Genomic DNA, 57,671 nt, shown 5'->3' on the forward strand with positions numbered 1-57,671 from the left:
ACCCCCCCGGGCGGCCCCGCAATTTGGTGTAACTAACTACGCCGGGCGGGGGGGGGGGGGGGGGGCCCCCCCCCCCCCCCCCCCCGCTTCCGTCTGCGGTTTGCTCAGTCCCGGCGGACCGTGATCGTCGTCCACGCGCCGACGTGCACCTGGTCGCCGTCCTGGAGCGGGACGGGGACGTAGGGCTGGATCGGCTCCTCGGAGCCGTTGACCGTCGTGCCGTTGGTGGAGTTCTGGTCGACCACGGCCCAGCTGCCGTCCGGCTGCTGCACCAGCACGGCGTGCTGGTGGGAGACGCCCGGGTCCTCCGGCGGCACCGACAGGTCGATGTCCGGAGACTCGCCCGTGCTGTGCCGACGGCGGCCGATCGTGATCTGCCCGCCGGTGAGCGCGAGCTGCTGCTCCGGGGAGTACGCGGGCAGGTTGAGCCCGGTCGCCTCGGGGCCGCTGCGCTGCATCATCGCCAGGAAGTACTCACGGTCGGGCGCGATGAACGCGGTCCAGTTGTTGGACAGCGGCGGCCGTCCGGGGCCGGGACCGTGCTGCGGACCGGGGCCGTGCTGTCCGGGGCCGGGGCCCTGGGGGCCGCCGTGCTGCGGACCCGGGCCGTGGTGGCCGGGACCGGGGCCGCCGTGCTGGCCGGGCCCCTGCTGCCCCGGGAACGGGGGCTGCGGGCCCGGGCCCGGCGGGGGCGCGGGCTGCGAGGGCGGGGACAGCAGCCAGTCGTCGCCGTCGGTGCGCGGCGGGGCCGGCGGGGGCGCCGTCTGCTGCTGGAAGGCGGGCGGCGCGCCCTGCTGCTGGAACGGCGGCGGCGAGCTCTGCGGGCCGCCCTGCGGACCCTGCTGGTACGGGGGCGGAGGCCCCTGCGGACCGGGACCGTGCTGGCCGGGGCCCTGCGGACCGGGACCGTGCTGGCCGGGGCCCTGCGGACCGGGACCGTGCTGGCCGAACGGCGGCGGGCCGCCCTGCGGGCCCTGGCCGCCGGGGCCGCCCTGGCCGAACGGCGGCTGCCCCTGGCCCTGGTGGCCGGACTGGCCCGGGCCCGTGGAGAGGGGCTCGGCGGACCGGTTCACCTGCGAGGGGCGGGAGCCCTGGTAGTCGAAGGGGTCGCGGGACTGCGGCGGGCCGGGCGGCGGCTGCTGCGCCGGGAAGCCCGGCGGCCGGTTGCCGGCGGGGCCGGGGTCGTTCGGGAGGTCGTGCCGGGGGGCCAGCGGGGTGTAGGACGTCGCCGTGTTCGTGAGGAAGTTCCAGCGGCACTCCTCGCAGAACGGCGCCATCGCCTCGCGCGGCGTGCGGCACTGCGGGCACAGCTCGGCCTGGGCGGTCGCGTCCGGGTCGTGCGGCCGGGGGTATCCGTAACCGTGTGCGGGCGGCGGGGGAGGCGGCGGGGGGACCGCACCCGCAGGCGCGCCCGCCCCGGTCATGCGGTGGCCGCAGACCTCGCACCAGTCCTCGGAACCCGACTGGTGTCCGTTCGGGCAGGTCGGCATGTCGGCGCTTCCCCCTCTCCTTCTCCGGCCCGCAGGCCGTCATGTGGCGTGCTCCGCCGCCCGGCGGACCTGAACCGGCGGGCGGCTGATCGTTGCGGATATGTGGTTATTTCTTGACGCGGACCGTCTTCGTGGAGCGCGTTTCGAGAGTCATCTCGTCCGCTTCCGCGACCTTCGCCTTCAGTCGCACAGTACCCGTCGCCGCATCGACGACGTCTACCACCTTCGAAAGCAGTTTCGCAGTGTCCTCGTTCCCGGACGCCGACGCCAACTGCACCGCTCGGCCCAGTTTGGCCGTGGCCCCGTCGAAGTCTCCCGACTTGCGGGCATCGAGCCCCTGCTGGATGACTTGTGCTAGTTCGGCCTGGCCCGTGTAGTGCGCCACCTGCGGATTGATCGAGGTCGACGCCACCATGTCGTCCGTCCACACCGCCCGTACCAGCCCCTGCGAGAGCGTCTGCGGCGCCCCGCCCGATGGGTCGGGAAGGATCAGCGAGACCCGGGCGGCGAGCATCTCCTGACCGATGCCGGCCTCCGGGACCCGGACGCACACGTGGTAGTCGCGGGACTCGTCGCCCCAGGAACCGGTCGGGTAGTCCCCGGCGCGGGGGCCCGCCTCGGTGCGGCGGCCGGTCAGGTCGGCGACCGTCGGCGCCACCTGCTTCACGAACTGGATCTCCACGCCGACCGGGGTCCAGAGCCGCAGCGCCACGTCCGCGACCTCCTTGCCCATGGCGTTCTCCATCATCCGCGTGAAGTCCGCCGCGAGCCCGGCCGGGTCGGCGACGATGTCGGCGGTGCCGAGGAGCGCCGAGGCGATCCCTGTGACTTCTTTCACCTCCCAGTCGGTGCCGACCCCGCGGGCGTCACAGGTGAACCGGCCCGCGCAGGCGTCGAGCGCCGCGCGCAGGTCCTCGGGCGACTCGTGCTCGTTGCGCCCGTCGGTGAGCAGGATGCCGTGCCGGATGTCCACGTCCGCCGCGCCGAGCAGCCGGTCCGCCAGCCGCAGCCAGGTCCCGATCGCCGTACCGCCGCCCGCGCTCAGCCGGCGCAGGGCCTCCCGGGCCTCGGCCCGGGTCCGCGGGTCGGCGACCGCGAGTCGGCCGTTGCCCGGGTAGACCTCCTTGGCCACGTGCGTCCCGGCGACCACGGCGAACGAGGTGCCGTCGCGCAGGGTGTCCACGGCCGCCGCCGTCGCGTCGCGGGCGTTGCGCATCTTGGTCGGCGGGTAGTCCATCGAACCGGAGCAGTCCACCATGATCACCACGGCGGCCCCGGCGGCCCGCCCCGGCAGCGGTACGCCCCCGGTGGTGCCGCCCCCGGTCGAGGTGACCGTGATGATGCCGTTGACCTCGCGGCCGCCCTCGGGCAGGAACTCGTTCTGGTACACCTCGACGGAGAACTGCGGCACGTTCGACTTGGAGAAGTTGGCCATCTGATCGGCTCCTTGAGGCTCCACGTCTCGATGAAGCCAGAGGTACGGACAAAGGCGTAGAGGGGTGAATCACCCGGTATCAGGCGGAGCCTGCCCCTTGCGGTGACACGGCGAACGGCAGCAGGGCCACTGTTACGTTGTCGTGGCCGCCGCCGTCCAGGGCGTGGCCGACCAGGACCTGGGCGCCGTGCAGCGGGCGGGCGTACGCGTCCTCGGGCACCGCGGCGGCCATCTCGGCGGCGGACTCCGCGTAGTTCCACAGGCCGTCCGTGCAGACCACCACGACGCCCGGCCGGTCCGGCTTGAACGAGGCGGTGTGCGGCTCCAGTTCGTACGCGTCCGCGCCGAGCCAGCCCGTGATGGCGTGGGCGCGCTCGTCCGCGTACGCCTCCGCCTCGTTCATCAGGCCCGTCGCCACCATCTGCGCGGCCCACGAGTCGTCCTCGGTGAGCCGGGCGGGCGCGGTGGAGCGGTCCTCGGGCACCCAGTACACGCGGCTGTCGCCGACCCAGCCGACGACGAGCAGGCCGCTCGCCATGACCGCGCCGACCAGGGTGCACGCCGGGGCGTTCTGGTGGCGGTGCTGCTCGCGCTCCTGACCGGCCTGCTCGGCCAGCCGGTTGACCGACTCCGCGGCCGCCACGATCGCCTCGTGCATCGCCTGCTGCGGGTGCGTGCCGCGCGGCAGCGACGCCAGCAGGGACTCGTTGGCCGCGCTCGCCGCCGCCGCCGACGCCTCGTCGGGCCGGCTGGCCGAGGACACCCCGTCGCAGACGATCGCCACGACGGCCGCCGAGCCGTCCGGCAGGGCCGTCGTGGACACCGCGAACGAGTCCTCGTTGCGATGGTGGCGCAGCCCCCGGTCGCTCACCGCGGCGACCGAGCCGAGCTCCTGCTCCATGTGGTCGCGCTCGCGCGGCTGCGCGTGGCCGCAGTTCTCGCAGTAGCCGTCGCCGTCGACCCGCCCGGCCCGGCAGGCCACGCACACCTTGCCGCCGGCCGCCGGGGCCGGGGCGGGCGCGGGGGCCTGCTGCGGGGGCTCCGGGACCGCCCGGGGATCGGGCGCCCCGCCCGGGGCGGCCAGCTCGAAGTCGCCGGATGCGCCCGGCCCGTCGTAACGGACCCCGGAGACCGGGTCGGCGGCCGTCGCACCCGGGGTGGTGATGGCGACCGTCGGGCGGTCGCGGGGCGGCTCGGGCACGGCCGACAGGTCGTACCCGCAGGCGCCGCAGAACAGGTCGCCCTGCTCCAGCGGCTCCTCGCAGCCGGGGCACCTCGGCAAGGCGGTCTCCTGGTGGTTCTGCGACATGTTCACACCCACGTTCGGGGGCGGAAGCGGTTGGCCCGCTCCACCAGTTCGATCCTCTCGGCCCCGGGCTCCGCGAGCCGGGCGAGCATCCGGTACGCACGCTCCAGACCGAACCGCAGTCCGCGCTCGTCCAGCTCGCTGCCGAGCAGCGTCCCCGGGCCGTGCGGCCCGGCGTGCGCGGCCGGCTGCGGCCCCGAAGGGCTACCGGAGAGTACCCAGTCCAGCGCGGTCCCCAGCACCTCGGTCGAGAGGCGCTCCCGCCGGACCGCGTCGAGCCCCAGCCCCGAGAGGGCCGACACCTGGGCCGAAGCGGCCGTCAGGTCCGCCATCAGCGGCTCCTGCGGGGCCCGTTCACGCAGCCGGGCCCGGACGGCGGCGATCCGGGCCGCCGTGTAGTGGATCGACGCCTCCGGCACCGACTCCAGCGTCCGGACGGCCGCACTCCGGTCACCGGCCGCGATCTGCACCCGGGCCAGACCGAAGGCCGCGCTGACGAAGCTCGGGTCGGTCAGCCACACCAGCCGGTAGTACTCGGCGGCGTTGTCCAGCTGCCCCAGCACCTCCGCGCAGATACCGAGGGCCAGCTTCGGCGCGGGCTCCCCGGGGAACGCGTCGTACACCGCGTCGAACGACAGCGCGGCGTTCTCCTTGTCGCCGGTCACCAGCGAGGTGAGGCCCCGGTACCAGACGACGCGCCAGTCGTCGGCGTGCTGCCCCTCCAGGGCGGCCAGGGTCTGCGCGGCGGCGGCGACCTCGCCCATCTCCAGGTGGGCCCGCAGCTCGCGCAGCCGGGTCTCCAGCGATGCGGCCGGCACCGCCTGCAACGCGGCGATCAGCTCGGCGGGCGCCGACGCCATCACCCCGGCCAGGAAGCCCGCGTTCGGGTCGCTCGCGTCCACCCGGGGCACGGGCAGCGCGAGCGAGGTCCCCCGCACGTCGAGCCCGGCCAGCCGGGGCACCCCGGAGCCCGCCGGCACCGGAGCGGCACCGGGGGAGGGGACCGGGCTGCGCGGCGCGGGGACGCTCGCGGCGGGCGCGTACGGCAGGGGGCCCGGGCCGGTGCCCGCCCCACCCGGCGTACGGACATGGGTGGATGCCGAGGGCACCGGGGCGGCGCCCGTGGGCGAGGCGGGGGGCGGCCCGGCGGGCAGCGCCCCCGGTATCCCGCCGGGCGGGGTGGCGGCGGGCGCCGGGGCGCCCGTGCCGTTCCGGCGGCCGAAGCGGCCCCCGGACGCGGCGGCGGTCCGCGCGCCCAGGTGCGACACCTCGCCCGCCCCGTCCGCGAACAGCTCCGTGTCGGTGACCCGCAACTCCGCGCCGAACAGCGTGGACAGCGCCGGGCGCGGGCGCCCCGACTGGAGCGAGACCACCTCGCGCAGCACGCCCGTCAGCTGCTCGGCCATCTCCGCCGCCGAGGCGAACCTGCGGGCCGGGTCGGGGTCGGTGGCGCGTACCAGGAGCCGGTAGAACGACTCGTAGCTCCGGAACACCTCGATGTTGTCCGGGTCCGGGAGCGAGTCCACGAAGACGTTCGTGTACCCCTGGAAGTCGAAGGTGAGCACCGCGAGCGTGCGGGCCACCGTGTACAGGTCGGAGGCGACCGACGGGCCCAGCTCCGCCACCTCGGGCGCCTGGTAGCCGACGGTGCCGTAGATCGCCGACTCCTCGTCGTCCATCCGGCGGACCGCGCCCATGTCGATCAGCTTCAGCTGGTCCTCGGTCTGGATCGCGTTGTCGACCTTGAAGTCGCAGTACAGCAGGTTGCGGCTGTGCAGATGGCCCAGCGCCTCCAGGGCCTCGATGCCGAACGCGCACGCCTGCTCGACCGGCAGCGGATCGCGCTTCCCGGCCGGTGTGCGGCGCTCGTTGGCGATCTCCTTGAGCGACTTGCCGCCGACGTACTCCATGACGATGTAGCCGTCGAGCGAACCGGTCCGCTGGTCCAGGTGCTCCACGAAGTTGTAGATCCGGACGATGTTGGAGTGCTCGATCTCCGCGAGGAACCGCCGCTCCGAGATCGCCGCCGCCATCGCGTCCTGGTCACCCGTGTCGAGCAGGCCCTTGAGCACCACCCAGCGGTCCGAGACCGCCTTGTCCACCGCGAGGTAGACCCAGCCGAGCCCGCCGTGCGCCAGACAGCCCGCGACCTCGTACTGCCCGTGGACGACGTCCCCCGCCTCCAGCTTCGGCACGAAGGAGTACGGGTGGCCGCACTTGGTGCAGAACCCCTCGGTGCGGCCCGGCCGGTCGCCCCGGGCCCGGCCCACCGGCGCCCCGCAGTCGGAGCGCGAGCAGAACCGCTTGCGCTCGGGCACCTCCGGGTTCTCCATGACGGCCGTACGCGGATCGGGCCGCGGCACGTCCGGCACCTGCACCAGACCCGCGCCCAGCCGGTTGCGGCCCGAGGCGTTGGTCGACTTGGCGGAGGAGCGCACCGACACCGACTGCGCGCCGGTCCGGCCGGACAGCGACAGGGACCGCGAGAGCCGCCCCGACACCGAACGCCGGGAGGTCGACGAACGCGACGAGGAGCGCGAGGACGCCTGTGAACTGCTGCGTGCCGAAGCACTGCTGGAGCCCCGGCCGCCGCCCGCGATCCCGGTGGGCGGCGAGCTCACCATCCCGTTCGGCGACACGACGGGCGCCAGACCGCAGGTGTCGCAGTACAGCTCACCGCCGCCCATGTCCTCGTAACTGCCCTCGCACGCGGGGCGCTGGCACTGCGTACTCATGTCCGTTCCCCCTCTTCGCCCCGCCGCCACGACGGATTGTCACCTCTGCCCAGCAGCTCCAGCGCCGCGTCCTGGTAGCGCTGCACCGCCTGCGCCGCGACCCGCAGATCGCACGGGGCGCTCCACAGCATCCGGCGCGCCGCGTCGTACCGCTCGATCAGGACCGGGTCCTCCGCCAGCCCGTGGCGGGCCACCTTCGCCTTGTACGCGTCGAGCCGGCCGCGCAGCTCCGCCCGGACGGCCAGCGGCGCGGTCACCGCCGTCAGCTGCTCGCGGGCCCGCAGCAACTCCTCCTCGGCCTCCCGCTCCAGGGTCTCCAGGAGCGGCGAGAGGCGGTGCCAGCGGGCATGCCTGCGGTACTCCGAAGCGGCGGCCAGCCGCTCCTGGAGCGCGGTCGGCGGTCCGTTGACCACCGGCACCTCCGACGCGGCGATCTTGGCCAGCACCTCGCCGCGCGCCACCCGGGCCTCGGCCAGCGTGCGGTCGGCCCGGGACAGCACATCGCGCAGGTGCACCAGCCGCTGCTCGGCGTCCTGCCGTACGGCGAGCACCGCCTCGACCTCGCGCCGCACCTCCTCCAGCGCCTGGGCCGCCCGGTCGTAACGCGCCGTGTCGGGGCGGCCGCCGCCGGGCGCCGCGCTCCCGGGCCCCGGCAGCCAGAAGGCCAGCGGGTCCGAGATCACCTGCGCCCGCAGCGTGGCCAGCTCCGCGGTGATCGCCTCCAGCTCGTCGCCCGCCGGGTGCTCGCCGGGCCGGACGCCCACCGAGTGCGCCAGCGAGTGGGTGCGGCGCAGCTCGGCGGCGAGGAGGTCTATACGGGCGGGCATCGCCGACCACACGGTGTCCGAGGCCACCACCATGTCCAGGGCGCTCGCGTACAGGCCGTTCATCCGGGAGACCAGCTCCTCCAGCGTGAACCGCTCGGAGAGGCGGGCCGGGCCGGTGACCGACGGGTCGTGCCCGGCGGCGCCGTGCGCCACGACGACGCCCTCGCCGCGCAGCAGCTCGGTCAGGACCGTCAGGTCCTCCCGGTTGGGGTGGCGGCGCCGGGCCCGCACCTCACGGGCCCGCTCCAGCACCCCCGTATACGCGTCGAAGTAGCTCCACAGCAGCGTGACCGACCGCTCGGTGACGGCCCACCGCTCCTTGGTGACACCGGACAGCTCGGCGCCCTCCAGGAGCCTGCGGCCCGCGTGGTCCTGGAGGGCGAGGAGCGAGGTCTCGATCGCCTCGTGCTCCGCGCCGAGCCGGGACAGCGCACGGTCGGCCTCGTCCCGGTCCATGACCGGACCGGGCGGCCGGGCCGCATAGCCGGGGAAGGGGCCGGCGACGCCCATCGATCACCTCTCCGCTCTCCCCGCCGGGCCTGGGCCCCGCGGGATCAGTGCCGCCGCCCGCAGGGCGGGGCCGTCGCTAGTCCCGGTACTTCGGCTCCGGCGGCCCCTGGACCCCCGGCAGGCCCTCCTGGAGCCAGGACCGGTACGACTTCATCCAGAGGCTGTCCGCGCCACCGGCCCGGTAGTCGACCAGGACCTTGTTGACCCGGGACACCAGGTCGTCCGCGCCCTTCTTCGTGGCGACGCCGTAGTACTCCGTGGTGAACGGGTCGCCCTTCAGCTCGACCGCCGGGTCCTGAGCGGCCTGGCCCGCTGCCAGCGCGTTGTCCGTGACGACGGCGTCGACCTCGCCCAGCTGGAGCCGTACCAGGCAGTCCAGCTGGTTGGGGACGGTCAGCCGGTCCTCGTCGGCCGGGGTGCCGTCGTGCTCGTCCTTGAAGACCGAGCCGAACGACTCCTTCTCCAGCGCCTCGTACGCCGTGGAGCCCTCGGCGGTGCAGATGCGCTTGCCGCGCAGCGTGGAGTTGAAACCGGTGATCGAGTGGTCCTCCTTCGCGGCCAGGACCTGCTGGCCGGCCTGGAAGTACGCCGTGGAGAACGAGACCTGCTTCAGCCGGGCGCAGTTGATCGTCATCGTCCGCACGACCACGTCGACCTTGTCGTTCTCCAGCGCGGCGATGCGCTGGTTGGTCGGGATCGCCCGGAAGATCACCTTGTCGCCGTCGCCGAGGATGTCCTTCGCGAGGGCCCGGACCAGGTCGATGTCGAAGCCTTCGAGATTCCCGGTCGCCGGATTGCGGAAGCCCCACTGGAAGCTGTTCTGGTCGACGCCCGCGATGAGCTTGCCGCGCTCCTTGATCTTGCGGACCGCGTCCCCGTCCGCCTCGCCTGGCCGCAGGCTCGCCTCCGGGTCCGTGCAGCCGTCGGCCTTCGCCTGGAGGGCGTGCGCCGCGCCCGGCCCCGTCACCTGGGGGCCGAAGACGTCGTCGCCCGCGTGGGAGAGGGGCAGCAGGGTCAGCGACGCGGTCAGCGCGCAGGCGGCGGCCATCGCCGTCACCCCGCCCCACCCGCGCAGCCGGCGCAGTGCCCCACGGCCCGCATTCGGGTCCTTCGCTGTCATCGCTCCCCCTGTCACCGGAACTCCGAGAGCCTGCGGTTGACCCCGACGATCGCCGCGACCGCGCCCAGCACGGCCAGGATCGCCGCGCCGACCGGCAGGCCCCCCAGGGCGCCGCGGCCGTCCCGCGCGGCCCGGGTGAAGTCGTCCTGCTCGTGCGCCAGGGCGTCGCGCAGCGCGTCGTCCACCTTCTTGAAGGACTCGCCCGTGGAGTTCTCCTGGCCGATGATCTGCTCCAGGGCCGATTCGTAATCCCCGGCGTCGTCGGTCTTGCGGGCCGTACGGTGGCGGCCCTGCCACTCCTCGACCGCCGCGGCCGCCGCGGCGACCGGCTTGCCGCCCTCGCCGTCCCCGGTCTCGTCGGCCAGCTTCGCCGCCGCGGCCAGCTCCCCGCCGAGCGCCTTCATGCCCGCCGTGTAGTCGGTCTCGTACTTGTCGTTCTTGCCGTCCGCGGTGAGCACCGCGCCCCGGGCGACCACCGTCAGGTTCTCGTCGGCGCGCGCCTTCAGCGAGTCGATGCGGGCCCGGTTGAGCACGTCCATGGGCCGCTGCCCGTGCGAATCGGCTTCGGCCAGGCCGGACCTGGCCACCGTGTGCCCGACCGCGAGCCACAGCAGCAGCACCGTCGTCGCGGCCGTCGCGGCCAGCAGTCCGTGGTTGAACACCCGATTCGTCCGGCGGTAGTTGCGGCGCTGCGCCCAGGCCAGCACGGCCAGCGCGACGATGCCGGCGACGAGCGAGAAGAGCGGCCAACTCCGGGCGGAACTCTGGTCGTCGCCGAGCCGGCCGGTCTCCGCCGCGTACAGTCGCTCGGCGGCCGGCAGCAACTCGCCGGACATCGTCTGGTTCGCGTACCGCAGATAGGCGCCGCCCAGCGGGAGGCCCTGGCGGTTGTTGGCGCGGGCGCGCTCGATCAGACCCGTGTAGCGGGGGAGCCCCTCGTTGAGCGTGGTGATCTCGCGGCCGGACGCGGTGGCCGCGTCCGTGTTCGCCGCGGCCTTCACCAGGAGCCGGGACGCCTCCTCGATGTCCTTCACATACTGGTCGTGCACCGCGCGCGGCTCCTGCGGCCCGGCCAGGAAGCCGCTCGCCGCCGCCGCGTCCGCGTCCGCGAGCGAGCGGTAGATGCCCGCCGCGTCCGCGCTCAGCGGCTGGCTGCGCTCCACCACGTCGTCGGCGGAGGCGGCCCGGTCGTTGATCTCGAAGGCCGTCACCGCCCCGAACGCGAGGACCAGGAGCGCCAGGACGGCCCCGATGATGCGCAGCCGGCCCGGTTCGGTGGTCGCGGCGGCACGCAGCCGTCCCACGACGACGGCCAGGGTGCTCGGCTGCGGCGGCACGGGCGCGGGCGCCGGCGCGGGCGCGGCCTCCGGCGCGGGCTGCTGCCCCAGCGCGCGTTGCTGCGCCTCACGCGCACTCGGCGGGTGTGTCACTCGACCTCCCCCTCGGTCACTGACGGCGGCCCGCCCCCGGCCGTTCGGGGGACTGGTGCCCGGCCAGAAGTATGGCCTCAGGTACCGGCACCCACATCCAGAACGCCTGGATCGGGCACCGGACCACGCAGCGGCCGGCCACGACCGGCCGCGGTCAACCGCATTCGATCAAGACCGGCGCCGTTGATCAAGGCGAACGGCACGATCCCCCTCCGGACCGTCCTCCCCATCAACAACACGACTGGGACGCCCGATCGGTTCCCTCAACCCCGAAAGGCGCCCCGCAACCCGCAGGCTACGGGACGCCCCTGACGGGCCGGCGGTCAGGCGTACTGCGCCCGCAGCCTCGCGTGCACCTCGGGCGCCGCGCCCGTGTGGTCCAGGCCCAGGAGCCCCGCGCCGAGGACCGGCGACTCCCGCACCACGCGCACCACGGCCTTCGGGGCCCGCGCCGCGAGGAGTTCGCGGATGCGGTCGTCCAACTGCGGATGGCACGCGGCCAGCACGCTGCCGCCGAGCAGCACCGGCGCCTCCTCGTCCAGCAGCCCGAGGCGGTTCAGCGCGACCGAGGCCAGCGCCACGACCTCCTCGGCCAGCCGGTCCACCAGGGCCCGCGCCACCGGATCGCCGGCGGCTCCCGTCGCGAAGAGCACCGGGGCCAGCTCGTGGCGGCGCTCCGGCGCGATGCGGCCCAGGTGCAGCGCCTCGATCAGCGCGTACATCGAGTCGAGCCCGAAGTGCGCGGGGAGCGTCCGGGCCAGCTCGGTCGGCTCGCCCCGGCCGTCCTCGGCGCGCGCGGCGAACCACAGCGCCTCCTCGGACAGGCCCGAACCGCCGCCCCAGTCACCGGAGATCCGCCCGATCGCCGGGAAGCGCGCGGTGCGCCCGTCCGGGACCATGCCGACGCAGTTGATGCCCGCGCCGCACACCACGGCCACGCCGCGCGGTTCGTCGACCCCGGCCCGCAGGATCGCGAAGGTGTCGTTGCGCACCTCGACGGTCCGGCCCCAGCCGCGCGCGGCCAGCGCCGCCGTCAGCTGCTCCTCCTCGACCGGCAGGTCCGCGTTGGCCAGGCAGGCGGAGACATGGGCGACCTGCCCGGCGTCCGCCCCGGCCTCGGTGAACGCCCGCTCCACCGCCGCGCCGAGCACGTCGACGGCCGTCTCCACACCGGCCAGGGGCGGCTGGAACCCGCCGCCCCTGGCCGTGGACAGCACCGTGCCGTCCGCACCGATGAGGGCCACATCGGTCTTGCTGTTCCCCGCGTCGATCGCGAGGACGGAACCGTTCACGCCCACGCGAGGTGCTCCCGGTTGTGCGCGATCAGCTTGTCGGTCAGCGCCTCGGCGTACGCGAACTGGCCGATCAGGGGGTGCGCGAGCAGCGCCTTGAACACCCGGTCCCGGCCGCCGTGCAGCGCGGCCTCCAGGGCCAGGTCCTCGTAAGCCGTGACGTTGGCGATGAGCCCCGCGTACAGCGGGTCCAGGGCGGGCACGGCGAGCGGGGTCGCGCCCGAGCCGTCGACCTTCGCCTGGACCTCGATGACCGCGTCGTCCGGGAGGAAGGGCAGGGTGCCGTTGTTGTACGTGTTGACCACCTGGTGCGCCGAGCCGCCGCCGCCCAGGAGGGCCGCCGCCAGGTCCACGGCCGCCTCCGAATAGAAGGCGCCGCCGCGCTTGGCGAGCAGCGCGGGCTTCTCGTCCAGCGCCGGGTCGCCGTACATCGCCAGGAGCTCCTTCTCCATGGCGGCGACCTCGGCGGCCCGGGAGGGCTTGGTGCCGAGCTCGCGGACGACCTCGTCGTGCGCGTAGAAGTACCGCAGGTAGTACGAGGGGACGACGCCGAGCCGGTCCACGATCGCGCGCGGCATGTGCAGGTCGTCCGCGATGGCGTCGCCGTGCTCGGCGATCAGGCGCGGCAGCACGTTCTCGCCCTGGGGGCCGCCGAGGCGCACCCCCAGCTCCCAGGTGAGGTGGTTCAGCCCGACGTGGTCGAGGTGCACCTCGCCGGGGGCCACGTCGAGCAGCCGGGCGAACTTGCGCTGGAAGCCGATGGCCACGTTGCACAGGCCGACGGCCTTGTGCCCGGCCTGGAGCAGGGCGCGGGTGACGATGCCGACCGGGTTGGTGAAGTCGATGATCCAGGCGTCCGGGTTGGTGCGCCGGACGCGTTCGGCGATGTCCAGGACGACCGGAACGGTGCGCAGGGCCTTGGCGAGGCCGCCGGCCCCGGTGGTCTCCTGGCCGATGCAGCCGCACTCCAGGGGCCAGGTCTCGTCCTGGTTGCGGGCGGCCTGGCCGCCGACGCGCAGCTGGAGCAGGACGGCGTCCGCTCCGGCGACGCCCGCGTCGACGTCCGATGTGGTGACGATGCGGCCCGGGTGGCCCTGCTTGGCGAAGATCCGCCGGGCGAGGCCGCCCACGAGGTCGAGCCGGTCGGCGGCCGGGTCGACGAGGACCAGCTCCTCGACCGGCAGCGTGTCACGCAGCCGGGCGAATCCGTCGATCAGTTCGGGGGTGTAGGTGGACCCGCCACCCACTACAGCGAGCTTCATGGTTCAGCCCTTTACTCCGGTCAGTGTGACGCCCTCGACAAAAGCCTTCTGTGCGAAGAAGAAGACGACGATCACGGGGGCCATGACCAGAACGGTCGCGGCCATGGTCAGGTTCCAGTCGGTGTGGTGCGCGCCCTTGAAGGACTCAAGGCCGTAACTCAGCGTCCAGGCCCCCGGGTTCTCGGAGGCGTAGATCTGCGGGCCGAAGTAGTCGTTCCAGGCGTAGAAGAACTGGAAGAGGGCGACGGCGGCGATCCCCGGCTTGGCCATCGGCACCACCACGCGCAGCAGGGCGCGCAGTTCGCCGCAGCCGTCGACCTTCGCCGCGTCGAGGTACTCGTCGGGGATGGTCAGCAGGAACTGCCGCAGCAGGAAGATGGAGAACGCGTCGCCGAAGGCCATCGGGATGATCAGCGGCCACAGCGTGCCGGACAGGTCCAGCTGCTTGGCCCAGAACAGGTACATCGGGATGACCACGACCTGCGGCGGCAGCATCATCATCGAGATGACGAGCATCAGCGACAGATGCCGGCCCCGGAAGCGGAACTTGGCGAGCGCGTACGCCACGGGCAGCGAGGACACCACCGTGAGGACGGTGCCCAGACCCGCGTACAGCAGGGTGTTCCGCCACCAGGTCAGGAAGCCCGGGGTGTCGAACACCCGTTTGTAGTTGGCCCACTCGAAGGGGTGCGGCCAAAGGTCCCGGGTGAGGGCCTGCTGGTCGCTCATCAGCGAGGTGAGCACGAGGAAGACGAACGGCAGGACGAAGAAGAGGGCCGCCGCCACGCCGAGCGCGTGCACGGCGATCCAGTTCAGCAGCGCCTTGCGGCGCGCGACGCGCTGCGCGGGGGAGACGGGGTCACCCACCGGTCCGGCGGTCTTCGGGAGGTCGAGAACCTGCGCCATGTCACTCACCTGCCTGGATCAGTCCGCTGCGGCGCCGCATCAGCAGTGCGGTGAACGCCATGGCGAGGACGAAGAGTACGAGCGCGACCACACAGGCGGAGCCGTAGTCGAAGCGCTGGAAACCGAGGTTGTAGACCAGCTGCGGAAGCGTCAGTGTCGACTTGTCGGGATAGCCGGGTTCGAACTGCTGGCCCGAGCCGCCCATGACCCCGGACGCGACCTTCCCGGCCACCAGCGGCTGGGTGTAGTACTGCATCGTCTGGATGATGCCGGTGACCACGGCGAACATGATGATCGGCGAGATGTTCGGCAGCGTGACATACCGGAACCGGTGGTACGCGGTGGCTCCGTCCAGCTCCGCCGCCTCGTACTGCTCCTTCGGTACGTCGAGCAGCGCGGCCATGAAGATCACCATCAGGTCGCCCACCCCCCACACCGCGAGCGCGGTCAGCGCCGGCTTGGACCAGGTGGCGTCGGTGAACCAGCCGGGCGTGCCCATCCCCAGGTCGCCGAGGATCGAGTTGACCGGCCCGGTCCCGGGGTTGAGCAGGAAGACGAAGCCCAGCGTGGCCGCGACCGGCGGAGCGAGATAGGGCAGGTAGAACAGCGTCCGGAAGACACCGGTCCCCGTCTTGATCTTGGTGATCAGCAGCCCGACACCGAGTCCGAAGACCACCCGGCAGGTCACCATCACGATGACCAGCCACAGGGTGTTGCGCAGCGCCGGCCAGAACATCGGGTAGTCGTTGAAGACGTACGACCAGTTCTTGAAGCCGCTGAACTCGGGGGCGGCGAAGCCGTCGTAACTGGTGAAGGAGAAGTAGACCGTGGAGATCAGCGGGTAGGCGAAGAAGACGCAGAACCCGATCAGCCAGGGCGACATGAAGGCCGCCGTCCGAAGCGCCGACCTGCGGCGCTTCGAGCGGAGTGTGTACGTGCTCATCGCGTCGGTCCTACTTCGCCTGGGCGATCGCCGCGTCGATTTCCTTCGCGGTCTTCTCCAGACCCGCCTTGATGTCCGTCTGCTTGCCCTTCTCGACATCGAAGCCGAGGTTCTGCAGGGACGTCAGGTACGCGCCGCCGTTCACCGAGGGCGGGGTGGTGGTCGACTTCGGGTTGGCCGCGATGTCCAGGAAGACCTTGAAGCGCGGGTCGTACTTCAGCTTCGGCGACTTCAGCGCGGCCAGCGTGGAGGGCACGTTGTGGATGGCGTTGGCGAAGTTCACCACCGCGTCGGTGTCGGTCGTCATGAACTTGACCAGCTCCCACGCCGCGTTCTGCTTGCTGGACGTGGCGGCGATGCCCGCGATGGTGCCGGTCAGATAGCCCTTGCCGTACGTGTCGGCCTCGTCGTCCGCGACGGGCATCGGGGCCACCCCGATCTCGAAGCCGGGCTTGGTGTCCTCGGCCATGCCGAGCCGCCACTCGCCGTCCAGCTGCATCGCCACCTGGCCGGTGTGGAACGGGTGCTTGGCGCCCCACTCGTCACCGAAGCCGGTACGGAACTTCTCCAGCTTCGCGTAGCCGCCGAGCGAGTCGACCAGCTTCTTCTGGTTCGCGAGCAGCGCGGCGAACGCCGGGTCCTTCGCGATGTTCGACTTGCCGTCCGCGTCGAAGTAGGTGGGGTTCCAGGCGCCGAGGTAGTGCTCGGTGGTCGACTCGTAGCCGTGGTAGTTCGGCATGAAGCCCAGCTGCTCGTACGAGTCGCCCTTGGTCTTCGTCAGCTTCTTGGCGTCGGCCGCGAACTCGGACCAGGTCTTCGGCGGGTTCGCGATCCCGGCCTTCTTGAAGGCGTCCTTGTTGTAGTAGAGCCCGTACGCGTCACCCAGCAGCGGGACCGTGCAGCGCACCCCGTCGTACTGGGTGTACTCGTTCATCGCCTTCGGGAAGGTCGCCTCGGGGTCGATGCCGTCCTTCTTCAGGAACGGGTTGAGGTCCACGAACGCCTTCGAGGAGCAGAACTTGCCCACGTTGTTCGTGGTGAACGACGAGACGACGTCCGGCGCCTTGGACCCGCCGGCGCGCAGCGCCTGGTTGATCTTGTCGTCGGTCATGTTGCCGACGACCTTCACATGGATGTTGGGGTGGGCCTTCTCGAAGGCGGCGATCGTGGCCTCGATGCCCTTCACCTCGCCCGGCGCGCTCCAGCCGTGCCAGAAGGTGATGGTCGTCTCCTTGGAGGCGTCATCGTCGGCCCCGGAGCCGCTCTGCCCGGTACAGGCGGAGGCGAACAGGGCTATCGCGGCGGTCGCGGCGAGTGCGGCGGCCGGCTTCCGGCGGTTTCCGGACATGGTGAGGTCTCCCGGTGAAGCGGTGGGCTGGGACGGGGCGGGTACGGGAAAGGGGTGGCGTGAGAGGTCAGCGCGAGGTGTCGAACACTTCGTCGCGGGTGGTGGCGAGCGCGCTCTCCAGCGCCCCGCGCAGAACGGGCCGGTGGGTGACGTCCCCGGCGAGCAGCCGGGGCCTGGACGCGGCGAGCTCGGCCAGCTCGGCCGCGACCCGGGCGCGCAGCGGCTCCCCGCCGCGCGAGAACAGCTCGCCGGAGAGCACGACGATCTCGGGGTCGAGGACGGCGACCAGCGAGGCGAGGCCGGTCGCGAGGCCGGTGGCGAACCGGTCGAGCAGCGCGGCGTACGGCCCCGCCTCACCCCGCTCCTCCGCCTCGGCGGCCCGGCCCACCAGCTCGGCGGCGATCTCGTGGTGGGTGCCGGAGCCCGGCGCGTCCTCGATGCCCAGCTCCCGGGCCACCCGTGCGAGCACCTGGGCGCCCGCCAGCTCCTGGAAGCCGCCCGCGTTGGCCTTGGTGACCTGGCGGACCAGCGGCGCCCCCGGCACCGGCAGGAAGCCGACCTCGCCGGCGCCCCCGGTGAAGCCCCGGTGCAGCCGGCCGTTGATGACGAGTGCGGCGCCCAGGCCCTCCTCGTTCCACAGGAGCACGAAGTCGTCGTGGCCCCGGGCCGCACCGCTGCGCTGCTCGGCCACCGCGACGAGGTTGACGTCGTTCTCGTACTCGACGGGCATCGGCAGCACCGCCGCCAGCTCGTCGAGCAGCGTGGTGGAGTGCCAGCCCGGCAGGTGCGAGGCGTACCGCAGCCGGCCCGTGTTCGGGTCGAAGGCGCCCGGCGTGCCGATGACCACCCGGTGCACATCGGCCCGGGTCAGCCCGGCGGCCGCGACCGCGCCGTCCAGCGCCTCGGTCACCTCGCGCACCACGCTGTGGGCGCGCCGCCCGGGGGTCCGCAGCTCGAACTCGCCGACCGTCGCGCCGGTGACATCGGCGACGGCGGCGACGATCCGGTGGGCGTTCACATCGAGCCCGGCGACATGGGCGGCGGCGGCGTTGACCGCGTACAGCTGGGCGTTGGGGCCGGGGCGCCCGGCGGCGGTCCCGGTGGCGACGACGAGCCCGGCGGCTTCGAGGCGGGCCAGCAGCTGGGAGGCGGTGGGCTTGGAGAGCCCGGTGAGCTTCCCGATCCGGGTCCGCGACAGGGGGCCGTGCTCCAGGAGCAGATCGAGGGCGGCGCGGTCGTTCATGGCGCGCAGAACGCTGGGTGTGCCCGGCGTGTTTCCGGCCATGAGCGTGGCACCTGCCCTCTGTTAGGAAAGTTTCCTGTTCGGTGAGAGGAAGGTAGGGCCGGGGCCACCGGGGCGTCAATGACCTGACCCCCGGTGGCAACCAAAGCGTTACCGGGCCGGGCGGGCTACTTCGTGGTGCTCGGCGGGATCGGGGTCGTGGCGAGCGACTGCGGGGAGGTCGCCGAGGCGTACGCGGACGGGGCGGCCATCCCGGCCGTGGGGTCGGCGCCGTCGGGGGCCTCCTCCGGGGCGCCGGTCACCATGCTGATGCCGGCCGCGTCCAGCGCCACCTTGATGCGCCAGCGCAGCTCCCGCTCCACGCCGACCGCCTGGCCCGGCATGGTCTTCGCGCTCACCCGGACCGTCATCGAGTCCAGCAGCACCGTGTCCAGGCCCAGGATCTCCACCGGGCCCCACAGGCGCTCGTTCCAGGGGTCCTCCTTGGCCATCTCCTGGGCCGCCTCGGTGATCACCGCGCGGATCTTCTCCAGGTCCTCCGTCGGGCGGACCTGGACGTCGACGCCGGCCGTGGACCAGCCCTGGCTGAGGTTGCCGATCCGCTTGACCTCACCGTTGCGGACGTACCAGATCGCGCCGTTCTCGCCGCGCAGCTTGGTGACGCGCAGGCCCACCTCGATGACCTCGCCGGAGGCGACGCCCGCGTCGATCTGGTCGCCCACCCCGTACTGGTCCTCCAGGATCATGAAGACCCCGGACAGGAAGTCGGTGACCAGGTTGCGGGCGCCGAAGCCGAGTGCGACCCCGGCGACCCCGGCGGAGGCCAGGAGCGGGGCCAGGTTGATCTGGAACGCGCCCAGGATCATCAGCGCCGCGGTGCCCAGGATCAGGAACGAGGCCACCGAACGGAGCACCGAGCCGATCGCCTCCGACCGCTGGCGGCGGCGCTCCGCGTTGACCAGGAGGCCGCCGAGCGCGGTGCCCTCCACCGCCTGCGCGCTGCGGTTCATCCGTTCTATGAGCTTGGTCAGGGCGCGGCGGACGGCGATGCGCAGAACGACCGCGATCGCCGCGATCAGGACGATCCGCAGCCCGGTGTTCAGCCAGGTGGACCAGTTCTCCTCGACCCAGCCCGCGGCGTCTCCCGCCTGCTTCGCGGCTTCGTCCAGCGAGCCGCCCGGCTCCGGTGACGGGGCTGCGGCCAACAGGGCGGACAGGGACACGGCGAGACCTCCAGGGGGCGGGCGCTGAGCGGAAGAGCGCTGAACAACCACACTAACGGGGGACCCGCGCGGGAAAAATTCCTTCCAGCCCGTTACCCGTACGTGGTGGCGCTCCGACCAGGCGTGAGGGGAGACTGAGAGCGGAGATCGTCCCGGCGCGAGCCACGCGCCGCCGGCGTACAAGGAGGCATCCGTGCCGCATGTCCTGGTTCTCAACGCGTCGTACGAGCCGCTCGGCGTCGTACCGCTCCGCCGCGCACTCGTCCTCGTCCTCGAGAACAAGGCCATCTGTCTTGAGGAGTCCGGCGCCCTCATGCACAGCGCGACCCGCGCCGTCCCGGCCCCCAGCGTCGTCCGGCTCAAGCGGTTCGTCCGCGTCCCCTACCGGGGGCCGGTGCCGCTGACCAGACGGGCCCTGTTCGCCAGGGACGGCGGGCGCTGCATGTACTGCGGGGCCGCCGCGACCAGCGTCGACCACGTCATCCCGCGCAGCCGGGGCGGCCGGCACGCCTGGGACAACGTGGTGGCGGCCTGCCGCCGCTGCAACCACGTCAAGGCCGACCGCCATCTGCCCGAGCTCGGCTGGCGGCTGCACCAGCAGCCCGCCCCGCCGACCGGACTGGCCTGGCGGATCATCGGCACGGGGCACCGCGACCCGCGCTGGCTGCCCTATCTGCAACCGTTCGGCGCGGACGACGCGATGGCCCGGATCGACGGCATCTCAGCCTGAGACCGGGCCTGTCCGCTTCCCGGGGCGGCCCGCCGCCCCGGGACCTCGGCGTGTCCGGCGCCCCCTCAGCCGTCCTTCGCCACCGCGTACGCCTCGGCCGACCAGAGCGAGATCCCGTACTTCGTGGCCCGCTCGTCGCCCAGCACGCGCACGAACCGGGTGTCCTTCGCGTCCATCCGCACCGACTCGCTGCCGCCGCGGCCCTCGCGGACGGTCGCCGCGGTGCGCCAGGTGCGGCCGTCCGACGAGACCTGGACGCGGTAGCGCGACGCGTACGCGTCCTGCCAGTGCAGCACCACCCTGCCGAGGCGGACCGGGGCGGGCAGTTCCGCCTGCCACCACGCCCCGTCCTCGGCCGGTGAGGACCAGCGGGTCTCCGGGTCGCCGTCGGACGCGGCGGACGCCGGGAAATCGGCGGTCTCGTCGCCCGACGAGGCGGCGGCGGCCCCGCGCAGCAGGTCGGGCCCGGCGGTGCGCGGGTAGGCCCGAACGGTCAGCGTGGTCCGCTCGTCCCCGAAGGAGAACGGCACCTCGTACTCGCCGGCCGGGGTGTCCCCGGGGACCGTGATCTCCACCGGGACCTCGGTCCGCGTCCCGCGCGGCACGGTCGTACGCTTCGGCACGCGGACCTCGATGCCCTCGGGCGCCTTCGCGGTCAGCCGGCCGCGCACCTCGGCCGGGCGCCGGCCGGACAGCCGGGCCCGGACCTCCTGCGGCCCGCCGCCGATGACCGCGTCGGTCTCGCCGCGCGCCAGGTCCAGCCGGGCGGCCGGCTCGTCCCCGAACCAGGGCACCAGGGAGCGCACGTCCGGGGCGGTCCCCGCGCGGACCGACGCCCCGGCCAGCGGCGGGATGATCAGGGGCGGGGCCCCGGCCGCCAGCGGGGTCGCGGCAGGCCAGCTGATCCGGACCGCGTCGGCCCGCACCCCCTCGCCCGCCGCCTGGGTCCACCCGCTCGCCGACAGCGGGCCGAGCGCGCGCCACCCCTCGCCCGGCACATGCGCCTGGACCGTCGCGCCCACCGCCGCCCCGTCGTCCGGCACGGTCGTCGCGGTGACCGCCTCCAGCGGGCGGGCCCGGTCGAGGCGCACCGTATAGCTGCCCGGGGCCTCGGACAGCTCGCCGCCCGGCCGGTCGGTGCCGGTCCAGGAGCGGGCCTCCTCGCGGACCCGGTCGAGGAAGGCGTCGAGCACGCCCTCGCCGACCTTCGCGCTGTGCGCCGCGATGTCCTTCCGGACCTGGTCCAGCGCCAGGGACGCCTGCCAGGCGGCGGCCCCGTCGCCCCGGGCCTGGGCGCGCAGCAGGTCCACGGCCAGCTCGCCCGCGTGGCCGTAGCGGGACAGCTGCGCGGTCCACGGGCGGACCTCGGTGCCGAGCCGGCCCCCGGCGACGCCCGCGAGCCGCGCCGGGGCCGCCCGCATCTCGCCGAACGCGTCCCGCAGCCGGTCCGCCGCCGTGTCGAGCGCCTTGCCCGCGCCGTCCGCGTACGCCGCGCGGAACGCGGCGATCGACGGCCGCAGATACGCGGACTCGGTGGAGCCGAGCACGGAGCCCGCGCTGTTGCCCGCGAGCGCCCGCAGCGCGCCGCCGCTCCGGCCGTCGCCGCCCGCGAGGTCGTCGATCGCGGCCTCCCAGGACTTCGCGGAGTCGTAGCCCCTCGGGTTCCAGGCGAAGTCGGCGGCCGTGAAGAGCGGGATGCGGGAGGCGGCGGGCTGCTCCATCGCGTTGGCCAGCAGCGCCGCCGAACCGGACGCCACCGCCGGGTCCCGGCCGGTGTACGGGCCGAGGAAGATCCGGTCCTGCGCGTAGTCGTTTACGGGGTAGTTGTCCATGGTCACCAGGGGGTGCCGGAACGCGGCGCGCGCCCCGGCCAGTTCGCCGCCGGTGATGGTCCTCGGTACGACTCCGACGCCCGTCCAGGCGACCTCGATCCCGGCCGCCAGCTCCCGGGCGAGCGCCGTGCGGTACGCGGTCCTGCCGTCCTGGTAGTACTCGGTCGGCATCACCGACAGCGGCAGGGCGTCCGGGTGGCGCTCCGCGAGGTGCCGGGCCACGCCGTTCACGACGCGGGCCTGTGCCCGGGCCGCCGCGCCGGGGCCGCTGCCGAAGGCGTCCGCGTCGGCCGCGCAGTGCCACTCGCTGTAGCTGACGTCCTGGAACTGCACCTGGAAGACCCGCACCCCCAGGTCCCACATCGCGTCGATCTTGCGGGTCAGCGCCTTGAGATCGCGGTCGGACGACAGGCACATCGACTGGCCGGGAGCCACCGCCCAGCCGAGCGTCACATGCTCGGCCGCGGCCCGTTCGGCCAGCGCCCGGAGATCGGCCTTCCGCGCCGCCGGGTACGGGTCGCGCCAGCGGGCCTGCCGGTACGGGTCGTCGCCCGCCGCGTACAGATAGCGGTTCTGCTTGGTGCGCCCCAGGAAGCCGAGCTGCGCGAGCCGGTCCTCCTGGCTCCACGGCTGCCCGTAGAACCCCTCGGTCAGCCCGCGTACGGCGGTGGCCGGCCAGTCCCGGACGGTGACCCCGGCGACCTTCCCGCCCCGGACCAGCTGTCGCAGCGTCTGCACCGCGTGGAACAGCCCGTCCCCGCCGACGCCCTCGACGGCCACCGTGTCCCGCTTCGCGATCCGCCCGGCCGCCAGCCGGTAACCGCCCGCCGGGAGATCCGCGCGGTCCGGGGCGCCCAGCTCGCGCAGCGCGTCCGCCGCCCCGTCGCCGCCCAGCCGCAGGACCGGCCCGGCGCCGGGCAGCGCCTCGTGGACCGTGCGCACCCCGGCGTCCGCCAGGACCGTGCGCAGCGCCTTCACCGCGTACGGATCGGCCTCCGGGTCCGCGATCAGGGTGACCTCGCGGCCCAGGGCGACGGCGGGCCCGGCCGCCGCCATGCTCTGCGGGCGCGGCCACACGGCGGGGAGCGCGGAGTCGGCCGCGCGGCTCCGGTCCGCCGCCGACCTGGACGCCGGGTCCGGGGGAGCGGCGAGCGCGGGCGGGGCCCCGGCGGCGAGCAGCCCGCCGAGCACGGCCACGGCGACGGCCGTCGCCCGCGTCCTCCCACTGAGCCGCATCCCTGTCTCTCCCCTCGCCCCGGCCGATGGCCTCCGAGCCCACCACCCCGCGCGCGAGGGTGTCAATGCGTGAGGCGATCGGTACGGAAATGACCTGATGTGACCGGTGTGATGAGCGGGGCGCGTGCGACGGGGCGATACGCGAAAGACAGCGCCGAATGGCCGAAAAAGGCGAACGTCTTACGGGCAACCGGGCCTTCGGGAACGGAATGTGACCCGGAGCACGTTGAACTCGTTGTTGTCACGCCTACGTCTGCGGCGCCGCCCGCTGGGTAGGCCGTCACTGTCCTGTTCTCCACGGCCAGGAGGCCACCATGCCCGCCATCGCGCAGCGCCCGCTCTCCGCCCTCTCCAAACAGGCATCCGGACCCGCCCCGCTGATCAGCGCCTGCCCCGCCACCGTGCCCGGCCCGCTCACGAGCGAACCGCCGCTCGCCGACGCCATACCCCTGACCAGCGAGCCCCCGCTCGCCGAGGCCACCCCCCTGACCAGCGAGCCGCCGCTCGCCGTCCTCGCCCCCCTGACCAGCGAACCGGCCGCGTCCGGCTGCGCGTGGGGCACGGAGTTCCCAGGAGTCTGAATGGGCTTGTCCCGGCTCGCCGCACTGCATGGCGTCGCCACCTCCTTCTCCCCGTCCGCCGGTGTCTCCGAGCTCGTCCCCGAGACCACGGTCGTCGCCGTGCTCGGCGCGCTCGGCGTCGACGCCACGACGCCCGACGCGGTACGCGGAGCGCTCGCCGCAGCCGAGTCGGCGGCCCGCGCCCGGCTCCTTCCGGACACGCTGGTGGTGTGGTCCGGCGACCCGCTGCCGCCCGCGCTGACCGGGCTGCCGCCCGGCACGGAGCTGGCGGTCCGGCTGGAGGAGAGCGCCGAGGAGGCGGAGCCGGCCCGGATGCGGGTGCCCTCCGGGGGGCCTGATCCGGCCGGACCGGGAAGCGACTGGTGGGCCGAGCCGCCGTTCGGCGTGCACCGGCTCACCGCCCACGCGCCGGGCCGCGAGCCCCAGGACTGCACGCTCGTCGTCGCCCCGGCCCGGGTGCCGCAGCCGCCCGACCGCACCCACGGCTTCCTCGTCCAGCTCTACTCCCTGCTCTCCGCCCGCTCCTGGGGCATGGGCGACCTCGGTGACCTCGCCGACCTCGCCTCCTGGTCCGGCCGCCGGCTCGGCGCCGGCTTCGTCCAGGTCAACCCGCTGCACGCGGCGGTGCCCGGCGACCCCACGGACCCCTCGCCCTACCGCCCGTCATCGCGGCGCTTCCCCGATCCCGTGCACCTGCGCGTCGAGTCCGTCCCGGAGTACGGGCACGTGTCCGATCCGGTCGCGCTGGACGCGCTCCGCCGCAAGGGCGCCGAGCTGCGGGAAGCCGTCCTGGACAAGGGCGCCCTCATCGACCGGGACGCCGTCTGGGCCCTCAAGCGGCAGGCCCTCGACCTGGTCCTCGCGGTCCCCCTCACCCCAGGCCGGCACGCCGCGTACTGCGACTTCCTCGCGGCCCAGGGGCGCGCCCTGGAGGACCACGCGCTGTGGTGCGCGCTCGCCGAGGTGCACGGCCCCGACTGGCACGGCTGGCCCGAGGAGCTGCGCGACCCCCGCTCCGACGCCACCGCCCGCGCCCGGGCCGAGCTGCTGGACCGGGTCGACCACCACTGCCGCCTCGCCTGGCTGACCGACACCCAGCTCGCCGACGCCCAGCGCGCCGCCCGGGAGGCCGGGATGCCCGTCGGCGTCGTCCACGACCTCGCGGTGGGCGTGCACCCCGGCGGCGCCGACACCTGGGCCCAGCAGGACGCCTTCGCCCACGGCATGTCCGTCGGCGCGCCCCCGGACGCCTTCAACGCGCGCGGCCAGGACTGGGGCCTGCCGCCCTGGAGACCCGACGCCCTCGCCACCTCCGGCTACGCCCCGTTCCGCGGCCTGCTGCGCGGCATCCTCGCCCACGCGGGCGCCCTGCGCATCGACCACGTCATGGGGCTGTTCCGGCTCTGGTGGGTGCCCGAGGGCCGCCCGCCCACCGAGGGCACCTACGTGGCGCACGACGCGGAGGCGATGCTCGCCGTCCTGGTCCTGGAGGCGCACCGGGCCGGCACCGTCGTCGTCGGTGAGGACCTGGGCACGGTGGAGCCCGGCGTCCGCGAGGCGCTGGCCCGGCGCGGCGTCCTCGGCACCTCGGTGCTCTGGTTCGAGCGGGACTGGGCGGGCGACGGGCGCCCCCTGGCCCCCGAGCGGTGGCGCCGGGACTGCCTGGCCACCGCGACCACCCACGACCTGCCGTCCACCGCCGCCCGGCTGACCGGGGACCATGTGACGCTCCGCCACCGCCTCGGCCTGCTCACCCGCCCCCTGGACGAGGAGCTGAGGGAGGACGGCGCGGACACGGCCGAGTGGCTGGCCCTGCTCACCCGGCTCGGGCTGCTCCCCGAGGGCGGTGGGCTTCCCGGGGCCGGTGCGCTTCCTGACGGCGGCGCCGACGAGGAGGCCGCCGTCCAGGCCGTCCACCGCTTCCTGCTGCGCACCCCCGCCCGGATGACCGGGATCTGGCTGCCCGACACCGTCGGCGACCGCCGCCCGCAGAACCTCCCGGGCACCTGGGACCAGTACCCCAACTGGCGGCTGCCCGTCGCCGACGCGGAGGGCGTCCCGGTCACCCTGGAGCAACTGGCCGCCTCGCCCCGGCTGCACCGCCTGATGGATGTCCTGCGCGGCCCTGGGGAGCCCGGGGAGGTCCGCATGCCGTGAGCGGGGCCCCGTACGGCACCCCCGGGCGCGCGGCCCGCGCGGGCGTTCGCTACGTTTGCACCGTGGACAAGAAGAACGCTATGCGCGCCGGCGCCGTCGCCGCCGGAACGACGCTGATGATGCTGCTGATGTCGTCCCCCGCGCTCGCGCTCACCCGCGACGACGGCGACGACCCGGGTACCGGCCTGAGCGTGATCGACACGCTCGGTCTGTTCGTCCTGGCGCCCCTCGTCCTCTTCGGGGTCATCGCGGGGCTGGTCATGGTGCTCGACAAGTCCAAGAAGCAGGCCTGACCCAGGGGCCCGGGGCCCCGCCTCGGCCCAGCCCCGCCCCGCACGGCACGGGTGCGCCGCACGGTGACCGATACCGCGCGGCGCACACGCATGTCCGGACCCGGGCACGGCGGTAGGTTGCGCCCATGACCGAGTGGGACGTCAAGAAGCTCCGCATCCTGCGCACCCTGCGCGACCGGGGCACGGTCACCGCGACCGCAGACGCCCTGCTGATGACCCCCTCGGCGGTCTCCCAGCAGCTCTCCAACCTGGCCAAGCAGCTCGGCGTGCCGCTCCTGGAGGCCCAGGGCCGGCGCGTCCGCCTCACCGACGCCGCCCATCTCGTCCTGCGCCACGCCGAGGCGGTCTTCGCCCAACTGGAGCGCGCCGACGCCGAACTGACCGGCTATCTGCGCGGCGAGGCGGGCGAGGTCCGGGTCGCCGCGTTCGCCACCGCCGTGCCCGCCCTCGTCGTCCCGGCCGTGCAGCGGCTGCGCGCCGACCCCCGCCCCGGCCCCGAGGTCCGGGTGCGCGAGGCGGAGGCCGCCCAGGCGTACGAACTGCTCGCCGCCGCCGAGGTCGACCTCGCCCTGTCGCTGGCCGCCGAAGCCCCGACGGCCCGCGACCCCCGGTTCGCCGTCCTGCCGCTGCTCGCCGACCCGCTCGACGTGGCGCTCCCGGCCGGCCACCGCCTCGCGGACGCACCCGGGCTGCGCCTCGCCGACCTGTCCGCCGAGCCCTGGATCTACGGCGGCTCGGGCCCCTGGTCGGAGATCACCGTCTCCGCGTGCCGGGCGGCGGGCTTCGTACCCGAGCAGGCGCACAGCGCGTCCGGCTGGACCGCGATCCTCGCCATGGTCGCCGCCGGCCTCGGGGTCGCGCTCGTCCCGCGCATGGCCTCGGCCGAACGGCACGGGCGGGAGGGCGTGGTGATGCGGGTCCTCGACGCGGACCGGCCCCGCCGTCATGTCGTCGCCGCCGTCCGGCGCGGGGGAGAGGACGCCCCGGCGGTGGCCCGGGTCCTCGCGGCGCTCCGCGAGGCGGCGGAGCCGTACGGGGACAGCACGACCGTTAAGCCCAGCTGAACGATTCGTGTGAAAACTTTCGATGGACCTACCGGCTTGGGGCGTACGACAGTGGACGCATGACCACCGAACAGAATGAGATCCGGAACGACGACCCCCACGCCAACGACGCGGCCCCGTACGGCGGCGGTGACCCGTACGCCGACTACCGCACCACCGACCTCCCTTTCACCGACCTCGTGGACCTGGCCGACCGGCGGCTCGGCGCGGGCGTGATCGCCGCCAACGACGAGTTCTTCGCCCAGCGCGAGAACCTGCTCGTCCGGGAGCGCGCGGTCTTCGACCCCGAGCACTTCGGCCACAAGGGCAAGATCATGGACGGCTGGGAGACCCGCCGCCGGCGCGGCGCGGACGCGGAGCACCCCTTCCCGGCCCCCGACGAGCACGACTGGGCGCTGATCCGGCTCGGAGCCCCCGGCATCATCCGCGGCATCGTCGTGGACACCGCCCACTTCCGAGGCAACTACCCGCAGCGCGTCTCCGTGCAGGCCACCTGCGTCGAGGGCGCGCCCGGCCCGGAGCAGCTGCTCGCCGACGACGTGAAGTGGGAGGAGATCGTCCCCCCGACGCCCGTGCGCGGCCACGCCGCCAACGGCTTCGAGATCACCGGCGGGCGCCGCTACACCCACATCCGCCTCTGTCAGCACCCCGACGGCGGCATCGCCCGCCTCCGCGTGCACGGCGAGGTCGTCCCCGACCCGTCCTGGCTGGCCGTGCTCGGTACGTTCGACCTGATCTCGGTGCTGAACGGCGGCAGTTACGAGGACGCCTCGGACCGGTTCTACTCCTCGCCGACCCAGATCATCCTGCCCGGCACCTCGCGCAAGATGGACGACGGCTGGGAGAACCGCCGCCGCCGGGTCCGCGACACCAACGACTGGGTCCGCTTCCGGCTGCCCGCCCAGGGCGCCGTCCGCGCCGTGGAGATCGACACCGCCTACCTCAAGGGCAACGCGGCCGGCTGGATCGCCCTGCACGGCCGGGACGGCGAGAGCGGCGAGTGGTTCGAGATCATCCCGCGCACCCGCCTCCAGCCGGACACCCTGCACCGCTTCCCGCTCCCGGCGGAGGCCGTCGTCACCCACGTACGGCTCGACGCCTTCCCCGACGGCGGCGTCGCGAGGATGCGCCTGCACGGCTCCCTGACCGAGTCCGGCGCGGCCGAACTGACCGCCCGCTACGAGGCGTCGGCCTCGTAACCCCTGCCCCGCCCGGCGGACGGCTGCGCTTCAGCGCCTGTCCGCCGGGCGGTTTCCACGAGTCACCGCATCCGCCCGGGAAATTACGGGTGTGAAGGGCCTGTGAACGGGCAGAGGGGTCTTCGTGCCTTCGTTTTCCGCTTCTGCTGCCCCCCGCACCCGGCCCGGAACGCCCCCCGGGGCTGCTCCGTCCGCCTTCCGCGTACCGCGCGGGGAGCATTCAGGTGATGGCATACGCTGCGACTGATCACAGCCAAGGGCCTGAGGCAGAGGGAGCCAGCTCGGTGACAGGAAAAGACAAGTCGGCCAGGCTGGCCGAGCTGCTGTCGACACAGCAGGAAACGCTCGGCGGAGCCTGGGTGGAGGCGGTCGCGCGCACCCTGCGCGGACGCATCTCGCTCGCCGAACTCGACCGGGAGCTGCGCGAGCTCTACATAGCGCTCGTCCAGGGACTCCGCGCGGACGGGCTGGACTGGCACGGCGACGCCTACGGCGAGCTGCGCGCGATGCTCACGGAGCTGTCCCGGGCCCGGGCCCGCCAGGGGTTCACCCCGACCGAGACCGCGACCAGTGTTCTCGCGGTCAAGGACGTCCTCGCGCCCACCGAGGACACCCCGGCCGACGACCTCAGGGCGTACTTCCAGCTCAGCAAGGTGATCGACGCCCTCGGGCTCTTCACACTGGAGGTCTACGCGAAGACCCGCGAAGAGGTCATCAGCGCGCAGGCCGAACAGCTGATGGAGCTGTCCACCCCCGTGGTGAAGCTCTGGGACGGCGTGGTCGCCGTGCCGCTGGTCGGCACGCTGGACTCGGCCCGCACCCAGGTGGTGATGGAGAAGCTGCTCCAGGCCCTCGTCGACACCGGCTCCGATCAGGCCATCATCGACATCACCGGCGTCCCCGCCGTGGACACCGAGGTGGCCCAGCACCTGCTCAAGACCGTGGTCGCCGCCCGGCTGATGGGCGCCGACTGCATCATCTCCGGCATCAGTCCGCAGATCGCCCAGACCATCGTGGCCCTCGGCATCCAGTTCGGGGACATCGTCACCAAGTCGTCGCTGGCCGACGCCCTCAAGCACGCTCTGCGCCGAACCGGCGCGGACACCGCACTGACCGGCGGCGCCGCGTGAGCGAGCGCGTACCCGTCCTGAAGATCGGGGACGTCCTCCTCGTCTCCATCCAGGTCGAGCTGGAGGACCAGGTCGTCCTGGAACTCCAGGACGACCTCGCCGCGCGGATCGTGGAGTCCGGCGCCACCGGTGTGATCATCGACATCACCGCCGTGGAGATCGTCGACTCCTTCGTCGGCCGCATGCTGGCGACCACGGCGTCCATCTCCCGCCTGCTCGACGCGCAGACCGTCGTCGTCGGCATGCGGCCCGCCGTCGCCATCACTCTTGTGGAACTGGGACTCTCCCTGGGAGGCGTGCGCACGGCCCTCACTCTGGAGAAGGGGCTGGAGATCCTGGCCCGGCGCGACGACGCCAGTCCGGCTGGGCGATGAACGGCTTCGCGCCCGTCCCGGACGCCGAGCACGAAACCGTCCCGATCGTCACCAACGACGACGTGGTCCGGGCCCGGCAGCTGGTGCGCATGCTCGCCCAGCGCTGCAAGCTCTCCCTGGTCGACCAGACCAAGCTCGTCACCGCGGCGAGCGAACTGGCCCGCAACACCCTGGTGTACGGCGGCGGCGGAGTCATGCGCGCGGGAGTGGTGCGCCAGGACGGCAAGACCGGCGTGGCCGTGGTCTTCGAGGACTCCGGTCCCGGCATACCCGACATCGAACAGGCCCTGACCGACGGATGGACCTCGGGCGGTGGCCTCGGCCTCGGGCTGAGCGGGGCACGCCGGCTGGTGGACCACTTCACCCTGGACACCGAGGCCGGCCGCGGCACACAGGTCGCGGTGACCAAATGGGCGCGCTGAGCCTGCCTCTCCCGGACGCCGAGGACGTCGTCTGGCTACGGGACCAGGAAGCGCTGCCGGCGGCTGCCCGGGTCGCCGCCGTGGCGCTGGCCCGGCGCATCGGCCTCGACGAGCAGCGGTGCGCCGAGGCCGCCCTCGCGGTGAGCGAGGCGGCCACCAACCTGCGCAAGCACGCGGTGGAGGGCTCCTTCCTGCTGCGCGCCGTACGCACGCCCAGCGACGCGGGGCTCGAATTCGTCACCCTGGACGAAGGGCCCGGCATGGCGGACATCGCGCACGCCCTCTCCGACGGCAACTCCACCGCGGGCACCCTCGGCATCGGGCTCGGCACCATCTCCCGTCTCGCCGACTCCTTCGACCTGCACTCCCTGCCCGGCCGGGGCACCGTGCTGACCGCCCGGTTCTGGCGGCGGGACGCGGCCGAGCGGATCGCCGCCCTGGGCCGTCCCGTGGTCGAGGGGCTCACCAGGACGATCACCGGGGAAGAAGTGTGCGGCGACGCCTGGGCCGCCCGTCCCACGTCCGGCGACCGGCCCCCGGAGCCCGGCCGCGCGCCGGCCCCCGCGGCGCCGTACCCGGCCCCGGACGAGCGCTTCGGCTGGGCCCAGCTCACCGGCTACCGCAGGCCGGTCTCCCCGAGCCCGGGACACAAGGACGGCGGGGCCGGGCAGCAGGGTCCCGGCGGCCAGGCGCTGCTGGTGTTCCTGTGCGACGGCCTGGGCCACGGCCCCCTCGCCGGGCGCGCCTCGCAGGCGGCGGTGACCGCGTTCCGGGACACCCGCGCCGAGGCGCCCGACGCGATCATGCGGGAGATCCACAAGGCCCTGCGCGGGAGCCGGGGCGGTGCCGTGGCCGTGGTCCGCGTCGAACCGGACACCGGAACCCTGACCTTCTGCGGCGTCGGCAACGTCAGCACCTTCGTGGTGGACCCCGCCACCGGCACCCGCCGCTCCCTGCCCTCGGCGCCCGGCATCGTGGGCCACCAGCTGCCGACCCTGCGGACCGTACGACAGCAACTGACCCGGAACAGCGCGGTGATCATGCACTCCGACGGCCTGACGGAACGCTGGCGGGCGGACGCGATGCCCGGCTTCCTCGACCGGTCGCCGCTGGTCGCGGCCGCCCAGCTGCTCCGCGAGGCAGGCGTACGCAGGGACGACGCCGGCGTCGTGGTGGCGAAAGGACTCTGGTGAACAGCTTCACGGCGCTCGGCGCCGACCCCCTCGTGTCCTTCCCTCTCACCACGGAGCAGGACGTCTTCCTGCTGCGCCGCAGCGGCAAGTCGGCCGCCGAGGCGCTCGGGGTGGAGAAGCAGGACCAGATCCGGCTCGCCACCGCGCTGAGCGAGCTGGGCCGGGACCTGCTGGGTTCCGACGGGCTGACCGTCGCCTTCGGGGTGACCCGCCGCCCGCTGCCGCTCCTGCTCGTCGGCATGGACTGGACGGAGGACCGGGACCTCGGCGGCGAGGCCGTCCAGGCCGCCTCCCGGCTCGTGGCCGTGCACTACACCCCGTCCGAGCACACGGTGACCGTCGAGCAGCCGCTCGCCTCGGACGGCAGGGCGGCCGAGGCGATCGCACAAGTACGCGAAGCCGTCCTGGCCCACACGGAGGCCGGGGCGCCCGACGACAGCCGGGCACAGACCAGCGACCTGATCGCCGCGCTCGTGGAGTCCCGGGCCCAGCGCGAGGAACTGCGCCGCCTGAACGACGAGTTGGAGGAGACCAACCGGGGCGTCGTGGCGCTCTACTCCGAGCTGTCCGAGGAACTGGAGGAGACCAACCGGGGCGTCGTGGCCCTCTACGCGGAGCTGGAGGAGAAGTCCCGCCTGCTGCGCGAGGCCAGCGAGGCCAAGACCAGGTTCTGGGCCAACGTCAGCCACGAACTGCGCACCCCGGTCAACTCGGTCGTCGGCCTGGCCCGTCTGCTGATCGAATTCGACGGGGGCGGGCTGGACGAGGAGCAGCGCCGCCAGATCGGGCTCATCTCCGCGTCGGGCGCGACCCTGCTCGCCCTGGTCGACGAGCTCCTGGACGTCGCCAAGGCGGAGTCCGGCCGCCTGGAACTCCACTGGGCCCCCGTGGACCTGCGCGCCGCCCTCGGCCAGCTGCGCGGCACCCTGCGCGGATACGAGTCCCCGGGCGCCGCCGAACTGATCGTGGCCGAGTCCGGTCTGAGCATCGTCAGCGACGAGGTCATGCTCATCCGCGTCCTGCGCAACCTCCTGTCGAACGCCCTCAAGTTCACGCCCTCGGGCACCGTGCGCCTCGACGTGGCGGCGGACCGGGCGGACGGCCGCGACCGGATCGTCTTCACCGTGTCGGACACCGGGATCGGCATCCCGGAGGACGAACAGCAGCAGATCTTCGAGGAGTTCTACCAGGTACGCGGAACCCACCAGCGCGGCCGCAGCGGCACCGGCCTCGGCCTGCCCTACGCCCGCCGGCTCACCGAGCTCCTGGGCGGCAGCCTCGAACTGACCAGTGAGCCCGGTTCCGGCACCGTGGTCACCGTGACGCTGCCGGCCGACGGGCGGCCCGCCGCCCCGGACGAGCCGGCGACGCCCGTCGTGGCCGTCCTGGTCACCGTGGACGACGACGACTCCTTCCGGGCATCGATCCGGCCGCTGCTCGACCGGCTGGCCGGGCGGGTCGTCGAGGTGGCCGAGGGCGGACGGGCGAGCGAAACGGTGCGCCGCGAAAGCCCGGACGCCGTCCTCCTCGACCTGCACCTGCCCGACCTCGACGGCTACGGCGTACTGGCCGAACTCGCCGCCGACCCGGCGCTCGCCGCCGTACCGGTCGTCGTACTCACCTCGACGCCCCCCGGCGACCTCGACCGGGACCGGCTCACCCACGCGCGGGCGGTCCTGGACAAGGGGTCGCTGAGTCTCCACGAGCTGGCCGCCGCGCTGACGGGCTCCTCCGACGCCGAGCCTGCCCGCCGGGAGAAGGGCCCCGCATGACCACGCAACAACACCGGGACGGCGCCGCGGCGACGGTGCTCGTGCTGGACGACAACGAGACGAACCGCTACATCGTCGGCAGCTGGCTGCGCCGGGCCGGCCACACCGTCGTGGAGGCCGCCGACGGCACGGAGGGGCTGGCCCTGCTCGCCGCCGCCCCCGATGGCGAGCTGCCCGAACTCGCCGTCGTGGACGTCAAGCTGCCCGACATGAGCGGCTTCGAGGTGTGCGAGCAGATCAAGGCCGACCCACGCACCGCCTCGCTGCCCGTCATCCACGTCTCGGCGACCGCCATCGAGCTGAGCGACCGTACGCAGGGCCTCCACCGGGGCGCCGACGCCTACCTCACCGAACCGATCGCCCCGGACGAGCTGCTGGCCACCGTCACCGCCGCGCTGCGCTACGCCCGCGCGCGCCGCCGCGCCGAGCGGCTCGCCACCCGCGTGGCCGCCCTCAACAGGAGCACCCTGGCCGTCTACGCGGCGAAGGACGGGGAGACGTTCACCTCGGCCGCGGCGGCCGGGGCCGCGACGCTGATGGAGTCGCCCGCCGTCGCCATCGGCCTCAGCCCCGACAACCGCGTGCTGCACCTGGCCGCCGCGCCGGATCCCAGCGGCGCCCGGACCGGCACGGCCCAGCCGGACGAGCGGCTGATGGACTTCCTCACCGAGAAGGCCCTCGGCGACCGGACCGGGACGGAGACCGCCGTCCTGACCGGTGCCGAGTGGCTGGCCCTCACCTGCCAGGACGACGACCGCGCGGATGTCTTCCCCGGGGACGTCGCACTCACCCTCGCCCGCACGAAACCGGGCCGGCCCCCCGTCGCATTCGCCGTCCGCGCCGACGCCCTCACCGGCGCGGACGACCGCGAACTGCTCTCGCAGCTGGCCCAGGTCTGCGCGCTGGCCCTCGAAGCGCTGCGTACCCGCAGCGAGGAGCACGCGCTCGTGCTCACCCTCCAGCGCACCTTCCTGCCGGACCGGCTGCCCGAGGTACCCGGCGTCGGCCTCGCCGTGCGGTACGAACCGGCCGCCGCCGACGCCGAGATCGGCGGCGACTTCTACGAGGCCATCCGGACCCCGGACGGCCTGCTGCTCGCCATCGGGGACGTGGCGGGGCACTCCCTCAAGGCCGCCATGATCATGGGCGAGGTACGGCACGCCCTGCGCGCGTACGCCATCGAGGGCCACGACCCGCAGTCCCTGCTGAAGAACCTCGACGCGCTGCTGGTGCGCCTGCGCCCGTCGATGACGGTCACGGTCTGCCTCGTCCTGGTCGAACCCGGGGCGCGCCGCATCCAGGTGGCCAACGCCGGACACATCCCGCCCCTGCTCCGGCACCCGGACGGGACCACGCGCTACCTGACCGAGCACGGCCCCCTCCTGGGGCTCAACCTCCCGCACCCGCCGCCCGTCACCCACGACGTGCCGGAGGGCTCCACGCTCCTGCTGGTCACGGACGGCCTGATCGAGGTGGTCGGCGAGGACCTGGACACCAGCCTGCGGAAGCTGAGCGACACCCTCTCCCGGGCCCCGGCCGGCATCGAGGAGCTGTGCGACCGGCTGCTGGCGTCCTTCGGCCAGGGCAAGACGGACGACATCGCCCTCCTCGCCGCCCGCCTCGACTGAAGCGGCCGGGCGGCGTCACGAAGGGGGCGCCCCGCCGTGGGACGCCCCCTCGGTGCCGTTCACCTCACGCGGTCGCGGCCGCCGCGTCCGCCGTACGGGCCCGCAGGGCGCGCTCCACGCCCGAGCGGGACTCCGACATCAGCCGGCGCAGACCCGCGCCCGGCTCGGCCGAGGCCAGCCAGGCGTCCGTGGCGTCCAGGGTCTCCTGCGAGACCTGGAGCGCCGGGTACAGGCCGATCGCGACCTGCTGGGCCATCTCGTGGCTCCGCGAGTCCCAGACGCCCTTCACCGAGGCGAAGAACTTCTCCGTGTACGGGGCCAGCAGCTCGCGCTGGTCCGTCTGCACGAAGCCGGCGATGACCGCCTCCTGGAGCGAGTTCGGCAGCTTGTCGGACTCCACGACCGACGCCCACGCCTCGGCCTTCGCCTCCTCGCTGGGCCGCGCCGCACGGGCGGACGCCGCGTGGCGCTCGCCCGCCGCCGTGCGGTCCCGCGCGTACTCGGCGTCGATCTCCTCCTCGTCGATCAGCCCGGTGGCGGCGAGCCGCTGGACGAACGCCCAGCGCAGCTCGGTGTCCACGGTCAGGCCCTCGATCGCCTCGGCGCCGTCGAGCAGCGAGCGGAGCAGGTCCAGCTGCTGCGGGGTGCGGGCGGTGGCCGCGAAGGCGCGCGCCCAGGCCAGCTGGTGGTCGCTGCCCGGCTCCGCCGCGCGCAGGTGCGCGACCGTCGCGTCGGTCCACTGCGTCAGACCCGCCTCGCGCCACTCCGGCGTCGCGTACAGGTCGATCGCCGTCTTGACCTGGCGGTGCAGCGACTGCACGACGCCGATGTCCGACTCCTTGCCGATCCCCGACAGGACCAGCGAGAGGTAGTCGCGGGTGGCCAGCTCGCCGTCACGGGTCATGTCCCAGGCGGACGCCCAGCACAGGGCGCGCGGCAGCGACTCGGTGAAGTCGCCCAGGTGCTCGGTGACGACCCGCAGCGACTCCTCGTCCAGGCGGACCTTCGCGTACGACAGGTCGTCGTCGTTGAGCAGGATGACGGCCGGGCGGGCGGTGCCGGCCGGGAACGGCACGGTGGTGCGCTCGCCGTCGACGTCCAGCTCGATCCGGTCCGTACGCACCAGCTTGCCGGCCTCGTCGAGGTCGTAGCAGCCGATCGCGATCCGGTGCGGGCGCAGCGTCGGCTCGCCCTTGGCGCCGGCGGGCAGCGCGGGCGCCTCCTGGAGCACGGTGAACGAGGTGACGTGACCGTTCCCGTCGGTCTCGATCTCCGGGCGCAGGATGTTGATCCCGGCCGTCTCCAGCCATGCCTTCGACCAGGTCTTCAGGTCGCGCCCCGAGGTCTCCTCCAGCGCGCCCAGCAGGTCGGCCAGGCGCGTGTTGCCGAAGGCGTGCGCCTTGAAGTACGCCTGGACGCCCTTGAAGAACTCGTCCATGCCGACGTACGCCACCAGCTGCTTCAGGACCGATGCGCCCTTGGCGTACGTGATGCCGTCGAAGTTGACCAGGACGTCGTCCAGGTCGCGGATGTCGGCCATGATCGGGTGGGTGGAGGGCAGCTGGTCCTGCCGGTAGGCCCACGTCTTCATGGAGTTGGCGAAGGTGGTCCAGGAGTGCGGCCACCCCGAGCCCTCGGCGTACGCCAGGCAGGCGATCGAGGTGTACGTGGCGAACGACTCGTTCAGCCAGAGGTCGTTCCACCACTCCATCGTGACGAGGTCGCCGAACCACATGTGGGCCAGCTCGTGCAGGATGGTCTCGGCGCGCGTCTCGTACGCCGCGTCCGTCACCTTGGACCGGAAGACGTACTGGTCGCGAATGGTGACCGCGCCCGCGTTCTCCATCGCGCCCGCGTTGAACTCCGGCACGAAGAGCTGGTCGTACTTGGCGAACGGGTACGCGTAGTCGAACTTCTCCTGGAACCAGTCGAAGCCCAGCCGGGTCACGTCGAAGATCGCGTCCGCGTCCAGGTACTCCGCGAGCGAGGGCCGGCAGTAGATGCCCAGCGGTACGGTCCGGCCGTCCTTCTCGTAGCTGCTGTGCACCGAGTGGTACGGGCCGACGATCAGCGCGGTGATGTACGAGGAGATGCGCGGCGTCGGCTCGAACGACCAGACGTCGTCCTTCGGCTCCGGCGTCGGCGAGTTGGAGATCACGGTCCAGCCGGAGGGGGCCTTCACGGTGAACCGGAAGGTCGCCTTCAGGTCGGGCTGCTCGAAGCTCGCGAAGACGCGGCGCGCGTCCGGCACCTCGAACTGGGTGTACAGATAAGCCTGCTGGTCGACCGGGTCGACGAACCGGTGCAGGCCCTCACCGGTGTTGGTGTACGCGCAGTCCGCGACGACCTTCAGCTCGTTGGAGCCGGCCTGGAGGTGCGGAAGCGTGATGCGCGAGTCGCGGAACACCGCCGCGACGTCCAGCGCCCTGCCGTTCAGCTCGACCTCGTGCACCGCGGGGGCGACCAGGTCGATGAAGGTCTCCGCACCGGCCTCGGCGGAGTCGAAGCGCACGACGGTGACGGACCGGTAGGTCCCGCCCTCCTGCGCCCCGGAGAGGTCGAGATCGATCTCGTACGCGTCCACGGTCAGCAGGCGCGCCCGCTCCTGTGCCTCTTCGCGGGTCAGATTCGTGCCAGGCACGCGGTCATCTCCTTGTTTCTGTGATGTTTCCCGCCATCCTTCCACGGGACCCGCACCCAGGGCGATGTCCGTTTTCCGCCGGACCGGGGCGTCCCGCCGCGGCAGGCTCGGACCATGACCACTTACGAGGCACGCGCGATCGAACCGGACGCGCTGAAGGAACTCCGGGAGACCGACGACGCGGGCCACCCGTGCGTCCCGTACACCGCCACCGAGGCCGGCGACCCGCTGCGGTGCTGCCTGCGCGGCAGCGAACCGGGGGAGCGCATCGCCCTCGTCTCCTACGCCCCGCTGCGCCGCTGGGCCGCGACGACCTGGGCCCGCCCGGGGGCGTACGACGAGCAGGGCCCGGTCTTCATCCACGCCGAGGAGTGCGAGGGCCCGGACCCCGCCCGGACGGGCTACCCGTTCTCGCGGGCGGGCGCGCTGCGGACCGTACGGCGTTATGACGCGGACGGCCGCATCGTGGGCGGCCGCCTCCTGGAGATCCCGACGGACGAGGAGCGCGGGTACGACGAGGCGTTCACGGAGGCGTTCGCGGACCCGGAGGTGGCGCTGGTGCACGTACGCGCGGTGGAGTACGGCTGCTGGCACTTCGAGGTGCGGCGCCCCTGAGCCCCGCCCGGGGCGCTGCCCCGGACCCCGCTCCCCAATCGCCGGAGGGGCTGAAAATTCAGCCCCTCCGGCGATTGAGGACACACAAGGTCAGCCCCGCAGCTCCGCCGCGACCAGCTCCGCGATCTGGACCGCGTTCAGCGCCGCGCCCTTGCGGAGGTTGTCGTTGGAGACGAACAGGGCGAGACCGTGCTCCACGGTCTCGTCGTTGCGGATGCGCCCCACGTACGACGCGTCCTTCCCCGCAGCCTGCAGCGGCGTCGGGATCTCGGACAGCTCGACGCCCGGCGCTTCCTTCAGCAGCTCGTACGCGCGCTCCACCGACACCGGCCGGGCGAAACGGGCGTTGACCTGGAGCGAGTGGCCCGAGAAGACCGGGACGCGGACGCACGTGCCGGAGACCTTCAGCTCCGGGATCTCCAGGATCTTCCGGGACTCGTTGCGGAGCTTCTGCTCCTCGTCCGTCTCGAAGGAGCCGTCGTCCACGATGGACCCGGCCAGCGGCAGCACGTTGAAGGCGATGGGGCGCTTGTAGACACCCGGCTCCGGGAAGTCCACGGCCGATCCGTCGTGCGTGAGCTTGTCCGCGTCGGCGACGACCTTCGACGCCTGGCCGTGCAGCTCGGCGACCCCGGCCAGACCGGACCCGGAGACCGCCTGGTACGTGGCGACGGTCAGCGCTTCGAGCCCCGCCTCCTCGTGCAGCGGACGCAGCACGGGCATCGCGGCCATCGTGGTGCAGTTCGGGTTGGCGATGATGCCCTTGGGGCGGTCCGCGATCGCGTGCGGGTTGACCTCGGAGACGACCAGCGGGACCTGGGGGTCCTTGCGCCAGGCGGAGGAGTTGTCGATCACGACGGCGCCCTGCGAGGCGACCTTCTCGGCGAGCGCCTTCGAGGTCGCGCCGCCGGCCGAGAACAGCACGATGTCCAGGCCCGTGTAGTCGGCCGTGGCGGCGTCCTCGACGGTGATCTCCCGTCCCTGCCACTCGATGACGGAGCCCGCCGAGCGCGCGGATGCGAACAGCCGCAGCTCGTCGGCCGGGAACTTCCGCTCGGCCAGGATGCTGCGCATGACCTTGCCGACCTGACCGGTGGCGCCGACGATTCCGACCTTCACAGGAACTCCCTCAGACGTACGAACGGGCACGGTTGCCGGTCCATGATGCGTATGTCCACGGCAGCCTTGTCCAATCCATTGTCCGACCTGCGGACGAGTGGCGCGCAGCACAGTGGGGCGGGTGCCCGGTGAGCACCCGCCCCACTGCCGTACGGATCACATGTCCGGATCACATGTCCGGCACCGTGTGGCTACGGCGTGACCTTTTCGATCACGACGCTGCCGGTGCCCGCCGCGGTGCCCCGGGCGTTCACGAGGCTGACCTCGCCGAAGAACTGCCGGCCCTCGGGGGCCGCACCGGCCACCTTCACCTCGGCGCCGACCTGGGCGGACGCGCCGGCGGCCAGCTTCACGGCCTTCGACTCGTCCACGGAGATCGTGCCGAGCGACGCGGAGTAGTACACGTCGCGGTAGTCGTACTCGGTGGTCCCGGACGGGACGTCGTAGCCGTCGATGACGACGGTGTACGTGCCGGCGGCCGGCTTCACCAGGCTGACGGACTCCTCGGACCCGGCCGTGGTGGAGGAGCCGACCTCGGCGCTCCCCTTGTACACGTACAGGTCGAGGTCGGCGTTGGCGTCGCTGGTGCCGCCGATGGCGACGTCCAGCTTCTCGACGCCCTCACCGATGGTGACCTCCTTGGTGTACGAGCCACCGGTGGAGATCGACGGGCGCTCGACGGCGGCCGAGCCCAGCGAGCCGCCCTTGAGCCTGCCCTCCAGGGGGCCGGCGTTGTTGGTGACCTTCCAGTCGACCGACGCCGGGGTGCCGATCTTCGCCTCGGCGATGGTCTGCACCGCCGGGTCGAAGGTCGCGCCGAGCAGCGCCACGTCCAGCTTGTACGGGTTGTCCAGCAGCGGCGACGTGCGCCGGGCCTCGACCTCGATCTCCCAGACACCGGGCTGCGGGTCCGGGTAGGAGCGCGCGTCCGGGCGGCAGGTGTTGGCCGGGTTCTCGTAGTTCGGGTAGCAGAACGGCGTACCGCTGTCGTCCACCGGCACCCCGTACGGGTGGATGGCGATGAAGCGGGTCTGGCTGCCCGAGCGCAGGGCGCTCATCGCGACCTCAAGGGTCTTGGCGCCCTCCGGCACGGTCACGAAGTACGACGTGGTGCCGTTGCGCTGCACCGAGCCGGACGCCTTGAACGCGTAGGACGGCTTCGCCAGCGGCTTGGAGACGACGACCGTCGTCAGGATCTGCTGGTCGGTGCCGGCGGTCTTCTTGTCGTCCAGCTGGAGGATCGCGCTGTGCACGCCCGCGCTGCCCGGCTTCGCCTGGACCTTGACCGTCACCGGCTTGCCCAGCGGCAGCGAGACCTTGTCGGAGCCGGTGAGCTTGAAGGTACCGTCGTTGTACTTCCAGGAGAGCTTGTGCTCGACCTTCTTGTCCGGGCCCGTGGTGCGGGTGACCGTGACGTCGTAGGTCTTCTTCTGGCCGGCCTGGAGGCCGCCCTCGCGGTCGTAGAGGCCGGTGCCGAAGCCCGGGGTCTTCAGCGCGAAGTCGATCGCGGTGTCGACGGGGGCCTTGACCGTGTACTCGTGCGCCGGGGCGCCCTGCTTCGCGATCAGCTTCCAGGCGTCCACGATGTTGATCAGACCGGCGCCCTGGGCGTGCGCGGGCACGTCCTTGATCTTGGTGGCGGTGCTGGTCAGCGCGGTGCGCAGGTCGGCCGGGGGCAGCTCGATGTGCTTCTGCTTCGCGGCGGACAGCAGCAGCGCGGTGGCGCCGGCGGCCTGCGGGGAGGCCATCGACGTGCCCTGGAGCATGGAGTAGCCGGCCGGCAGGGAGTAGCCCGCCTCGGCGACCGGCGAACCGGGCAGCCAGGTCTGCGTCGAGTTGATCGACGCACCGGGGGCCGTCAGGGTCGGCGTGAAGCCGCCGTCCTCACGCGGGCCGCGCGAGGAGAAGGGCAGCATGTCGTACTTCTTGGTGACGTTGGAGCCGTAGTTGGCGGCCCAGGTCTCCTTGGAGATGGACGCGCCGACCGAGATGACGTGGTCGGCGAGGCCGGGGTCACCGATGGTGTTGACGCCGGGGCCGTCGTTGCCGGCCGAGATGACCAGCTGGACGCCGTAGATGTCGACCAGCCGCTTGTACAGCTCGGAGCGGGCGTTGTTGCCGTCGTTGAGCGGCGGCAGGCCGCCGATCGACATGTTGACGACGTCGACGCCGCGGTTCACGACGAGGTCGATCATGCCCTCGGTGAGCGCGATGTTGGTGCAGCCGCCGGACCAGGTGCAGGCGCGCGAGGAGACGATCTTCGCGCCGGGCGCGGCACCGTTCATCTGGCCGCCGAACAGACCGTTGGCGGCGGTGATACCGGCGACGTGCGTCCCGTGCTCGGACTCGATGACCCCGATGGAGACGTAGTCGGAGGTGTCGCCGGCGGTGTTGTAGACGACGTCCTGGCGGTTCTCCACGACGAACGGGATGCGCTCGACGACGTCGGTGCGCGGGTTGTCCTTGCCGAAGTAGGAGACCTGGTGCTTCTCCTTGTACGGCTTGAGGGCGGTGTCGTCGCGGAAGTCGCCGTTGTTGTTCAGGTCGACCCGGGAGGCGCCGCTGACCGGGTCGTAGAGCACGGCCCAGGTGTCGGTGGTGTCGCCGTCGCGGTTCAGGTCGCCCGCCATGTCGCCGCCCTTGGTGGCGGCCTCGGCGAACAGGCTGATCCGGTACGAGCCCTTGGGCGCGTTGTACGTCCGCCCCTTGTACGTGAACACCGGGCCGGAGACGGCGTCCGTCATCCGCAGCCAGGTGCCGTCGCCGTCGCTCACCGGGTCGGTGGCGGTCACCCAGTCGGTGATCTTGCGCTCACCGGTGGTGGTCTTCTGGAGCGCCGGGTGCGCGATGTCGACGCCCGCGTCCAGGACGCCGATGGTGATCCCGCGGCCGTCCGCCTTCGGGTGCTGCTTCACGAAGTCGACCGCGCCCGTCTCGAAGGACGGGTTGTACGGGTTCTTCGCCGGCGTCTTCTTCCCGGGGGCCGGGTAGCTTCCGGTGGACTTCGCCTTGGTCTTCGCGCCGGTCGCCCGGTCGGCGGCGGGCGTCGGGTCGTCCAGCACGATCTCCTGCTTGAGATCGATGCCGTGGACGGAGCTCAGCTTCGACGCCGCCTTGATGGTGGCCTCGGCGGTCGCGGTCGGCACGGTCGCCCGTACGTAACCCAGCTTGTCGTACGCACGGCCGAGCACGGAGCCCTTGACGGCGTCCAGCTGCTTGGTGACCTGCTCGGTCGCGCCGGGGGCGGTCGCGACCATCATCGTGACGTTCTTCTCGCCCTTGGCCTTGGCCTTGGTCAGGACCTCGGCGTCGGCGGTGCCCAGCTTGTCCGCCGGCGCGGTGCCGGCGGCCTTGACGGGGGCGGAGGCCGGATCGTCGGCGGCGAAGACGGGGGCGACACCGGTGGCGGCCAGAGCGGCCACCAGACCGGCGGCGGCCGCCACCCGGGCCGCTCGTCTCGCTCCGGATATGGAACCGGGGGATTCGGAGGTCATCAGCATCCCTGTATGTGAAAGAGAGAGTCCGGAAATCGGTACCGGATGACCGCTCACCCTTTCGTAAATGACAGGGGTTTGTGGAGAGTTGTGGGGGCCTTGTTGAGTACATGGCGTAATCCCGCCACCGGGGCGGATGCGCCAGTAGGGACGAACGGGTGGATTCGGGAACGGAATTCAGCCAGGTGAGGCGTGAGGTGTGCGACCCCGGGTGTGGGGTCCCGGTTCAGCGGGGAAGGATCATCACGTACGCCGCCGGCTCCCGGTCCGCCGCGGCCATCAGCGCTGTCCGGACCACGGCCGCCTGCTGCCCGAGCGCGTCCCGCAGCTTCTCCGGCGTGAGGTGCACGACGGTCACGCCGAGCCGTTCCAGGTGCTCGCGCCGCGCCGCGTACGCGGACCACTCGGCCTCGTGCCTCTCGTCCTGGCGGCTGTGGCGCGGCGCCCTCGTATCGAGCTCCACGGCGACCGCCTCGTCGGGCCAGTAGGCGTCCACGCGGCCCAGGTGCGGGCCGCCGGGCAGCCTCAGGTCCACGTTCCACAGCGGCTCCGCGAGCCCATGGGTGCGCACCATGGCGTACAGCCGCTCCTCCGCCATCGCCCGGCCCTCCGCGAGCAGCGAGTCGACCGCGTCGACCACCTGCGGCCGGCCGAGCACCTTGGCCCGGTTCAGCTCGCCCACCAGCACGGCCGGTTCGCAGTGGCCGCCGCGCACCGCCTCGGTGAGCAGCCGGCGCACCGTGACCGCGTCCCCGAGCCCGGCCACCGCGTCCGCCAGCGCCCGCGCCACCGGGGCCACCGGCAGCCCGTCCAGCCACTCCGGGCGCGGCGGTTCGGCGGTCCGCAGCAGCCGGGCGTACCCGGCCGAGCGCAGCCGCCGCACCCGGGGCACCAGCACGTCGACCCGCTCCACGGAGGCGGCGGGCGGCGCGGCGGCGAAGCCGTACAGCGAGAGCGCGGCGAGTCCGGTGAGCACCGCGTCGCCGTACGCGGGGTCCGCGGTCCGCCCGGGGGCGGGGCGCCGTCCGGAGGCCGGCGGGCGGCCCGCGTACAGCAGGGCGGACCGCAGCCGCTCCGGGCCGCTGAGCTCCCCGGGGTGCAGGACGAAGACCCCGGGCAGCGGCTGCTGCCAAGGCCCGCCGTCCCCGCACCGCTCCACCGCCCGCCCGACGGGCACGCCCATCGCCTTCAACTGGGCGGCGGAGACGACGCGTTGACGCCCACGGGAGGGAACGGGGCGGCCGGACTGGAGCGGGGTGTTCTGGGTCATGCTCCGGTGTATCCCGCCAACGGCCCCATCTTTAACCGTTGTTACAGGCCCGTCGACATACCCGGACAAGAACACCGTTCTGCATCGCCATCCGGCCAGGGCGCCCTACGCCACCGAATCAGCCGCCTGCGCCCGCAGGGCCCGCGCCAGGTCGTCCCGGGCCTCAAGCACCAGCCGCCGCAGCGCCGGCGCCGCGTCCGCCCGGGCCGTCAGCCACGCGTCGGTCGCCTCCAGCGTCGCCGGGTCGTCCTGGAGGGACGGGAACAGCCCCTTGACGACGGCCATCCCGATCTGGATCGACCGCTCGGCCCACACCCGCTCGATCGCCTCGAAGTACCGCGCGGCGTACGGCGCCAGCAGCTCCCGCTGGGACGACTGCGCGAAGCCCGCGATCGTCGCCTCCACCAGCGCGTTGGACAGCGCGTCCGACTCCACGACGTCCGCCCACGCCCGGGCCTTCACCTCGGCGGACGGCCGCGAGGCCAGGCACCGTACGTGGTGCCGCCTGCCGGACGCCGTGTCGTCCCGGACCAGCTCCGCGTCGACCGCCGCCTCGTCGGCCGCGCTGTGGGCGACCAGCGGGGAGAGGAACGCCCAGCGCAGCTCCTGGTCGACGTCGAGCCCGTCGATCCGTGCGGTCCCGTCGAGCAGCCCGGCCAGCAGCTGGAAGTCGGAGTCCGACGCGGCGACCGACGCGAAGAACCGGGCCCAGGCGAGCTGGTGCTCGCTGCCCGGCTCGGCGAGCCGCAGTTCACCGAGCGCGCCCTCGGCCAGCGCCCGGCCGCCCTCCTCGCGCCACTCGGGAGCCGCGTAGTTCACGAGCGCGCCGCGCGTCCAGGCGTGCAGCATCTGAAGGACACCGATGTCCGTCTCGCGCCCGGCGAAGGCCAGGACCAGCGAGACGAAATCGCGCGCCGGCATCAGCCCGTCGCGGGTCAGGTTCCACAGCGCCGACCAGCACAGCGCCCGGGCCAGCGGGTCCGTGATGTCGCCCAGGTGCGCGCGCAGGGTGGCGAGCGACACCTCGTCGAAGCGGACCTTGCAGTACGTCAGGTCGTCGTCGTTGACGAGGATCAGCTCGGGCCGCTCGGCCCCCGCCAGCTCCCCGATCACGGTGCGCGGCCCCGACACATCCGCCTCGGCACGCGCGTAACGCACCAGCTCGCCCTCGGTGTTGCGGCTGTACAGGCCGACGGCGACCCGGTGCGGTCGCAGCTCCGGGTAGGACTCGGCGGCCTCCTGGAGGACGGCGAGCTCGGTGATCCGGCCGGCCGCGTCGTACGTGGCGACCGGGGTCAGCGAGTTGACGCCCGCGGTCTGGAGCCAGGAGCGCGACCAGGCGGTCATGTCACGCCCGGACGTCTCGGACAGCACCGACAGCAGGTCCCCGAGCCGGGTGTTCCCGTACGCGTGCTTCTTGAAGTAGCGCCGGGCGCCCTCCAGGAACGCGTCCCGTCCCACGTACGCCACGAGCTGCTTGAGGACCGACGCGCCCTTGGCGTACGTGATGCCGTCGAAGTTCAGCTTGGCGTCCTCCAGGTCACGGATGTCGGCCGTGATCGGGTGGGTGGACGGCAGCTGGTCGGCGCGGTACGCCCAGGACTTGCGGTTGTTGGCGAAGGTGATCCAGCCGTCCTCGAAGCGGGTCGCGCCGGTCATCGCGAAGACGCCCATGAAGTCCGCGAAGGACTCCTTCAGCCACAGGTCGTCCCACCACTGCATGGTGACGAGGTCCCCGAACCACATGTGCGCCATCTCGTGCAGGATGACGTTGGCCCGGCCCTCGTAGGCCGCCTGCGTCACCTTGCCGCGGAAGATGTACTCCTCGCGGAACGTGACACAGCCCGGGTTCTCCATCGCGCCGAGGTTGTACTCCGGCACGAACGCCTGGTCGTACTTCCCGAACGGGTACGGGTAGTCGAAGTTGTCGTGGAAGAAGTCCAGGCCCTGCTTGGTGATCAGGAAGATGTCGTCGGAGTCGAAGTGCTTGGCGAGCCCCTTGCGGCACATCGCGCCGAGCGGGATCTCCAGCGTCGTGCCGTCCTCGAAGGTCCGGCTGTAGGAGTCGGTGACGTAGTGGTACGGACCGGCGACGACCGCCGTGATGTACGTCGAGATCGGCTCGGTCTCCGCGAACCGCCACACCCCGCCCTCGCGGGACTCCTCCGCGCCGTTGCTCCACACCGTCCACTCGGCAGGCGCCGTCACCCGGAAGCGGTACGGGGCCTTGAGGTCGGGCTGTTCGAAGTTGGCGAAGACGCGGCGGGCGTCCGCCGGCTCGTACTGGGTGTAGAGGTAGACCTCGCCGTCCTCCGGGTCCACGAAGCGGTGCATGCCCTCGCCGGTCCGGCTGTACGCGCACTGCGCGTCGACCACCAGGACGTGCTCGCCCTCCGCCAGGTCCGCCAGCGCGATCCGCGCCCCGTCGAAGACGGCCGCCGGGTCCAGCGCGGTGCCGTCCAGCGTCACCGCGTCGACCGAGGGCGCGATCAGGTCCGCGAAGGTGGACGCGCCGCCGCGCGCCGCGCGGAAGCGGATCGTCGTCACCGAGCGGAAGGTCAGCGGACCGCCCGCCGTGTCGTCCCCGCCGGTCGCGGAGCGGACGTCGAGTTCGACGTCGTAACCGTCGACGGCCAGCAGCTCGGCCCGCTCACGGGCCTCGTCTCGGGACAGGTTCTCGCCGGGCACGGCACACTCCTTTGTGTCACGTTCGAATAGTTTGATCCTCCCATGCCGTCATCGGGACCGGCGGGCGGGAATGGCCGGAGCGTCGTCCGGTGTTCTGGCGCACAGACTTTCGCACCGACGCGATCCGTCCGTTCGAGGAGAGAGATGTCTGACAACAGCACGGCGACCGGCAGGACCCCCGTCGACTTCTGGTTCGACCCGCTCTGCCCCTGGGCCTGGATGACCTCCCGCTGGATGCTGGAGGTGGAGAAGGTCCGCGACGTCGAGGTCCGCTGGCACGTCATGAGCCTGGCCGTGCTCAACGAGGACCGGCTCGACGAGCTGCCCGCCGAGTACCGCGACATGCTGGAGAACAAGGCGTGGGGCCCCGTCCGCGTCGTGGTCGCCGCCCAGCAGCTGCACGGCGAGGACATCGTCGGCCCGCTCTACACCGCGCTCGGCACCCGCTTCCACAACCGCGGCGAGGGCCCGACCCGCGAGGCCGTCGAGAGCGCCCTCAAGGACGTCGGCCTCCCCGTCGAGCTCGCCGAGTACGCGGACTCCGACACCTACGACACCGAGCTGCGCGCCTCCCACAAGGAGGGCATCGAGAAGGTGGGCCAGGAGGTCGGCACCCCGGTCATCGCCGTCCCCGGCGCCGACGGCGAGCAGATCGCCTTCTTCGGCCCGGTCGTCACCCCGGCCCCCAAGGGCGAGGAGGCCGCGAAGCTCTGGGACGGCACCCTGATGGTCGCCTCGATCCCCGGCTTCTACGAGATCAAGCGCACCCGCACCCAGGGCCCGATCTTCGACTGACCGTCCGACGGCGGCGGGGAGCACTCCCCGCCGCCGGCTGTGACGCCACCGTGACGCAATATTTGAATCCTCCCCCGGCTGAAGCAGGGGGATTCCTGGCTCACGCTGCCTACGGGTCAGCGACCCGGCAGGTCTTCCACGATCAACACCAGCCGGGACGAAACCTGCCCGGTTTGGTACGGCATAGCTTGGTGGTGCATGTGCCGTCTTGGTTCTCGATCAGCACGCGTACGGAGCTTGGTTCTCGCCACCGCACCCCGGCGAGCGTACCCGATCATGCGGGTGGTCGTTTGCCCTGGCAGCGGAACCCCGTTCCGGGCACCCTGGAGGTTCCCGGTGACGGGGATCACAGCCCGGCCCGGGCGTCCTGTGATCTTCTGGGCGGATGCGCCCCGCCACCGCCCTCGTCCTGTGCGCCGCCCTCGCGAGCACCGCGCTGCTCAGCGGATGCGGGAAGGAGACCGCCGGGGCCTCCGCCTCGCCCGGGGCGACCTGCGCCTCCCTCGCGCCGCTCCCCGACCCGGCCGGGCGGACCTGGGACAACGTCCGGGTGATCAGCGGCAAGTGCGGTCCCTCGGGCGCCCCCTCCACCGGGTTCGAGGTCACCAACACGGACAAGGAACCGCTCACCTTCACCCTCACGTTCACCCTGGTCAACGGGTTGGGCGAGGCCATGGACAACATCACCCGCACCGTGGAGGCGGTGAAGCCCGGCCAGACCGTGCGGCGGCCCCTGGACGCGGCGGACGGACCGGGCTCGGCCCGCTCGTACCGGGCCCGGATCATGAAGGTGCGGGCCGTCCCGGCGGACGGCGTGGGCGGCGGCTGTCCCTCCTCAGGGGTCCGCATCACCAACGACCGGGGCGACGCCGCGATGGGGCTGCGCGTCGTGGGCATCAACCTCACCAACTGCTCCACCACCGACTACGAGCTGAACGGCTACCCGGCGCTCCGGCTCCTCGGCGAGGACCGCAAGCCGGTGAGCGGGGTCAGGATCCTGCGCGGCACCACCGCGATCTCCACCGGCATCGGCGGCAACGCCGAACCCCGCCCCGTCACGCTGCGCCCCGGCGAGAGCGCGCGCGCCACCCTCGCCTGGCGCAACACCACCACGGAAGGCGACCCGGTGAACGCCCCCTACACCGAGGTCACCGCGAAGCCCGGCGCCGCGCCCGTGACGGTCACCCCGGAGCTGGACCTCGGCACCACGGGAAGGCTCGGCGTCGGCCCGTGGACGAAGACTCCGGCGGCGGCGCGGACCGGTGAACTTCCCGGTCAGGAGTAGAAGTTGCGCGGCCAGCTGTGCTTGGCCAGGACCGCGGACTGCTCGGCGGTGAGCGGCTGTCCGTCGCTGAGCGCGGTGTTGCGCTCCACGTTCCGGACGCTGCGCATGCCCGGGATCACCGTGGAGACCGCCGGGTGGCTCAGGACGAACCGCAGTGCGTGCTCCGCGATCGCGTCCGGCTCGATGCCCAGGTCCGCCACGATCGCCGCGACGCGCCGTTCGACCTGGGCCGGGCGGTCGCCCCGGAAGTAGCGGTTGCGGAAGTCGCCCTCGGGGAACGTCGTGTCCGCGGTGATCCGGCCGGTCAGCCCGCCCTCGTCCAGCGCGACCCGGACGATCACGCCGACCCCGTGCTCCGCGCAGGCCGGCAGCAGCTCATCGGCGGGGGCCTGGTCGAACACGTTGTAGATGACCTGCACGCTGTCCACGAGCCCGCTGCGCACGAGCGCGACCGCGCTCTCCGGCGCGTGGTCGTTGACGGAGACCCCGAAGAGGCGGATCCGGCCCTCCTGCTTCAGCGCCGCGACCGTCTCCAGCCAGTCCCCGCGCCCCAGCCACTCGTCGTTCCAGACATGGAACTGGAGCACGTCGAAGTGGTCGAGCCCGGACGCGGCGAGGCTGGTCTCCAGGCTGGTACGGATGTGCTCGCCGGGGAACGCGTCCGCCGGGTCCGTGCCGTCCGCCGCCGGCCACACCCCGTTCTTCGGCGGCACCTTCGTCGCCACCAGCACCTCGTCACCGGCCCGTTCGCGGACCAGCTGCCCGACGATGCGCTCGCTCTCGCCGTAGCCGCGCGCGGTGTCGATGAGGTTCACCCCCAGGTCGACGGCGCGGTGCAGGGCGCGCAGCGACTCGTCCCGCGTCGCCCCCACCCAGCTGGACTCGCCGATGCCCCAGGCCCCGTAGCCGATCTCGGACACCGAAAGTCCGCTGCGTCCCAGCTCGCGGTAGCGCACAGTCATCCTCCACGTCGTCGTCCCGTTCCGGGCAAACCAGCACGACGATAGGGGAGTTGTCAGGGGAGGGCAGCTGGTTTTACGGGGTGCTCAGCCGCCCACCGGGCTGTGCACGGAGACCGGGTCGCCGACCCGCACCACGCCCTCGCGGACCACCGCGTTCTTCGCGCCGAAGCTGAGCTTGTTGCCGAACTCCGGCTCCCTGCGGTACGTGGCCAGGGTGCGCACCGGCTCCGGGCCCGCGCGGCGCCCGGTCCGCTGGTCGATGAGCGGGACGTTGCACCGGATCGCCTTGACCGAGTGGGCGAGTTCGGCGGTGCCCACGGTCATCCGCGCCACCCGGTCCTCGAAGTGCGGCTCGTCGTCACCGGTCAGCACGATGTTGGCCCGGAAGCGGTCCATGGGCACGGGCGCGGCGTCGCCCCGTTCCGCGATGCGGGCGTTCAGGCCGGCGAGCGAGGCGGTCGAGGTGACCAGGACCGCGTGCGCGTCGCCGAAGTTGACCTTGCCGGGGGTCTCGCCCCAGCCGTCGCGGTCGAAGCCGGGGCGCACCCGGACCAGCCGGGACGCGGCCCCCAGTGCCTCGGAGAACCACCGCGCGGCCTCGTCGCCCTGGTCGACGGCTTCGCCGAGGTCCCGGCCGAACATGCTGACCTCGCGGCGCGGCCCGTCCGGCGCCACTTCCAGGCGCAGCGGCCCGACGGCCTCGGCGGACAGGTCGAGGGCCGCCCCGGCGTCCAGGACCCGGACCCCGATCGCCGCCATCGCGGGGTGGGTGCGCTGGCTGCGGAACGAGCCGTCGGCCGCGTCGACCACCATGAACATCCGGTCGTGCTCCAGGCCGGTGACGGCGACCCGCGCGGAGTCGACCCGGGTCCCGGCGCAGCCCTTGACCGGGTAGTACACCAACTCGTGGACGGTGATCGTCATGACGTGCTCCTCATGCCGGACATCATGGCAGCCGCGCCCGGACCGCAGAGAGGCCCCCGCCTGTCACGTCCAGGCGGGGGCCTCCCCTTCATCCGCCTGCCGGTGAAGGTTGAGAAGACGATCACGAGGCAGGACGTCCGGTGCGCCCCGGCCGGGGCCTCGGCTCAGGGGGCGAGCAGCAGCACGTCCGCGCGCTCCTTGGCGGCGGCGTAGCGCTTGGCCACGTCCTGCCAGTTGACGACGGCCCACATCGCCTCGATGAAGTCGACCTTCTGGTTCTTGTACTGGAGGTAGAAGGCGTGCTCCCAGGCGTCGAAGACCAGGACCGGGACGGAGCCCTGGCCCACGTTGCCCTGGTGGTCGTAGACCTGCTCGACGATCAGCTTGCCGCTGACCGGCTCGTACGCGAGGACGCCCCAGCCGGAGCCCTGCGTGGTGGCCGCGGCCTTCGTCAGCTGGGACTTGAAGCCGGCGAAGGAGCCGAACGACTCGGTGATCGCGTCCGCGAGGTCGCCGACACCGTCCGCGGCCAGCGGCTCGCCGCCGCCGTCACCGGTCATGTTGTGCCAGTAGATCGAGTGCAGGATGTGGCCGGACAGGTGGAAGGCGAGGTTCTTCTGGAGGCCGTTGATCGCTCCCCACGCCTCCTTGTCCCGCGCCTCCTCCAGCTGCTCCAGGGTGTCGTTGGCGCCCTTCACGTACGCGGCGTGGTGCTTGTCGTGGTGGAGCTCGATGATCTGCGGATTGATGACCGGTTCGAGCGCGGCGTAGTCGTACGGGAGTTCCGGGAGCGTGTACGTGGCCATTGGTTTCGAACCCTCCAACTGCTGACAAGTTGTTATTGCAACCTCTATGCAACAGCAGGCTAACAGCAGCAACGCGAAACACCGGGTCAGCCCTTCGGCTTAGGACCCGGTGTTTCGTACGGTTTTACGGGGTTACGGCTCAGACTCCGGCGCGCCGCCGCTGGCGTACGGCCCCGATCGCCGCCAGGGCCACCGTCAGCGTGCCCGACGCCAGGAGCTGATCGCGGGTCGAGGGCTGGCGGAGCATCAGGACGAAGATGCCGGCCATGGCGAGCAGCGCCACCACCGTCAGCCCCGGGAACAGCCACATCCGCACCACCAGCTTCTCGGGCGCCTCGCGCTCCAGGCGGGCCCGCAGGATCAGCTGGGAGACGGCGATGAAGATCCAGACGACCAGGATCACCGCGCCGGTCATGTTGAGCAGCCAGGGGAAGACGTCGTCCGGCCGCCAGTAGCTCAGCAGCACGCACAGGAAGCCGAAGACGGACGAGACCAGGACCGCCGTGCGCGGCACCCCGCCGGAGACCCGGCCCAGCCGCCTCGGGCCCTGCCCGCGCGCCACCAGCGAGCAGGCCATGCGCGAGGCGCCGTAGATGTTGGCGTTCATCGCGGAGAGCAGGGCGACCAGGATGACCACGTTCATGATCTGCGCCGCCTGCCCGATGCCGAGGTGGTCCAGCGCCGCGTAGAACGGCCCCACCTCGACCACCTTCGGGTCGTCCCAGGGCACCAGCGTGACGACGACCGCCATCGAGCCCACGTAGAACAGCGCGATCCGCCACATCGCCGTCCGCACGGCCTTCGCGACCCCGCGCACCGGGTTCTCGGACTCCGCGGCGGCGATGGTGACCGTCTCCAGACCGCCGTACGCGAAGACGGAGGCGAGCAGTCCGATGACCAGGCCGTCCGGGCCGTTCGGCAGGAAGCCGCCCTCCCCGCTGAGGTTGGCGGTGCCCGGCGCGTCGGTCCCCGGCAGCACCCCCAGGACCGCCAGCACGCCGAGGACCAGGAACAGCGTGATCGCGGTGACCTTGAGCGCGGCGAACCAGAACTCGAACTCGCCGAACTTCGTCACCGAGGCCAGGTTGGTGCCCAGGAACACCACCATGAACAGCGCCACCCAGGCCCACTCCGGGGTCCCCGGCAGCCAGCCCGTCACGATCTTGGCCGCGCCGATCCCCTCCAGGCCGACGGCCGTGCACAGCAGTACCCAGAACGCCCAGCCCGCCGTGAACCCGGCCCACGGCCCGATGGCCCGCTCGGCGTGCACCGAGAACGAACCGGAGGCCGGATTGGCCGCCGACATCTCGCCGAGCATCCGCATCACGAGCATCACCAGCACCCCCGAGACGGCGTAGGCGATGACGATCGAGGGCCCCGCCGCGGCGATGCCGGCGCCGGAGCCGACGAAGAGCCCGGCGCCGATGACACCACCCAGGGCGATCATCGAGAGATGGCGCTGCTTCAGCCCGTGCGACAGGGGCGATTCGGGGCCGGTGTCCGGCGCGGTGGCCGGGGAGCCGGTGGGGGAGGGCGCGGAGGTCCGGGACATGGACGGGCTCTGTTCGGTCGGTGAGACGGGGGACGTCCGCCCAGTCTGGACACGTGATCCGCTCGCCGGTAACCGCCGTCCGCTATACGGTCACCGGGTCCACACCGGGCGCGCACGCGGCGGCGGACGGTGGGCCACCGTCACGTACCGCGCTTTTAGAGGGAGTTCACAGTCCCGCTTCCGCGCGCCTTCCCGGCCCGCCCCGGACGCATCCCCGCTCACCTCCGTGACAAGCATCACGCTCCGCGATGATTGCGCCACCCTCCTTGTGCGAATCCCACCAACGCCCCGATCACCGCTTTGTGGGCCGCTGACGGTGATCGGGCACGGCCCGGTCGGATAGCGTCACGGTCAGTCCCTCTCCACCCTCACCCCCGCGGAGTCCCCGATGAGCACTGCTGCCGCCCCCGCCCGCACCGGAGCGGTCCTCGCCGACCTGCTGCCCGCCGCCCGGCACCGCTACGCCGTGGACACCGCCCTGGTGCTCGGTGGCGCGGCGCTCACCGGCATAGCCGCCCAGATCGCCGTGCCGGTCCCGGGCTCCCCGGTCCCGGTCACCGGCCAGACCTTCGCCGCGCTGCTCGTCGGCACCGCGCTGGGCGCCCGCCGCGGCTTCCTCTCCCTCGCCGTGTACGCCCTCATCGGCATGGCCGGCATGCCGTGGTTCGCGAACGGCACCTCCGGCCCGGGCGGCGCCTCCTTCGGCTACGTCCTCGGCATGCTCCTCGCCGCCACCGTCGTCGGCGGCCTGGCCCGGCGCGGCGGCGACCGCTCGGTGCTGCGCACGGCCGGGACGATGGTCCTCGGCTCGGCGATCATCTACGCGGTCGGCGTGCCGTACCTGGCCCTGTCCACCGGTATGTCGGCGAGCGCCGCGATCGCCGCGGGCCTGACGCCGTTCCTGCTCGGCGACGCCCTGAAGGCGGCCCTGGCCATGGGCGCGCTGCCCGCCTCCTGGAAGCTGCTCGGCCGCCGCGGCTGACACCGCGACACCTCTGTCGAGGCCCGCCGGACCGCACCGCGGACGGCGGGCCTCCGCGTATCTGCCCGGCACCGGGCACACCGCACCCCTTCGTCGGCGCCCCGCCCGCGCACGTGCCACACTCCTCCCATGCGCGTGTACCTCGGATCCGACCATGCCGGTTACGAACTCAAGAACCACCTCGTCGAGTGGCTCAAGGCCCAGGGCCACGAGGCCGTCGACTGCGGTCCCCACATCTACGACGCCCAGGACGACTACCCGCCGTTCTGCCTCCGCGCCGCCGAGAAGACGGCCGCCGACCCGGACAGCCTCGGCATCGTGATCGGCGGCTCCGGCAACGGCGAGCAGATCGCCGCCAACAAGGTGAAGGGCGTCCGCGCCGCGCTGGCCTGGAGCGAGCAGACCGCCGCGCTCGGCCGCGAGCACAACGACGCCAACGTGATCTCCATCGGCGGCCGGATGCACACGGTCGAGGAGTCCACCAAGTTCGTGGAGATCTTCCTCTCCACCCCGTACTCCGGCGAGGAGCGGCACACCCGCCGCATCGACATGCTCACGGCGTACGAGAACACCGGCGAACTCCCCCCGATCCCGGCCCACCACCCGCAGCAGGGCTGACCAGCTTCCTGTGCCGCCGGTCCGTCCGGCGGCACAGCCATGTCCGCCCCCCCCGCACCACCCAGGAGACCCGCCGCCGTGCCCGAGGGACACACGATCCACCGCCTCGCCGACGACCACCGCGAGCGCTTCGCCGGCCGGCCGGTGCGGGTGAGCAGCCCGCAGGGCAAGTTCTCCGACAGCGCCGCCCTGCTCGACGGGCGGGTCCTCGGCACGGCCGACGCCCATGGCAAGCACCTCTTCCTCGGCTTCCCGGACACCGGCTGGGTCCACATCCACCTCGGCCTCTTCGGCAAGCTCAACTTCGGTACGGTGCCGGCCCCGCCGCCCACCGACACCGTCCGGCTGCGCCTGGTCAACGAGGCGCACCACGCGGACCTGCGCGGCCCGACCACCTGCGCCCTGATCACGGACGCCGAGAAGCGCGCGATACACGACCGCCTCGGCCCCGACCCGCTGCGCGACGGCGAGGACGGCGAACGCGCCTGGCAGCGGATCTCCCGCAGCCGGATCACCGTCGCCGCCCTGCTGATGGACCAGAAGGTCATCGCGGGCGTCGGCAACGTCTACCGCGCCGAAGTGCTGTTCCGGCACGGCATCGACCCGTACCGGGCGGGCAAGGACCTCACCCGGCGCGAGTGGGACGCGATCTGGGCGGACCTGCGCGCGCTGATGCGCGAAGGCGTGCGGAACAACCGGATCGACACCGTCCGCCCCGAGCACCTGCCCGAGGCGATGGGCCGTCCGCCCCGCGTCGACGACCACGGCGGCGAGGTCTACGTCTACCGGCGCGCCCGCCAGGGCTGCCACATCTGCGGCACCGAGATCCGCACCGCCGACCTGGCCGCCCGCAACCTCTTCTGGTGCCCCGGCTGCCAGTCCGCGTAATCCCCGCGGTCTACCCGCCGGTACGGCACCGAGCGCGCCGATTTCGAACACATTGTCACGGGGTCCCCCTGCACCGGAGGCCGCCGGGTGGATAAGGTCCCCGCAATGGCCCGACGCGCAGGAGCAAAGACGTACCCGGCCCGATGGCGGAAATCGGCGCACCGGGTCTACACCACGCTGCGCCGGTCCGGGGTCGACTACTTCCGCGGCGACGGCTCCGACTGGATCGCCCTGGCCGGCCTCTTCCTGGTCATCCCGGTCATCACCTGCCTCACCCTGGTCGACCCGGTCTGGTGCGCGCCCACCATGCTCGTCCTGCCGATCGTCGCGGGCGGCCTGCTGCTGCGCCCCGCCAGCCTCCTCGGCCTGTACGCGGGGGTCGCCGTCGCCCTCATCGTGGAGTCGATGCGGCTCGGCCCCTACCAGGACGGCCCGGCCGGGGTCACCCCCGGCACCGTGCTCACGGTCGCCGCCTGCGGGTTCTTCGGGCTGATCCTCGCCCAGTTCCGCGCCCGGGTCGGGGTGCCCTGGCGGCGCGGCGGCACCATGCTCTTCGACCTGCGCGAACGCATCCGCGTCCAGAGCTCGCTGCCCCGCCTCCCACAGGGCTGGCACCGCGAGATGGCGCTGCGCCCGGCCGGCGGGCAGTCCTTCTCCGGCGACTTCGTCGTCGCGGCCCGCACCCACGGCGGCCGCACCCTGGAAGCCGTCCTGACCGACGTCTCCGGCAAGGGCATGGACGCCGGCTCCCGCGCCCTGCTGCTGTCCGGCGCCTTCGGCGGGCTCCTCGGCTCACTGCCCCCGCACGGCTTCCTGCCCGCCGCCAACGGCTATCTGCTGCGCCAGGACTGGGACGAGGGCTTCGCGACCTCGATCCACCTGGTCCTCGATCTGGAGACCGGCGACTACGAACTCCTCTCGGCGGGCCACCCGCCGGCCCTCCAGCTCCACGCCGGCAGCGGCCAGTGGGAGGAGAAGGCGGCGGAGGGCCCGCTGCTCGGGGTGTACGACGGCGCCGAGTTCGACGCGGTGAAGGGCCATCTCGCCCCCGGCGACGTGCTGATGCTGTTCACCGACGGACTGGTGGAGGCGTCCGACCGGGACATCGCGGAGGGCATCGACCGGCTCACCGGCGAGGCCGACCGCTATGTCAGCACCGGCTTCGAGGGCGCGGCCTGGCACCTCATCGAGGCGTGCGCCAAGGACGTCAACGACGACCGGGCCCTGCTGCTCCTGTCACGGAAGTCCTGAACCGGCCCCGACCGGATCGGGCTCGCGGAGCGCCGGTTCGGGCTTGCCCGGCAGGAAGCGGGCCAGCCAGTGCGAGCGCCCGGCCGCCAGCGGCGCGAGGACCGCGAGGACCAGTACGTAACCCGCGATGAACGGGGAGAGCCGTTCGTCGAGCCCGGCGCCCGCCGCCATCGTGGCGAGGATCAGGGCGAACTCCCCGCGCGCCACCAGGGTGGTCGAGATGTTCGCGGTGGCCTGGGGGCCGAAGCCGTACACCCTGGCGGCGGCGATCCCGGCGCACACGTTCATCGCGAGGGTGACCGCGACGGCGGCCAGCACCGGCCAGAGCACGGTGGGCAGGTCGCCCGGGTCGATGGAGAGTCCGAAGGCGAAGAAGAAGATCGCGCCGAACGCGTCGCGCAGCGGGTGCACCAGCTTGAGGATGCGCTCGCCCGACGACGTGCTGCCGAGCATCAGCCCGACCATGAAGGCGCCGATCGCGTCCGCGACGCCGAACCACTCCGAGATCCCGGCCACCAGGACGGCGGCGCCGAGGAACGAGATCACCAGGAGCTCGTCGTCCCTGGTCCCGATCAGCTTGCCGACGACCCGGGTGCCGAAGCGGGCTGCCAGGGCGAGCAGCAGCAGGAAGCCGAACGCCTTGCCGCCGTCGGTCACCGCCGCGGCGAGACTGTCCGCGCCGGACAGGATGGGCTGGAGGGCCGCCAGATACAGGGCGAGGAAGACGTCCTCCACGACGATGATGCCGAGGATGGGCCGGGTCTCCGGATTGCCGATCCGCCCGAGGTCCACCAGCACCTTGGTGACGATGGCCGACGAGGAGATCCCGAGCACCCCGGCGAGCACCAGCGCCTCGGAGGTGCCCCAGCCGAGCGCGAAGCCGAAGCCGAGCCCGGCACCGACGTTCAGGGCGAGATAGGTGCCCCCGGCGACCGCCATCTTGCGGCCGCCGGCCTTGAGGTCGTCCAGATGGAATTCCAGGCCCAGGTAGAAGAGGAGCAGCACCAGGCCGAGCGCGGAGAGCATCTCCAGGTCGTGCGGGTCGGCGACGAGGACGATGCCGGGGGTGTGCGGGCCGAGGAGGATTCCGGCCAGGATGA

The 57,671-nt window shown here is 72.8% G+C and carries 44 protein-coding genes (1 of these 44 cut by a window edge); 19 read left to right on the forward strand and 25 right to left on the reverse strand.

Translation table 11 applies throughout. The features are described from left to right. Positions 1-104: 104 nt before the first annotated feature. The 14 genes from ACIQZN_RS06595 to ACIQZN_RS06660 form a co-directional block, all read right to left on the reverse strand. Positions 105-1,490 carry an FHA domain-containing protein gene (locus ACIQZN_RS06595; RefSeq protein ID WP_403988983.1) on the reverse strand — a complete coding sequence of 462 codons (1,386 nt, stop codon included), beginning with the start codon at positions 1,488-1,490 and terminating at the stop codon, positions 105-107. 106 nt (positions 1,491-1,596) lie between these two features. Then, a complete protein-coding gene (locus tag ACIQZN_RS06600; RefSeq protein WP_073965159.1) occupies positions 1,597-2,925 on the reverse strand; it encodes a VWA domain-containing protein in 1,329 nt (442 codons plus the stop codon). Between the two features lie 79 nt (positions 2,926-3,004). Further along, the gene (locus ACIQZN_RS06605) at positions 3,005-4,234 is read right to left on the reverse strand and encodes a PP2C family protein-serine/threonine phosphatase (RefSeq protein ID WP_403988985.1); all 1,230 of its coding nucleotides are present in this window, start codon (positions 4,232-4,234) and stop codon (positions 3,005-3,007) included. 2 nt (positions 4,235-4,236) lie between these two features. Continuing rightward, entirely contained in the window at positions 4,237-6,966 is a 2,730-nt protein-coding gene (locus tag ACIQZN_RS06610; RefSeq protein WP_403988987.1) for a tetratricopeptide repeat protein, read from the reverse strand. Further along, positions 6,963-8,303 carry a hypothetical protein gene (locus tag ACIQZN_RS06615; protein ID WP_403988989.1) on the reverse strand — a complete coding sequence of 447 codons (1,341 nt, stop codon included), beginning with the start codon at positions 8,301-8,303 and terminating at the stop codon, positions 6,963-6,965. Before ACIQZN_RS06615 ends, ACIQZN_RS06610 begins: the two co-directional genes overlap by 4 nt. 76 nt (positions 8,304-8,379) lie before the next feature. Next, the gene (locus tag ACIQZN_RS06620) at positions 8,380-9,351 is read right to left on the reverse strand and encodes a glutamate ABC transporter substrate-binding protein (RefSeq protein ID WP_403989178.1); all 972 of its coding nucleotides are present in this window, start codon (positions 9,349-9,351) and stop codon (positions 8,380-8,382) included. 83 nt (positions 9,352-9,434) lie between these two features. Next, positions 9,435-10,760 carry a hypothetical protein gene (locus ACIQZN_RS06625; RefSeq protein WP_403989180.1) on the reverse strand — a complete coding sequence of 442 codons (1,326 nt, stop codon included), beginning with the start codon at positions 10,758-10,760 and terminating at the stop codon, positions 9,435-9,437. 416 nt (positions 10,761-11,176) lie between these two features. Then, entirely contained in the window at positions 11,177-12,151 is a 975-nt protein-coding gene (locus ACIQZN_RS06630) for an N-acetylglucosamine kinase (protein WP_403988991.1), read from the reverse strand. Beyond that, positions 12,142-13,407 (reverse strand): 6-phospho-beta-glucosidase, encoded by a 1,266-nt coding sequence (locus ACIQZN_RS06635; RefSeq protein ID WP_403988993.1) that lies wholly within the window; start codon positions 13,405-13,407, stop codon positions 12,142-12,144. The genes ACIQZN_RS06630 and ACIQZN_RS06635 overlap by 10 nt, the downstream gene beginning before the upstream one ends. Positions 13,408-13,410: 3 nt before the next feature. Then, positions 13,411-14,313, reverse strand: coding sequence for a carbohydrate ABC transporter permease (locus ACIQZN_RS06640; protein WP_403988995.1), 903 nt, complete (start codon positions 14,311-14,313; stop codon positions 13,411-13,413). A 1-nt stretch (position 14,314) separates the two neighbouring features. Next, positions 14,315-15,256, reverse strand: coding sequence for a carbohydrate ABC transporter permease (locus ACIQZN_RS06645; RefSeq protein WP_403988997.1), 942 nt, complete (start codon positions 15,254-15,256; stop codon positions 14,315-14,317). A 10-nt stretch (positions 15,257-15,266) separates the two neighbouring features. Next, positions 15,267-16,604 carry an ABC transporter substrate-binding protein gene (locus tag ACIQZN_RS06650; RefSeq protein WP_403988999.1) on the reverse strand — a complete coding sequence of 446 codons (1,338 nt, stop codon included), beginning with the start codon at positions 16,602-16,604 and terminating at the stop codon, positions 15,267-15,269. Positions 16,605-16,671: 67 nt separating this feature from the next. Continuing rightward, positions 16,672-17,889, reverse strand: a complete 1,218-nt coding sequence (locus ACIQZN_RS06655) for an ROK family protein (protein ID WP_403989001.1) — start codon at positions 17,887-17,889, stop codon at positions 16,672-16,674. A 125-nt stretch (positions 17,890-18,014) separates the two neighbouring features. Next, positions 18,015-19,070 carry a mechanosensitive ion channel family protein gene (locus ACIQZN_RS06660; RefSeq protein ID WP_403989003.1) on the reverse strand — a complete coding sequence of 352 codons (1,056 nt, stop codon included), beginning with the start codon at positions 19,068-19,070 and terminating at the stop codon, positions 18,015-18,017. A gap of 193 nt (positions 19,071-19,263) precedes the next feature. Between ACIQZN_RS06660 and ACIQZN_RS06665 the strand changes: the two genes are divergently transcribed. Next, on the forward strand, positions 19,264-19,800 hold the full coding sequence (locus ACIQZN_RS06665; RefSeq protein ID WP_073965171.1) for an HNH endonuclease: 537 nt from the start codon (positions 19,264-19,266) through the stop codon (positions 19,798-19,800). Between the two features lie 65 nt (positions 19,801-19,865). On the opposite strand, the gene ACIQZN_RS06670 is transcribed toward ACIQZN_RS06665, so the two are convergent. Continuing rightward, positions 19,866-22,868, reverse strand: coding sequence for a beta-N-acetylglucosaminidase domain-containing protein (locus tag ACIQZN_RS06670; protein ID WP_403989005.1), 3,003 nt, complete (start codon positions 22,866-22,868; stop codon positions 19,866-19,868). A gap of 314 nt (positions 22,869-23,182) precedes the next feature. On the opposite strand from ACIQZN_RS06670, the gene ACIQZN_RS06675 reads away from it, so the two are divergent. The 11 genes from ACIQZN_RS06675 to ACIQZN_RS06725 all read left to right on the forward strand — a co-directional run bounded on the left by ACIQZN_RS06675 (position 23,183) and on the right by ACIQZN_RS06725 (position 34,681). Further along, positions 23,183-23,449: a hypothetical protein gene (locus ACIQZN_RS06675; protein ID WP_403989007.1), complete on the forward strand. Its 267-nt coding sequence runs from the start codon at positions 23,183-23,185 to the stop codon at positions 23,447-23,449. Beyond that, positions 23,450-25,606 carry a 4-alpha-glucanotransferase gene (gene malQ, locus ACIQZN_RS06680; RefSeq protein ID WP_403989009.1) on the forward strand — a complete coding sequence of 719 codons (2,157 nt, stop codon included), beginning with the start codon at positions 23,450-23,452 and terminating at the stop codon, positions 25,604-25,606. A gap of 62 nt (positions 25,607-25,668) precedes the next feature. Beyond that, positions 25,669-25,899 carry a hypothetical protein gene (locus tag ACIQZN_RS06685; RefSeq protein ID WP_143616018.1) on the forward strand — a complete coding sequence of 77 codons (231 nt, stop codon included), beginning with the start codon at positions 25,669-25,671 and terminating at the stop codon, positions 25,897-25,899. Between the two features lie 125 nt (positions 25,900-26,024). Continuing rightward, entirely contained in the window at positions 26,025-26,963 is a 939-nt protein-coding gene (locus ACIQZN_RS06690; RefSeq protein ID WP_403989011.1) for a LysR substrate-binding domain-containing protein, read from the forward strand. Between the two features lie 59 nt (positions 26,964-27,022). Further along, complete coding sequence (alc, locus tag ACIQZN_RS06695) at positions 27,023-28,162, forward strand: allantoicase (protein WP_403989013.1); 1,140 nt, start codon at positions 27,023-27,025, stop codon at positions 28,160-28,162. A 284-nt stretch (positions 28,163-28,446) separates the two neighbouring features. Beyond that, the gene (locus tag ACIQZN_RS06700; protein ID WP_403989015.1) at positions 28,447-29,292 is read left to right on the forward strand and encodes an STAS domain-containing protein; all 846 of its coding nucleotides are present in this window, start codon (positions 28,447-28,449) and stop codon (positions 29,290-29,292) included. After that, complete coding sequence (locus tag ACIQZN_RS06705; RefSeq protein WP_403989017.1) at positions 29,289-29,666, forward strand: STAS domain-containing protein; 378 nt, start codon at positions 29,289-29,291, stop codon at positions 29,664-29,666. Before ACIQZN_RS06700 ends, ACIQZN_RS06705 begins: the two co-directional genes overlap by 4 nt. Further along, complete coding sequence (locus ACIQZN_RS06710) at positions 29,663-30,088, forward strand: anti-sigma regulatory factor (protein WP_403989019.1); 426 nt, start codon at positions 29,663-29,665, stop codon at positions 30,086-30,088. The genes ACIQZN_RS06705 and ACIQZN_RS06710 overlap by 4 nt, the downstream gene beginning before the upstream one ends. Continuing rightward, complete coding sequence (locus tag ACIQZN_RS06715; protein ID WP_403989021.1) at positions 30,076-31,281, forward strand: ATP-binding SpoIIE family protein phosphatase; 1,206 nt, start codon at positions 30,076-30,078, stop codon at positions 31,279-31,281. The genes ACIQZN_RS06710 and ACIQZN_RS06715 overlap by 13 nt, the downstream gene beginning before the upstream one ends. Continuing rightward, positions 31,278-33,053 (forward strand): ATP-binding protein, encoded by a 1,776-nt coding sequence (locus tag ACIQZN_RS06720; RefSeq protein ID WP_403989023.1) that lies wholly within the window; start codon positions 31,278-31,280, stop codon positions 33,051-33,053. The genes ACIQZN_RS06715 and ACIQZN_RS06720 overlap by 4 nt, the downstream gene beginning before the upstream one ends. Further along, the gene (locus ACIQZN_RS06725) at positions 33,050-34,681 is read left to right on the forward strand and encodes a SpoIIE family protein phosphatase (RefSeq protein ID WP_403989025.1); all 1,632 of its coding nucleotides are present in this window, start codon (positions 33,050-33,052) and stop codon (positions 34,679-34,681) included. Before ACIQZN_RS06720 ends, ACIQZN_RS06725 begins: the two co-directional genes overlap by 4 nt. Positions 34,682-34,745: 64 nt before the next feature. Here the strand turns inward: ACIQZN_RS06725 and pepN (ACIQZN_RS06730) are convergent, their stop codons facing one another. Continuing rightward, positions 34,746-37,322 carry an aminopeptidase N gene (pepN, locus tag ACIQZN_RS06730; protein WP_403989027.1) on the reverse strand — a complete coding sequence of 859 codons (2,577 nt, stop codon included), beginning with the start codon at positions 37,320-37,322 and terminating at the stop codon, positions 34,746-34,748. A 114-nt stretch (positions 37,323-37,436) separates the two neighbouring features. Between pepN (ACIQZN_RS06730) and ACIQZN_RS06735 the strand changes: the two genes are divergently transcribed. Further along, entirely contained in the window at positions 37,437-37,937 is a 501-nt protein-coding gene (locus ACIQZN_RS06735) for a DUF1203 domain-containing protein (RefSeq protein WP_403989029.1), read from the forward strand. 90 nt (positions 37,938-38,027) lie between these two features. Here the strand turns inward: ACIQZN_RS06735 and ACIQZN_RS06740 are convergent, their stop codons facing one another. From ACIQZN_RS06740 to pepN (ACIQZN_RS06755), 4 genes are all read right to left on the reverse strand, one after another. Continuing rightward, entirely contained in the window at positions 38,028-39,056 is a 1,029-nt protein-coding gene (locus ACIQZN_RS06740) for an aspartate-semialdehyde dehydrogenase (RefSeq protein ID WP_403989031.1), read from the reverse strand. Between the two features lie 191 nt (positions 39,057-39,247). Then, positions 39,248-42,556, reverse strand: a complete 3,309-nt coding sequence (locus tag ACIQZN_RS06745; protein ID WP_403989033.1) for a S8 family serine peptidase — start codon at positions 42,554-42,556, stop codon at positions 39,248-39,250. A 220-nt stretch (positions 42,557-42,776) separates the two neighbouring features. Continuing rightward, positions 42,777-43,820, reverse strand: a complete 1,044-nt coding sequence (locus ACIQZN_RS06750; RefSeq protein WP_403989035.1) for a hypothetical protein — start codon at positions 43,818-43,820, stop codon at positions 42,777-42,779. 105 nt (positions 43,821-43,925) lie between these two features. Then, positions 43,926-46,508, reverse strand: a complete 2,583-nt coding sequence (gene pepN / locus ACIQZN_RS06755; RefSeq protein ID WP_403989037.1) for an aminopeptidase N — start codon at positions 46,506-46,508, stop codon at positions 43,926-43,928. 144 nt (positions 46,509-46,652) lie between these two features. Here pepN (ACIQZN_RS06755) and ACIQZN_RS06760 point away from each other — a divergent pair, with 144 nt between their 5' ends. Together ACIQZN_RS06760 and ACIQZN_RS06765 are read left to right on the forward strand one after the other, a co-directional pair. Further along, positions 46,653-47,303: a DsbA family protein gene (locus ACIQZN_RS06760; RefSeq protein WP_403989039.1), complete on the forward strand. Its 651-nt coding sequence runs from the start codon at positions 46,653-46,655 to the stop codon at positions 47,301-47,303. Positions 47,304-47,688: 385 nt separating this feature from the next. Beyond that, positions 47,689-48,588: a DUF4232 domain-containing protein gene (locus tag ACIQZN_RS06765; RefSeq protein WP_403989041.1), complete on the forward strand. Its 900-nt coding sequence runs from the start codon at positions 47,689-47,691 to the stop codon at positions 48,586-48,588. Here ACIQZN_RS06765 and ACIQZN_RS06770 read toward each other — a convergent pair. The 4 genes from ACIQZN_RS06770 to ACIQZN_RS06785 all read right to left on the reverse strand — a co-directional run bounded on the left by ACIQZN_RS06770 (position 48,579) and on the right by ACIQZN_RS06785 (position 52,832). Next, a complete protein-coding gene (locus tag ACIQZN_RS06770; RefSeq protein ID WP_403989181.1) occupies positions 48,579-49,544 on the reverse strand; it encodes an aldo/keto reductase in 966 nt (321 codons plus the stop codon). The genes ACIQZN_RS06765 and ACIQZN_RS06770 overlap by 10 nt on opposite strands. 90 nt (positions 49,545-49,634) lie before the next feature. After that, positions 49,635-50,474 carry an MOSC domain-containing protein gene (locus ACIQZN_RS06775; protein ID WP_403989043.1) on the reverse strand — a complete coding sequence of 280 codons (840 nt, stop codon included), beginning with the start codon at positions 50,472-50,474 and terminating at the stop codon, positions 49,635-49,637. 164 nt (positions 50,475-50,638) lie between these two features. Continuing rightward, entirely contained in the window at positions 50,639-51,280 is a 642-nt protein-coding gene (locus ACIQZN_RS06780; protein WP_018103172.1) for a superoxide dismutase, read from the reverse strand. A gap of 139 nt (positions 51,281-51,419) precedes the next feature. Further along, complete coding sequence (locus ACIQZN_RS06785; RefSeq protein ID WP_403989045.1) at positions 51,420-52,832, reverse strand: amino acid permease; 1,413 nt, start codon at positions 52,830-52,832, stop codon at positions 51,420-51,422. Between the two features lie 388 nt (positions 52,833-53,220). On the opposite strand from ACIQZN_RS06785, the gene ACIQZN_RS06790 reads away from it, so the two are divergent. From ACIQZN_RS06790 to ACIQZN_RS06805, 4 genes are all read left to right on the forward strand, one after another. Continuing rightward, positions 53,221-53,814 carry a biotin transporter BioY gene (locus tag ACIQZN_RS06790; protein ID WP_403989047.1) on the forward strand — a complete coding sequence of 198 codons (594 nt, stop codon included), beginning with the start codon at positions 53,221-53,223 and terminating at the stop codon, positions 53,812-53,814. Between the two features lie 129 nt (positions 53,815-53,943). Further along, on the forward strand, positions 53,944-54,432 hold the full coding sequence (locus tag ACIQZN_RS06795) for a ribose-5-phosphate isomerase (RefSeq protein ID WP_018103175.1): 489 nt from the start codon (positions 53,944-53,946) through the stop codon (positions 54,430-54,432). A gap of 78 nt (positions 54,433-54,510) precedes the next feature. Further along, positions 54,511-55,320 (forward strand): Fpg/Nei family DNA glycosylase, encoded by an 810-nt coding sequence (locus ACIQZN_RS06800; RefSeq protein ID WP_403989049.1) that lies wholly within the window; start codon positions 54,511-54,513, stop codon positions 55,318-55,320. Between the two features lie 105 nt (positions 55,321-55,425). Continuing rightward, positions 55,426-56,571: a PP2C family protein-serine/threonine phosphatase gene (locus tag ACIQZN_RS06805; RefSeq protein ID WP_403989051.1), complete on the forward strand. Its 1,146-nt coding sequence runs from the start codon at positions 55,426-55,428 to the stop codon at positions 56,569-56,571. Here the strand turns inward: ACIQZN_RS06805 and ACIQZN_RS06810 are convergent. Further along, a protein-coding gene (locus ACIQZN_RS06810; RefSeq protein WP_403989053.1) for a cation:proton antiporter crosses the window boundary here: on the reverse strand, positions 56,557-57,671 show its 3' portion. The gene runs 76 nt beyond the window's last position; the window shows 1,115 of its 1,191 coding nt (coding positions 77-1,191); the start codon falls outside the window, past its right edge — the gene reads right to left on this strand; the stop codon is at positions 56,557-56,559. The genes ACIQZN_RS06805 and ACIQZN_RS06810 overlap by 15 nt on opposite strands.

Source organism: Streptomyces sp. NPDC097595, from assembly GCF_044761525.1.
In the GTDB taxonomy this organism is placed as follows: domain Bacteria; phylum Actinomycetota; class Actinomycetes; order Streptomycetales; family Streptomycetaceae; genus Streptomyces; species Streptomyces drozdowiczii_A.

Excerpts from the sequence above, each read along its gene's own strand:
- ACIQZN_RS06595 (WP_403988983.1), bottom strand. The coding sequence starts at position 1,490 with ATGCCGACCTGCCCGAACGGACACCAGTCGGGTTCCGAGGACTGGTGC.
- ACIQZN_RS06600 (WP_073965159.1), bottom strand. The coding sequence starts at position 2,925 with ATGGCCAACTTCTCCAAGTCGAACGTGCCGCAGTTCTCCGTCGAGGTG.
- ACIQZN_RS06605 (WP_403988985.1), bottom strand. The coding sequence starts at position 4,234 with ATGTCGCAGAACCACCAGGAGACCGCCTTGCCGAGGTGCCCCGGCTGC.
- ACIQZN_RS06610 (WP_403988987.1), bottom strand. The coding sequence starts at position 6,966 with ATGAGTACGCAGTGCCAGCGCCCCGCGTGCGAGGGCAGTTACGAGGAC.
- ACIQZN_RS06615 (WP_403988989.1), bottom strand. The coding sequence starts at position 8,303 with ATGGGCGTCGCCGGCCCCTTCCCCGGCTATGCGGCCCGGCCGCCCGGT.
- ACIQZN_RS06620 (WP_403989178.1), bottom strand. The coding sequence starts at position 9,351 with ATGGCCGCCGCCTGCGCGCTGACCGCGTCGCTGACCCTGCTGCCCCTC.
- ACIQZN_RS06635 (WP_403988993.1), bottom strand. The coding sequence starts at position 13,407 with ATGAAGCTCGCTGTAGTGGGTGGCGGGTCCACCTACACCCCCGAACTG.
- ACIQZN_RS06640 (WP_403988995.1), bottom strand. The coding sequence starts at position 14,313 with ATGGCGCAGGTTCTCGACCTCCCGAAGACCGCCGGACCGGTGGGTGAC.
- ACIQZN_RS06645 (WP_403988997.1), bottom strand. The coding sequence starts at position 15,256 with ATGAGCACGTACACACTCCGCTCGAAGCGCCGCAGGTCGGCGCTTCGG.
- ACIQZN_RS06650 (WP_403988999.1), bottom strand. The coding sequence starts at position 16,604 with ATGTCCGGAAACCGCCGGAAGCCGGCCGCCGCACTCGCCGCGACCGCC.
- ACIQZN_RS06655 (WP_403989001.1), bottom strand. The coding sequence starts at position 17,889 with ATGGCCGGAAACACGCCGGGCACACCCAGCGTTCTGCGCGCCATGAAC.
- ACIQZN_RS06670 (WP_403989005.1), bottom strand. The coding sequence starts at position 22,868 with ATGCGGCTCAGTGGGAGGACGCGGGCGACGGCCGTCGCCGTGGCCGTG.
- ACIQZN_RS06675 (WP_403989007.1), top strand. The coding sequence starts at position 23,183 with ATGCCCGCCATCGCGCAGCGCCCGCTCTCCGCCCTCTCCAAACAGGCA.
- malQ (WP_403989009.1), top strand. The coding sequence starts at position 23,450 with ATGGGCTTGTCCCGGCTCGCCGCACTGCATGGCGTCGCCACCTCCTTC.
- ACIQZN_RS06690 (WP_403989011.1), top strand. The coding sequence starts at position 26,025 with ATGACCGAGTGGGACGTCAAGAAGCTCCGCATCCTGCGCACCCTGCGC.
- alc (WP_403989013.1), top strand. The coding sequence starts at position 27,023 with ATGACCACCGAACAGAATGAGATCCGGAACGACGACCCCCACGCCAAC.
- ACIQZN_RS06710 (WP_403989019.1), top strand. The coding sequence starts at position 29,663 with ATGAACGGCTTCGCGCCCGTCCCGGACGCCGAGCACGAAACCGTCCCG.
- ACIQZN_RS06715 (WP_403989021.1), top strand. The coding sequence starts at position 30,076 with ATGGGCGCGCTGAGCCTGCCTCTCCCGGACGCCGAGGACGTCGTCTGG.
- ACIQZN_RS06725 (WP_403989025.1), top strand. The coding sequence starts at position 33,050 with ATGACCACGCAACAACACCGGGACGGCGCCGCGGCGACGGTGCTCGTG.
- ACIQZN_RS06735 (WP_403989029.1), top strand. The coding sequence starts at position 37,437 with ATGACCACTTACGAGGCACGCGCGATCGAACCGGACGCGCTGAAGGAA.
- ACIQZN_RS06745 (WP_403989033.1), bottom strand. The coding sequence starts at position 42,556 with ATGCTGATGACCTCCGAATCCCCCGGTTCCATATCCGGAGCGAGACGA.
- ACIQZN_RS06750 (WP_403989035.1), bottom strand. The coding sequence starts at position 43,820 with ATGACCCAGAACACCCCGCTCCAGTCCGGCCGCCCCGTTCCCTCCCGT.
- ACIQZN_RS06760 (WP_403989039.1), top strand. The coding sequence starts at position 46,653 with ATGTCTGACAACAGCACGGCGACCGGCAGGACCCCCGTCGACTTCTGG.
- ACIQZN_RS06765 (WP_403989041.1), top strand. The coding sequence starts at position 47,689 with ATGCGCCCCGCCACCGCCCTCGTCCTGTGCGCCGCCCTCGCGAGCACC.
- ACIQZN_RS06775 (WP_403989043.1), bottom strand. The coding sequence starts at position 50,474 with ATGACGATCACCGTCCACGAGTTGGTGTACTACCCGGTCAAGGGCTGC.
- ACIQZN_RS06780 (WP_018103172.1), bottom strand. The coding sequence starts at position 51,280 with ATGGCCACGTACACGCTCCCGGAACTCCCGTACGACTACGCCGCGCTC.
- ACIQZN_RS06785 (WP_403989045.1), bottom strand. The coding sequence starts at position 52,832 with ATGTCCCGGACCTCCGCGCCCTCCCCCACCGGCTCCCCGGCCACCGCG.
- ACIQZN_RS06790 (WP_403989047.1), top strand. The coding sequence starts at position 53,221 with ATGAGCACTGCTGCCGCCCCCGCCCGCACCGGAGCGGTCCTCGCCGAC.
- ACIQZN_RS06795 (WP_018103175.1), top strand. The coding sequence starts at position 53,944 with ATGCGCGTGTACCTCGGATCCGACCATGCCGGTTACGAACTCAAGAAC.
- ACIQZN_RS06805 (WP_403989051.1), top strand. The coding sequence starts at position 55,426 with ATGGCCCGACGCGCAGGAGCAAAGACGTACCCGGCCCGATGGCGGAAA.